This window comes from Pantoea sp. B9002 (assembly GCF_013385945.1).
Classification (GTDB): domain Bacteria; phylum Pseudomonadota; class Gammaproteobacteria; order Enterobacterales; family Enterobacteriaceae; genus Pantoea.
Genome location: NZ_JACAPA010000010.1, coordinates 173,014 through 229,429, shown reverse-complemented (window position 1 = coordinate 229,429; position 56,416 = coordinate 173,014). Strand labels below are relative to the sequence as shown.

At 55.0% G+C, this 56,416-nt stretch carries 56 protein-coding genes and 7 tRNA genes (2 of these 63 running past the window's edge); 28 read left to right on the top strand and 35 right to left on the bottom strand.

The genetic code is table 11. The annotated features are described in order from the left end of the window. The 7 genes in view from HX773_RS08250 to ccmA are tightly spaced (at most 57 nt apart) and all read right to left on the bottom strand, a layout consistent with a single transcriptional unit that may run on beyond the window. Positions 1-454, bottom strand: partial view of a DsbE family thiol:disulfide interchange protein gene (locus HX773_RS08250; protein WP_176971150.1) — the 5' portion only. It extends 104 nt beyond the left edge of the window; only the first 454 of its 558 coding nucleotides appear in the window; the start codon lies at positions 452-454; its stop codon lies beyond the left edge, outside the window. Further along, complete coding sequence (locus HX773_RS08245; protein WP_176971149.1) at positions 451-2,409, bottom strand: heme lyase CcmF/NrfE family subunit; 1,959 nt, start codon at positions 2,407-2,409, stop codon at positions 451-453. The genes HX773_RS08250 and HX773_RS08245 overlap by 4 nt, the downstream gene beginning before the upstream one ends. Then, positions 2,406-2,891 carry a cytochrome c maturation protein CcmE gene (gene ccmE / locus HX773_RS08240; protein ID WP_008101293.1) on the bottom strand — a complete coding sequence of 162 codons (486 nt, stop codon included), beginning with the start codon at positions 2,889-2,891 and terminating at the stop codon, positions 2,406-2,408. The genes HX773_RS08245 and ccmE overlap by 4 nt, the downstream gene beginning before the upstream one ends. After that, complete coding sequence (gene ccmD / locus HX773_RS08235; RefSeq protein ID WP_176971148.1) at positions 2,888-3,121, bottom strand: heme exporter protein CcmD; 234 nt, start codon at positions 3,119-3,121, stop codon at positions 2,888-2,890. The genes ccmE and ccmD overlap by 4 nt, the downstream gene beginning before the upstream one ends. Continuing rightward, positions 3,118-3,858 (bottom strand): heme ABC transporter permease, encoded by a 741-nt coding sequence (locus HX773_RS08230; RefSeq protein ID WP_176971147.1) that lies wholly within the window; start codon positions 3,856-3,858, stop codon positions 3,118-3,120. Before HX773_RS08230 ends, ccmD begins: the two co-directional genes overlap by 4 nt. Positions 3,859-3,915: 57 nt before the next feature. Continuing rightward, complete coding sequence (gene ccmB, locus HX773_RS08225; RefSeq protein ID WP_008101298.1) at positions 3,916-4,575, bottom strand: heme exporter protein CcmB; 660 nt, start codon at positions 4,573-4,575, stop codon at positions 3,916-3,918. Next, positions 4,575-5,189 carry a cytochrome c biogenesis heme-transporting ATPase CcmA gene (gene ccmA, locus HX773_RS08220; protein ID WP_176971146.1) on the bottom strand — a complete coding sequence of 205 codons (615 nt, stop codon included), beginning with the start codon at positions 5,187-5,189 and terminating at the stop codon, positions 4,575-4,577. Before ccmA ends, ccmB begins: the two co-directional genes overlap by 1 nt. 243 nt (positions 5,190-5,432) lie before the next feature. On the opposite strand from ccmA, the gene HX773_RS08215 reads away from it, so the two are divergent. Continuing rightward, entirely contained in the window at positions 5,433-6,347 is a 915-nt protein-coding gene (locus tag HX773_RS08215; RefSeq protein ID WP_176971145.1) for a formate/nitrite transporter family protein, read from the top strand. Positions 6,348-6,434: 87 nt separating this feature from the next. Then, positions 6,435-6,509 (top strand) — tRNA-Arg (locus HX773_RS08210). A 20-nt stretch (positions 6,510-6,529) separates the two neighbouring features. Here the strand turns inward: HX773_RS08210 and HX773_RS08205 are convergent. Both HX773_RS08205 and HX773_RS08200 read right to left on the bottom strand, forming a co-directional pair. Beyond that, positions 6,530-6,739, bottom strand: coding sequence for a hypothetical protein (locus HX773_RS08205; protein WP_176971144.1), 210 nt, complete (start codon positions 6,737-6,739; stop codon positions 6,530-6,532). A 187-nt stretch (positions 6,740-6,926) separates the two neighbouring features. Beyond that, the gene (locus HX773_RS08200) at positions 6,927-7,796 is read right to left on the bottom strand and encodes an AraC family transcriptional regulator (protein WP_176971143.1); all 870 of its coding nucleotides are present in this window, start codon (positions 7,794-7,796) and stop codon (positions 6,927-6,929) included. A gap of 180 nt (positions 7,797-7,976) precedes the next feature. Here HX773_RS08200 and HX773_RS08195 point away from each other — a divergent pair, with 180 nt between their 5' ends. After that, the gene (locus HX773_RS08195) at positions 7,977-8,876 is read left to right on the top strand and encodes a DMT family transporter (protein WP_176971142.1); all 900 of its coding nucleotides are present in this window, start codon (positions 7,977-7,979) and stop codon (positions 8,874-8,876) included. A gap of 38 nt (positions 8,877-8,914) precedes the next feature. Here HX773_RS08195 and HX773_RS08190 read toward each other — a convergent pair whose 3' ends face one another. Continuing rightward, entirely contained in the window at positions 8,915-9,154 is a 240-nt protein-coding gene (locus tag HX773_RS08190) for a hypothetical protein (protein ID WP_008101313.1), read from the bottom strand. 269 nt (positions 9,155-9,423) lie between these two features. Here HX773_RS08190 and HX773_RS08185 point away from each other — a divergent pair, with 269 nt between their 5' ends. Continuing rightward, positions 9,424-10,641: an MFS transporter gene (locus tag HX773_RS08185; RefSeq protein WP_176971141.1), complete on the top strand. Its 1,218-nt coding sequence runs from the start codon at positions 9,424-9,426 to the stop codon at positions 10,639-10,641. 512 nt (positions 10,642-11,153) lie between these two features. Here HX773_RS08185 and HX773_RS08180 read toward each other — a convergent pair. The 4 genes from HX773_RS08180 to HX773_RS08165 form a co-directional block, all read right to left on the bottom strand. After that, positions 11,154-11,435: a membrane lipoprotein lipid attachment site-containing protein gene (locus tag HX773_RS08180; protein ID WP_008101319.1), complete on the bottom strand. Its 282-nt coding sequence runs from the start codon at positions 11,433-11,435 to the stop codon at positions 11,154-11,156. A gap of 251 nt (positions 11,436-11,686) precedes the next feature. After that, on the bottom strand, positions 11,687-12,490 hold the full coding sequence (locus HX773_RS08175; protein WP_008101321.1) for a hypothetical protein: 804 nt from the start codon (positions 12,488-12,490) through the stop codon (positions 11,687-11,689). A gap of 9 nt (positions 12,491-12,499) precedes the next feature. Continuing rightward, entirely contained in the window at positions 12,500-12,952 is a 453-nt protein-coding gene (locus HX773_RS08170) for a universal stress protein (RefSeq protein ID WP_176971140.1), read from the bottom strand. Between the two features lie 7 nt (positions 12,953-12,959). Continuing rightward, the gene (locus HX773_RS08165; protein ID WP_176971139.1) at positions 12,960-13,745 is read right to left on the bottom strand and encodes an IclR family transcriptional regulator; all 786 of its coding nucleotides are present in this window, start codon (positions 13,743-13,745) and stop codon (positions 12,960-12,962) included. A 150-nt stretch (positions 13,746-13,895) separates the two neighbouring features. Between HX773_RS08165 and HX773_RS08160 the strand changes: the two genes are divergently transcribed. From HX773_RS08160 to ypdK, 3 genes are all read left to right on the top strand, one after another. Next, positions 13,896-15,497 carry an MFS transporter gene (locus HX773_RS08160; protein ID WP_176971138.1) on the top strand — a complete coding sequence of 534 codons (1,602 nt, stop codon included), beginning with the start codon at positions 13,896-13,898 and terminating at the stop codon, positions 15,495-15,497. Positions 15,498-15,502: 5 nt separating this feature from the next. Continuing rightward, entirely contained in the window at positions 15,503-16,531 is a 1,029-nt protein-coding gene (locus tag HX773_RS08155; RefSeq protein ID WP_176971137.1) for an HlyD family secretion protein, read from the top strand. 202 nt (positions 16,532-16,733) lie between these two features. Continuing rightward, positions 16,734-16,805 carry a membrane protein YpdK gene (gene ypdK, locus HX773_RS08150; protein WP_099686956.1) on the top strand — a complete coding sequence of 24 codons (72 nt, stop codon included), beginning with the start codon at positions 16,734-16,736 and terminating at the stop codon, positions 16,803-16,805. Positions 16,806-16,846: 41 nt separating this feature from the next. Here the strand turns inward: ypdK and alaC are convergent, their stop codons facing one another. Both alaC and HX773_RS08140 read right to left on the bottom strand, forming a co-directional pair. Beyond that, on the bottom strand, positions 16,847-18,085 hold the full coding sequence (gene alaC, locus HX773_RS08145; RefSeq protein WP_008101332.1) for an alanine transaminase: 1,239 nt from the start codon (positions 18,083-18,085) through the stop codon (positions 16,847-16,849). 118 nt (positions 18,086-18,203) lie between these two features. After that, positions 18,204-18,728 (bottom strand): GNAT family N-acetyltransferase, encoded by a 525-nt coding sequence (locus HX773_RS08140; RefSeq protein ID WP_176971136.1) that lies wholly within the window; start codon positions 18,726-18,728, stop codon positions 18,204-18,206. A gap of 307 nt (positions 18,729-19,035) precedes the next feature. Here HX773_RS08140 and HX773_RS08135 point away from each other — a divergent pair, with 307 nt between their 5' ends. Together HX773_RS08135 and HX773_RS08130 are read left to right on the top strand one after the other, a co-directional pair. Beyond that, positions 19,036-20,727 (top strand): sensor histidine kinase, encoded by a 1,692-nt coding sequence (locus tag HX773_RS08135; protein ID WP_304623162.1) that lies wholly within the window; start codon positions 19,036-19,038, stop codon positions 20,725-20,727. Beyond that, the gene (locus HX773_RS08130) at positions 20,724-21,449 is read left to right on the top strand and encodes a LytTR family DNA-binding domain-containing protein (RefSeq protein WP_176971135.1); all 726 of its coding nucleotides are present in this window, start codon (positions 20,724-20,726) and stop codon (positions 21,447-21,449) included. The genes HX773_RS08135 and HX773_RS08130 overlap by 4 nt, the downstream gene beginning before the upstream one ends. A 34-nt stretch (positions 21,450-21,483) precedes the next feature. Here the strand turns inward: HX773_RS08130 and glk are convergent, their stop codons facing one another. After that, positions 21,484-22,449, bottom strand: a complete 966-nt coding sequence (gene glk / locus HX773_RS08125; RefSeq protein WP_061717891.1) for a glucokinase — start codon at positions 22,447-22,449, stop codon at positions 21,484-21,486. A gap of 160 nt (positions 22,450-22,609) precedes the next feature. Beyond that, a complete protein-coding gene (locus HX773_RS08120) occupies positions 22,610-24,262 on the bottom strand; it encodes an alpha-keto acid decarboxylase family protein (RefSeq protein WP_176971134.1) in 1,653 nt (550 codons plus the stop codon). 214 nt (positions 24,263-24,476) lie between these two features. Here HX773_RS08120 and mgrA point away from each other — a divergent pair, with 214 nt between their 5' ends. Both mgrA and HX773_RS08110 read left to right on the top strand, forming a co-directional pair. Next, the gene (gene mgrA / locus HX773_RS08115) at positions 24,477-25,466 is read left to right on the top strand and encodes an L-glyceraldehyde 3-phosphate reductase (RefSeq protein ID WP_176971133.1); all 990 of its coding nucleotides are present in this window, start codon (positions 24,477-24,479) and stop codon (positions 25,464-25,466) included. 160 nt (positions 25,467-25,626) lie between these two features. Further along, entirely contained in the window at positions 25,627-25,983 is a 357-nt protein-coding gene (locus HX773_RS08110) for a DUF2502 domain-containing protein (RefSeq protein ID WP_176971132.1), read from the top strand. A gap of 45 nt (positions 25,984-26,028) precedes the next feature. On the opposite strand, the gene HX773_RS08105 is transcribed toward HX773_RS08110, so the two are convergent. Then, positions 26,029-27,270 carry an Nramp family divalent metal transporter gene (locus tag HX773_RS08105; RefSeq protein WP_008101352.1) on the bottom strand — a complete coding sequence of 414 codons (1,242 nt, stop codon included), beginning with the start codon at positions 27,268-27,270 and terminating at the stop codon, positions 26,029-26,031. 369 nt (positions 27,271-27,639) lie between these two features. On the opposite strand from HX773_RS08105, the gene HX773_RS08100 reads away from it, so the two are divergent. The 4 genes from HX773_RS08100 (at position 27,640) to HX773_RS08085 (ending at position 32,316) form a co-directional block, all read left to right on the top strand. After that, on the top strand, positions 27,640-28,830 hold the full coding sequence (locus tag HX773_RS08100) for a NupC/NupG family nucleoside CNT transporter (protein ID WP_176971131.1): 1,191 nt from the start codon (positions 27,640-27,642) through the stop codon (positions 28,828-28,830). A gap of 192 nt (positions 28,831-29,022) precedes the next feature. Beyond that, on the top strand, positions 29,023-30,111 hold the full coding sequence (locus tag HX773_RS08095) for an LLM class flavin-dependent oxidoreductase (protein WP_176971130.1): 1,089 nt from the start codon (positions 29,023-29,025) through the stop codon (positions 30,109-30,111). A 5-nt stretch (positions 30,112-30,116) separates the two neighbouring features. After that, a complete protein-coding gene (locus HX773_RS08090) occupies positions 30,117-30,707 on the top strand; it encodes a cysteine dioxygenase (RefSeq protein WP_176971129.1) in 591 nt (196 codons plus the stop codon). Continuing rightward, entirely contained in the window at positions 30,700-32,316 is a 1,617-nt protein-coding gene (locus tag HX773_RS08085) for a rhodanese homology domain-containing protein (protein WP_176971128.1), read from the top strand. Before HX773_RS08090 ends, HX773_RS08085 begins: the two co-directional genes overlap by 8 nt. Before the next feature lie 127 nt (positions 32,317-32,443). Here HX773_RS08085 and HX773_RS08080 read toward each other — a convergent pair. After that, positions 32,444-32,519: transfer RNA gene (locus HX773_RS08080), tRNA-Ala, on the bottom strand. A gap of 42 nt (positions 32,520-32,561) precedes the next feature. Further along, positions 32,562-32,637, bottom strand: a tRNA-Ala gene (locus tag HX773_RS08075). A 362-nt stretch (positions 32,638-32,999) separates the two neighbouring features. On the opposite strand from HX773_RS08075, the gene HX773_RS08070 reads away from it, so the two are divergent. After that, positions 33,000-33,788: a formate/nitrite transporter family protein gene (locus HX773_RS08070; RefSeq protein ID WP_176971127.1), complete on the top strand. Its 789-nt coding sequence runs from the start codon at positions 33,000-33,002 to the stop codon at positions 33,786-33,788. Between the two features lie 111 nt (positions 33,789-33,899). Continuing rightward, positions 33,900-34,253, top strand: coding sequence for a YfeC-like transcriptional regulator (locus tag HX773_RS08065; RefSeq protein WP_008102134.1), 354 nt, complete (start codon positions 33,900-33,902; stop codon positions 34,251-34,253). Between the two features lie 35 nt (positions 34,254-34,288). On the opposite strand, the gene gltX is transcribed toward HX773_RS08065, so the two are convergent. Next, on the bottom strand, positions 34,289-35,710 hold the full coding sequence (gene gltX / locus HX773_RS08060) for a glutamate--tRNA ligase (protein WP_101763585.1): 1,422 nt from the start codon (positions 35,708-35,710) through the stop codon (positions 34,289-34,291). A 273-nt stretch (positions 35,711-35,983) separates the two neighbouring features. Here gltX and HX773_RS08055 point away from each other — a divergent pair. From HX773_RS08055 to HX773_RS08035, 5 genes are all read left to right on the top strand, one after another. Further along, positions 35,984-36,059 (top strand) — tRNA-Val (locus HX773_RS08055). A gap of 49 nt (positions 36,060-36,108) precedes the next feature. After that, positions 36,109-36,184, top strand: a tRNA-Val gene (locus HX773_RS08050). Between the two features lie 41 nt (positions 36,185-36,225). Next, a tRNA-Val gene (locus tag HX773_RS08045) sits at positions 36,226-36,301 on the top strand. Positions 36,302-36,305: 4 nt separating this feature from the next. Further along, positions 36,306-36,381, top strand: a tRNA-Lys gene (locus tag HX773_RS08040). 161 nt (positions 36,382-36,542) lie between these two features. After that, positions 36,543-36,875, top strand: coding sequence for a FlxA-like family protein (locus HX773_RS08035; RefSeq protein ID WP_176971126.1), 333 nt, complete (start codon positions 36,543-36,545; stop codon positions 36,873-36,875). Here the strand turns inward: HX773_RS08035 and HX773_RS08030 are convergent. Further along, positions 36,872-37,792, bottom strand: coding sequence for a LysR family transcriptional regulator (locus tag HX773_RS08030; RefSeq protein WP_176971125.1), 921 nt, complete (start codon positions 37,790-37,792; stop codon positions 36,872-36,874). The two genes, HX773_RS08035 and HX773_RS08030, sit on opposite strands and share 4 nt — an antisense overlap. Positions 37,793-37,894: 102 nt before the next feature. Here HX773_RS08030 and HX773_RS08025 point away from each other — a divergent pair, with 102 nt between their 5' ends. Next, entirely contained in the window at positions 37,895-38,896 is a 1,002-nt protein-coding gene (locus tag HX773_RS08025) for a bile acid:sodium symporter family protein (RefSeq protein WP_101763582.1), read from the top strand. Positions 38,897-38,927: 31 nt separating this feature from the next. Here HX773_RS08025 and HX773_RS08020 read toward each other — a convergent pair whose 3' ends face one another. The 3 genes from HX773_RS08020 to zipA all read right to left on the bottom strand — a co-directional run bounded on the left by HX773_RS08020 (position 38,928) and on the right by zipA (position 42,212). Then, entirely contained in the window at positions 38,928-39,146 is a 219-nt protein-coding gene (locus HX773_RS08020; RefSeq protein WP_176971124.1) for a DUF3820 family protein, read from the bottom strand. 1 nt (position 39,147) lies between these two features. After that, positions 39,148-41,166 carry an NAD-dependent DNA ligase LigA gene (gene ligA, locus HX773_RS08015; RefSeq protein ID WP_176971123.1) on the bottom strand — a complete coding sequence of 673 codons (2,019 nt, stop codon included), beginning with the start codon at positions 41,164-41,166 and terminating at the stop codon, positions 39,148-39,150. Positions 41,167-41,234: 68 nt separating this feature from the next. Then, positions 41,235-42,212, bottom strand: a complete 978-nt coding sequence (zipA, locus tag HX773_RS08010; RefSeq protein WP_176971122.1) for a cell division protein ZipA — start codon at positions 42,210-42,212, stop codon at positions 41,235-41,237. A 217-nt stretch (positions 42,213-42,429) separates the two neighbouring features. Between zipA and cysZ the strand changes: the two genes are divergently transcribed. The 5 genes from cysZ (at position 42,430) to crr (ending at position 47,376) form a co-directional block, all read left to right on the top strand. Next, positions 42,430-43,188, top strand: a complete 759-nt coding sequence (cysZ, locus tag HX773_RS08005) for a sulfate transporter CysZ (protein WP_176971121.1) — start codon at positions 42,430-42,432, stop codon at positions 43,186-43,188. Positions 43,189-43,328: 140 nt separating this feature from the next. Beyond that, positions 43,329-44,300: a cysteine synthase A gene (cysK, locus tag HX773_RS08000; RefSeq protein ID WP_007889072.1), complete on the top strand. Its 972-nt coding sequence runs from the start codon at positions 43,329-43,331 to the stop codon at positions 44,298-44,300. A 388-nt stretch (positions 44,301-44,688) separates the two neighbouring features. After that, positions 44,689-44,946, top strand: coding sequence for a phosphocarrier protein Hpr (gene ptsH / locus HX773_RS07995; RefSeq protein ID WP_007889063.1), 258 nt, complete (start codon positions 44,689-44,691; stop codon positions 44,944-44,946). A 157-nt stretch (positions 44,947-45,103) separates the two neighbouring features. Further along, positions 45,104-46,831 carry a phosphoenolpyruvate-protein phosphotransferase PtsI gene (gene ptsI, locus HX773_RS07990; protein ID WP_176971120.1) on the top strand — a complete coding sequence of 576 codons (1,728 nt, stop codon included), beginning with the start codon at positions 45,104-45,106 and terminating at the stop codon, positions 46,829-46,831. 41 nt (positions 46,832-46,872) lie between these two features. Beyond that, the gene (gene crr, locus HX773_RS07985) at positions 46,873-47,376 is read left to right on the top strand and encodes a PTS glucose transporter subunit IIA (protein ID WP_176971119.1); all 504 of its coding nucleotides are present in this window, start codon (positions 46,873-46,875) and stop codon (positions 47,374-47,376) included. A gap of 227 nt (positions 47,377-47,603) precedes the next feature. On the opposite strand, the gene HX773_RS07980 is transcribed toward crr, so the two are convergent. The 9 genes from HX773_RS07980 to HX773_RS07940 all read right to left on the bottom strand — a co-directional run. After that, complete coding sequence (locus HX773_RS07980; RefSeq protein ID WP_176971118.1) at positions 47,604-48,965, bottom strand: ATP-binding protein; 1,362 nt, start codon at positions 48,963-48,965, stop codon at positions 47,604-47,606. Continuing rightward, the gene (locus HX773_RS07975) at positions 48,962-49,642 is read right to left on the bottom strand and encodes a response regulator transcription factor (RefSeq protein WP_008107810.1); all 681 of its coding nucleotides are present in this window, start codon (positions 49,640-49,642) and stop codon (positions 48,962-48,964) included. The genes HX773_RS07980 and HX773_RS07975 overlap by 4 nt, the downstream gene beginning before the upstream one ends. 176 nt (positions 49,643-49,818) lie before the next feature. Beyond that, positions 49,819-50,700 carry a cysteine synthase CysM gene (cysM, locus tag HX773_RS07970; protein WP_176971117.1) on the bottom strand — a complete coding sequence of 294 codons (882 nt, stop codon included), beginning with the start codon at positions 50,698-50,700 and terminating at the stop codon, positions 49,819-49,821. 72 nt (positions 50,701-50,772) lie between these two features. Further along, positions 50,773-51,861, bottom strand: a complete 1,089-nt coding sequence (gene cysA / locus HX773_RS07965; protein WP_061717907.1) for a sulfate/thiosulfate ABC transporter ATP-binding protein CysA — start codon at positions 51,859-51,861, stop codon at positions 50,773-50,775. Continuing rightward, positions 51,851-52,723 carry a sulfate/thiosulfate ABC transporter permease CysW gene (cysW, locus tag HX773_RS07960; RefSeq protein WP_176971116.1) on the bottom strand — a complete coding sequence of 291 codons (873 nt, stop codon included), beginning with the start codon at positions 52,721-52,723 and terminating at the stop codon, positions 51,851-51,853. Before cysW ends, cysA begins: the two co-directional genes overlap by 11 nt. Next, on the bottom strand, positions 52,723-53,556 hold the full coding sequence (gene cysT / locus HX773_RS07955; RefSeq protein WP_064739484.1) for a sulfate/thiosulfate ABC transporter permease CysT: 834 nt from the start codon (positions 53,554-53,556) through the stop codon (positions 52,723-52,725). Before cysT ends, cysW begins: the two co-directional genes overlap by 1 nt. Further along, a complete protein-coding gene (locus HX773_RS07950; protein WP_176971115.1) occupies positions 53,556-54,572 on the bottom strand; it encodes a sulfate ABC transporter substrate-binding protein in 1,017 nt (338 codons plus the stop codon). The genes cysT and HX773_RS07950 overlap by 1 nt, the downstream gene beginning before the upstream one ends. A 270-nt stretch (positions 54,573-54,842) precedes the next feature. Further along, the gene (locus HX773_RS07945) at positions 54,843-55,739 is read right to left on the bottom strand and encodes a Dyp-type peroxidase (protein WP_176971114.1); all 897 of its coding nucleotides are present in this window, start codon (positions 55,737-55,739) and stop codon (positions 54,843-54,845) included. A gap of 102 nt (positions 55,740-55,841) precedes the next feature. Then, positions 55,842-56,416 carry the 3' portion of an RpoE-regulated lipoprotein gene (locus HX773_RS07940; RefSeq protein ID WP_176971113.1) on the bottom strand. It continues 46 nt past the right edge of the window, so the window shows 575 of its 621 coding nt (coding positions 47-621); the start codon falls outside the window, past its right edge; its stop codon occupies positions 55,842-55,844.

Here is a 56,416-nt window from a genome sequence, read left to right as displayed (position 1 = left end):
TGCCGTCGATCAGGAAGGTTTCCGGTGCGCCGTAAACGCCGAGATCGAGACCGAGCATCCCGTTGCCGTCATACAGGCTGAGCGCATAAGGATTCCCCAGCGTGTTCAGCCAGGTCACCGCTTTGGTGCGATCGTCTTTATAATTGAGGCCAACCACGCGAATGCCTTTTTCCGCCAGCGTGTTGAGGTATTGATGTTCCGCGCGGCAGGTTGGGCACCAGGTTGCCCAGACGTTGAGCAGAATCGGTTTGCCATCGGTCAGCACCTGCTGATCGTAGATTTTGCCGGGCTGATCCAGCGCTTCCAGTTTGAATACCGGAACGGGCTTGCCGATCAACGCTGATTCGAGACGCGTTGGATCATCGCCGTTGGCGTTGCGCGACAGCTGCCACAGCAGCGCCGCGGCCAGCAGCAGAAACAGAACTAACGGGATAAACAGGATTTTTTTGTTCATGCCAGCTCCTCGCGCTGCTCTTTTTTGCGTGAGCGATAGCGCGGATCGAACAGGCAGAACAAGCCGCCCACCGCCATAAACACGCCGCCGTACCAGATCCAGCGCACAAACGGTTTGTAGTAAATCCGCACCGCCCACGAACCGTCATCCAGCTCTTCGCCCAGCGCCGCATAGAGATCGCGGGTAAAACCGCCGCTGATCGCCGCTTCGGTCATCATGGTGCGCGCGGCTGCATAGAAGCGTTTTTCCGCCTGCATCACCGCTTCCAGCTTGCCGTTGCGCGTCACTTCAATCACCGCCACGCCACCGCTGTAGTTAGGCCCTTGCAGATTGCGCACGCCGTGGAAGGTAAAGTGATAATTGTGGATATCGACGGTATCGCCCGCCTTCATGCGCACATCACGCTCAACGCTGTATTGGGTGCTAAAGGCGATACCGACCACGGTCACCGCCACGCCAAGATGCCCCAGCACCATGCCCCAATGGCTGCGCGACAGATGACGTAAACCTTTGAAGAAGGAGTGACGATGGGTGGCGCGCTCGTGCAGCTCCATCAACGTCAGCATGATTACCCAGATCGACATCAGCAGGCCGATAACCGTCATCGCCTCAATGCGATCCTGCAGCAGCCACGGCAGCGCGATCGACAGAATCAGCGTCACCAACAGGCCCACGCCAAGGCGTTTCCACAGCTTCTGTGGCTGGTCACGACGCCAGCGCACCAGCGGACCGATACCGAGCATCAGCGCGAACGGTGCCATCAGCCAGGTAAACATGGTGTTGAAGAACGGCTCGCCCACCGAAATGCTGCCGAGACCGAGCTGTTTATGCACCAGCGGCAGCAGCGTACCAAGTAACACCACCAGCATCGCGGCGATCAGCAGCACGTTGTTACCCAGCAGGAAGGATTCGCGTGACCAGGCTTCGCTCTGCACGCGGCTGCGCACCTGACCGCCTTTCAGCGCGTACAGCAGCAGCGAGCTGCCAATCACAATCACCAGGAAGGCGAGGATAAACATGCCGCGCGCCGGATCGGAGGCGAACGAGTGCACGGAAACCAGCACGCCGGAGCGCACGAGGAAAGTGCCGAGCAGGCTTAACGAGAACGCGGTAATCGCCAGCAATACCGTCCACGATTTGAAGCTGCCGCGTTTTTCCGTCACCGCCAGCGAGTGCATCAGCGCCGTGCCGGCCAGCCATGGCATAAAGGAGGCGTTTTCGACCGGATCCCAGAACCACCAGCCGCCCCAGCCAAGTTCGTAATAAGCCCACGCCGAACCGAGCACGATGCCGATAGTCAGGAACACCCACGCGGCGGTGGTCCACGGACGTGACCAGCGCGCCCATGCGGTATCCAGACGTCCGGCCATCAGCGAGGCAATGGCAAACGCAAAGGCCACCGAGAAGCCGACGTAACCCATGTACAGCAGCGGCGGATGGAAGATCAGCCCGATATCCTGCAGCATCGGGTTGAGATCGCGTCCATCAATCGGGAAGTTTGGCAAAGTGCGGGTAAACGGATTCGAGGTGAGAATAATAAACAGCAGGAAGCCGAGGTTAATCATGCCCATCACCGCCAGCACGCGCGCCAGCGCATCCTGCGGCATTCCACGGCTGAAAATCGCCACCGCCAGCGTCCAGGTGCTGAGCAGCAGCACCCACAACAGCAGTGAACCTTCATGCGCGCCCCAGGTTGCCGCGATGCGATAATAGACCGGCAGCAAGGTGTTGGAGTTGGTGGCGACATAGCCGACGGTGAAATCATTCACCACAAAGGCGTGCACCAACACCATAAAAGAGGCGGCGACACAGATAAACATGCCCCAGGTTAACGGGCGCGCCATCGCCATCAAACGCGCATCCTGACGCGCCGCGCCCCACAGCGGATAGACGCTCAACAGTAGCGCTAAAGCCAGCGCCAGACACAGCAGGAAGCTACCAATTTCCGGCATCATGATTGCGCACCCGACTGCTGATAGGCTGCTGCAGGTCCTGTGTGATTCTTCTTCATGGCATCTTCAATTTCAGGAGGCGTATATTTTTCATCGTGTTTCGCCAGCACTTCTTTGGCGTTCACCAGATTGCCCTCTTCCAGCACGCCTTGCGCTACCACGCCCTGCCCTTCACGGAACAGGTCCGGCAGAATGCCTTCGTAGGTAACACTAACCACGCCGTTGGCGTCATACAGTTTGAAAGAGACGGCGAGCGTTTTCGGATCGCGCTTTACGCTGCCCGGCATTACCATGCCGCCAATGCGCAAGCGCTGGCCCGGCTCAGGCTTCTGATGATCTTCACCTTTGCCGTTGATAATTTCACTCGGGGTATAAAACAGGTCGATGTTGGAACGCAGCGCGTACATCACCAGCGCAGTCGCCAGGCCAAGCCCGATCAACACGGCGATCGCCACATACAGGCGATTACGACGACGGATATTCACACGGTTTCTCCCGCTGCTCCACTGGCAGCTTTTTTCGATTTAGCCGCGCGAATGCGGCGCTCCCTGGACTGACGCTGGCGAATTTCCGCCAGCAAACGGCGGCGGAACAGCACGGTGTGCAGCACCAGACCGAATAACGGGATCAACGTGAGGATAACGGCGAGCCAGACGTAAAAGGCATAGCCGCCCATGGCAAAGAAATCGCTCCACGATGCAAAGGCTGGCGTCATGATTTGCTTCCTCCCTGCGCCACATCAATCGCCCACGGACGATGGCGCTCGGTAAACAGAATCAGGTTGCGCAGGCGCATTAAAGTCAGCGCACCAAACACCAACAGGTAGCCGAGAATGGACCAGCGCAGCGGTGTGCGCATGCTCGGATCGATGGCCTGTTGCAGTATGCCTGATGAGCCCTGATGCAGCGTGTTCCACCACTGTACCGAGAAGTGAATGATCGGCAGATTAACTACGCCAACCAGAATCAAAATACCGGCGGCGCGCCCGGCGGTGCGGCGGTCTTCAAAGGAGTGATAGAGCGCGATAACGCCCATATAGAGGAACAGCAGCACCAGCTCGGATGTCAGTCGTGCATCCCAGATCCACCAGGTTCCCCACATTGGTTTACCCCAGGCGGAACCGGTAATCAGCGCTATTAAGGTGAACACCGCGCCAATCGGCGCCATCGCCGCCGAGACCAGATCGGCCATCTTCATCTGCCACACCAGGCCGATAAACGCCGCGATTGCCATTGACGCGTACACGCCCATCGACCACATCGCCGCAGGCACGTGAATGTACATAATCCGGAAGCTGTTGCCCTGCTGATAATCCGCCGGTGCAAAGCCGAAGCCCCAGACCCAACCGAGTAACAGCGTGCCAACACCCAGCACCGCGAACCACGGAATCAAGCGACCGCATAGCTGGTAAAGCCGCTCAGGCTTTGCCCACTGGTGTAACCATTTCCACATTTTGCATAGCTCACAATAAAGAGAATTCAGGTTTCGACCGCTCTGGGGCGGCACGAATTAATGCAGACTGATACGCAAGGCCGCAGCCGTCGCAAACGGCGACAGGGTTGCGCTTACCGCCAGCATCGCGCCAAGAATTGCCAGATAACCCCCGATCGGCAATCCCATTCCGGCGGCATCAATCGCCGCGCTGGCAAATATCAAAACCGGTATCGACAACGGCAATACCAGCAAACTCAGTAACACGCCGCCGCGCCGCAGCCCAACGGTTAATCCGGTCCCAATCGCGCCGAGAAAACTCAGCGTTGGCGTGCCAAGTAATAACGTCAATGCCATCGCGCGCCAGCCGGCAAAATCGAGCGACAGCAACAATGCTGCCAGCGGCGACAATAAAATCAGCGGCAGCCCGGTAATCAGCCAGTGAGCAATCACTTTGCCCAACACCGTAACCGGCAGCGGCGTTGGCAACAGAAGTAGTTGCTCAAGCGAACCATCAAGAAAATCGTCACGAAACAGCCTTTCCAGCGCCAGCAATGAGGCCAGTAACGCGGCAACCCACGCCACGCCCGGCGCAATGCGCGCCAGCTGCTGCGGCTCCGGTCCGATACCTAACGGAAACAGCGTGATAACAATCAGGAAAAACCACAGCGGATTGATCACTTCCGCGCCGCTGCGAAAGGCGATTTTTAGTTCGCGCTGAATGACCCGGCCTAACATCAAGCCCACTCCGAAGTAAGACGAATTTTACGCACGCGCGCGCTGTTATCGGGCAGATCCTGATGCGTGGTCAAAATCACCGCTCCGCCGTTATCGGCATGGCTGGCAAATCGCGCCATTAATTTTTCCACACCGCCTTTATCGATGGCGGTTAAGGGTTCATCGAGGATCCACACCGACGCCGGGCTGAGCCACAAGCGTGCTAATGCCACGCGCCGCTGCTGTCCGGCGGAGAGTTGCGCTACCGGCACCTCTTCAAAACCCAGCAGATCGACCTGCTCAAGCGCATCAAAAATCGCGTTTTCATTGCTGCTGCCGTGCCAGAAATGCAGGTTCTCAAGCGGTGAGAGTACCGATTTCACGCCAGGATGATGGCCAAGATAGAGCAGATTTTGTTGCCATACTTCGCGCTGTTGACGAATGGGCTGTGACTGCCACATGACGTCGCCCTCTTCCGCCCGGCTTAATCCGGCCAGCAGGCGCAGCAGCGAAGTTTTCCCGGCACCGTTTGGCCCTTCAATTTGCACAATGTCACCCGGTTGCACACGGAAGCTCAACCCATGAAACAAGGTTCGCTCATCACGAACGCATGAGAGATTAATGACTTCGAGCATAGAAGGGAGAATCACGGCAATGAATGAGGCGGGGATAATACCACATTGAATCTGTGGGCCGAAGTCTGTGAGCTGGCTCCCACTTACCCCAAATGGGGTATTCGTGCGCATCAGATCAAGGAATTGCTCAAAAAACCAACTCGGTTAAAATTTCGTTACTCTTAATTTGAATCTTCGTAACAAATTGACCTTGCTAAAACCAGCTACGCTTATTACGCAATGGCATTATCACACGAGGGAAACATGAAACAATCACCATCGATTTCAAATAGTGACAACGATGTAGAGAGTGATGAGAAGGACCAAGGTAAGGAGATTGAAGTCGATGAAGATGCCCTGCCCTCGCAGGCTGCGGCGATTCATGAAGAGATCCGCCAGGATGGCGAAAAAGAGCTCGAGCGCGACGGCATGGCGCTGCTTTGGTCGGCGGTTGCGGCGGGATTGTCGATGAGCGCTTCGCTGATGGCGAAAGGCATTTTTCAGGTCCATCTCAAAGGCGTGCCGGGCGCATTTTTACTGGAGAATTTGGGTTATACCTTTGGCTTTGTGATTGTGATTATGGCGCGCCAGCAACTGTTTACCGAGAACACTGTTACCGCGGTTTTGCCAGTGATGCACAAACCGACCGGCAGCAACTTTGCGCTGCTGTTGCGTCTCTGGTGCGTGGTGCTGCTCGGCAATCTGATTGGCACCGCATTGGGCGCGCTGGCCTTTAATCATATGCCGATATTCGACGATGCGACGCGTCAGGCGTTTACCGCCATCAGTGAAAAAGTGATGGTCAATCCACCCAGTGAAATGTTCGCTAATGCGGTGATCTCCGGCTGGATTATCGCCACCATGGTGTGGATGTTCCCGTATGCGGGCGCAGCAAAAATTGTGGTGATCGTGATGATGACGTGGCTAGTGGCGTTAGGTGATTTAGCGCATATCGTGGTCGGTTCGGTCGAGGTGCTGTATCTGGTGTTTGCGGGCACGCTGCCGTGGTACGAATTCTTCTGGCCATTTGCCTTGCCTACGCTGCTTGGCAACATCACGGGCGGTACGCTGATATTTGCTTTGATCAGCCATGCGCAGATTCGTAACGATATGAGTGAAGCGGCGAAAGCCAAAGCGCGTGCGGAACAGAAGCGGAAAGAGAAGCAAAAACAGGCGTAAGCCTGGTCTTAAATTGCTGATAGATTGAGCAAACAACCGCTGCATAGTTAAAATCAGGTTCGCGGTGCGCTATACTGCGCGCCCGGCGTCTCCTTAGTTAAATGGATATAACGAGCCCCTCCTAAGGGCTAGTTGCAGGTTCGATTCCTGCAGGGGACACCAGATTCTCATCGTTCTCCCGCTTAAAACAGCCATCTCGCCAGAGCAAGTGTCAGTCCAGCGGTACTCATTATTCCCGCCACAATCCATTTCGTTTGTTGGTTTATCGCCTGATGAAGATCGCTTTTAGTGGCGTAGTTCGATTTGATCGCCGCAATGTCCGTTTTCATCAGCGCCATATTGGTTTTGATATCGTCGATATCCGCTTCCAGCTTTGACACGCGCTTTTCCATAATTACGGCCTCTCGTAACTTGTCATTGTAATCAATGCGATAGCTTAACTTTCCTGTAAAGCATCCTACGCCAAAATCCTTGAAAAAAATGCCTCACCGAGTTTGAAAATGCTCAACTGAGAGATGTGTTCAGAAAAAAACAGGGGTTCTTGCAGCCGATTACAACGTTTCAAGAGTGAGACCGTAATCAGACTTGATCGTGTCGCCATGCCGATGGCGTCACGCCATGCAGTTGACGGAAGCGGTTACTGAAGTGACTTGAGGAGTGAAAACCGCAGCGCAGTGCGATTTCTGTCAGCGGTAAACGGCTGAATTTAAGCAGCTGCAGCGCAGCATCCATGCGGCGGCGCATCACATATTGATGCGGGGCCTCGCCAACGCTGCTGCGGAACATGCGTGCAAAATGGTATTCGCTCAGCGCCGCTTCGGCTGCCAGTTGCGCCAGCGTTAATGGCTGGTCGAGCTGCGCATCGATATACGCCATAACTCGCCGCAACACGGCGGGTGCCAGTCCGCCACGTACCTGCGGCGCTTGCCATTGCACATCACTGTAGCGTTGCAGCAGATGCGTCATCAGCAACGTTGATGCGCTGCTGAGCATCAATTGATTCGCCGGCTGTTGCCAGTCGGTGCTCAGCAAGAAGTGACGATAAAGCTGGGTGATGCGATCGTCCGCCGCGAAGATCTTTTCATGCAGATTGAGCTGCGACGGACTGCGATCCCAGATCTGCTCGCCCAAATGCCGCAGATGCTCATCGGTGCAATAGAGATGCACAAACGACAAATCGGCGCGGATATCCCACACCGATTCCACCCCGCTGGGCATCAGGCAAAAGCGATCCGGGCCGCCGCCGTTGCGCCAGCCGTGCTGGGTTTTATGCCAGGTTTCATAGCCGTCGGCGGTATACAGGCTCAGCGTGTGATGATCGCTAAGATTGGTAACGCGATCGCCGCTATTAAACCAGGCCGCCAGCTTAATGCCGCTCGACAACTGCACGCTGTCGCGCAACTGCGCTTTGTGGCGCTGTAGCATGTTGAAGGTCTGGTAATCGGCCATGGTTCATACCACTCGCAGTTCATGAGCGCCCAGTGTACGGATCTTCGCAGACAGAAAACAGGTCACAGCCGGACGCAGAAGTAATAAGCGCAAGATTTTGCAATTGCCGCGCAAAAACGTGCAAGCGGCAGGTTGCTTTTCACGCCACACTGCGAGCCAGATTGTGTCGGAGAGTGCGTTATGAATGTGATGTTATACCTTGCCGTGGTGCTGATTTGGGGAACCACCTGGATCGCCATTTTCCTGCAGCAGGAAGCGGGCGATACGCCTGTTTTGGTGGCGGTATTTTGGCGTTTCTTACTGGCGTCGCTGGTGATGCTGGTGATCCTCAAACTGCTGCGTCGGCTGCGAACGCTGGATAAACGCGATCATCTGTTTTGTTTGCTGCAGGGTTGCTGCGTGTTCGGCTTCAATTTTGTCTGCTTCTATCATGCTGCCGCGTGGATCAGCAGCGGTCTGGAGTCGGTGATTTTCTCGATGGCCGTGCTGTATAACGCGCTTAACAGCTGGATCTTCTTCCGTCAGCGCCCGACGTTTCGCCTGTTGCCAGCGGCGGTGCTTGGCCTGGGCGGTATTGTCGCGCTGTTCTGGAATGATATTCAGGCGGCGCATCCGGCTCCGCAGTTGCTGTGGGGCGTGGGCCTCAGCGCGCTTGGCACGCTGGGATTCTCTTTCGGCAATATGATTTCGCTGCGCCATCAACGCCGTCAGCGTGATGTGTTGACCACCAATAGCTACGCGATGCTATATGGCGCATTGGTGATGGCCGCACTGGCATTCATCAACGGCGATTCGCTGGCGCCAGCGCTGAATATGCAGTGGTTAGGCGCGATGAGCTACCTGGCGATATTTGGTTCGGTGGTAGGATTTGGTGCCTATTTCACGCTGGTGGGCCGTATTGGTGCCAGTCAGGCCGCTTACAGTACTTTGCTGTTCCCGCTGGTGGCACTAACGCTCTCCACGCTTTACGAAGGTTATCACTGGCACAGTAATGCGATTGTCGGATTGGTGATGATTCTGGCGGGGAATATGGTGATGTTTGTGCGCTGGCCGACGATGGGGCGATTACGTACCGCATAAATAACGAGAGCGGGCATTGCGCCCGCTCTTTTGTTCCTCTAGCGCCAGCCCTGAACGCCGATATTGAGCTGGTGAGGTTTAGTTATGGCTTTTCTGGCAATCCAGTAAAGCAGGACGCGTTCATCATCTTTGTCGCGGTCGGCCATTGCCAGTAATTTCAGCGACAACGTGGATTTATTCACTGGTTGATGCTCATCGCTTAACTCGATCACCGCCTGACCGATAATGCAGCAAACCTCATCCTCATTTGACGCGGATTCATATGTTCGGTCTTTCATATTTCCTCCTCTTGAATGAATTCTAAGCCTGGCAAACATCCACAACTTTGCAGGCGATATGGCGCGATCGATACAAATGCTTACACATGGTTACCCACAGCAACCGCTGCGGTTTAAATGACATCACTCGCTGTCATCACAATGTCATTCATACCCGTATAGCTGCATTTCATTCCACCGTCCGGTTCATTCACGCCTCTGTTTCCCCCGCACGCGCGAGAGCAACTTATTATCTCAACAGATTCCGCTTTCTCGAGTGAGAGATAAAAATGACAACAGCAACCCCCGCGAATTACCAACGTACCCGCATGCTCACCCTTATTGGCACCATTATCACCCAGTTCGCTTTGGGCTCGGTTTATACCTGGAGCCTGTTTAACGGCCCGCTGGCAAATAAGCTGGATGCGCCCATCAGTGAAGTGGCTTTCTCGTTCGGTTTGCTTAGTCTTGGCCTTGCGATCGCTTCATCGCTTGCCGGGAAATTGCAGGAGCGCTTTGGCGTGCGCAACGTCACCATCGGCGCGGGCATGCTGATGGCGGTCGGTTTCTGGCTGACCGCGCATGCCGATAATCTGATGATGCTTTACCTCAGCGCCGGGATTCTGGTGGGATTGGCCGATGGCGCCGGTTATCTGATGACGCTCTCTAACTGCGTGAAGTGGTTCCCGGAGCGCAAAGGGCTCATTTCGGCCTGTTCGATTGGTGCGTATGGTTTGGGCAGCCTCGGCTTCAAATTCATCTGCGGCGCACTGCTGAGTGCACAAGGTCTGGAGAATACCTTCATGATCTGGGGCGTGCTGGCGATGAGCATGATTATTGTCGGCGCGTTGTTGATGCGTGATGCACCGATGCAGAAGAGCGGCGGCAATACGCAGCTGGAAGCCAAAGATTATACGCTGGCACAATCGGTGCGTTTACCGCAGTACTGGATGCTGGCGCTGATGTTCCTGACTGCCTGCATGAGCGGCCTGTACGTGATTGGCGTGGCGAAAGATATTGGTGAAGGCATGGTGCATCTGAGCGCGCAAACCGCCGCCAATGCGGTCACGGTGATTGCGATTGCCAACCTCAGCGGCCGTCTGATTCTTGGTGTGCTGTCGGATAAAATGGCGCGCATCCGCGTGATTACGCTGGCGCAAATCGTCTCGCTGCTGGGCATGAGCATTCTGCTGTTCACCCATATGAGTGAATCGACCTTCTTCCTCTCCTTAGCCTGCGTGGCCTTCAGCTTCGGCGGCACCATTACCGTGTTCCCGTCGCTGGTCAGCGATTTCTTTGGCCTGAACAACCTGACCAAAAACTATGGATTGATTTACCTTGGCTTCGGTATCGGCAGCGTGCTGGGTTCGCTGGTGGCTTCCGCCTTTGGTGGCTTCACCGTCACCTTCAGCCTGATTATGACCTTGCTGGTGATTTCGCTGGTGTTGTCGCTGAGCATCCGTCTGCCAAATCGCCAAAACGTGGCAGAACCTTTACTGCATAATTAAGTTCGCTGGGATGCCGCATGAATTCGCGGCATCCCACTTCTCCACAATTGATCCACAATAACGCGTTAATTGAGAACCACTATTATTAAGCCTTGCCTTTCGGAGTAATCTCGTTATTATTATCAGGCATTCAGCTTATTCCGATTGGTTTATTTTACCCCGCGACTTTTTTAGCATTTAATTGACACAGTCCGTAATACATTCCGCAATAACTCTACATTTCCTGCATCTTCACTCCACTATTCCCCTGTAATCTGGCGTCATTGGAACAGAGGAGGACTCTCCATGAAGAAAGTTATTAAGCTTGCATCGGTTGTAGCCATTATGACGATGTTGAGTGGCTGTATTATCGATCATCATCGTGGAGGCGGCGGCCCAGGTTGGGGCCATCATGGTGGCGGAGGCTGGCATCATGGGCACGGCGGTTATGGACACCGCAGATAGTTGGGCAAAGCACACACAGCAAATAATAAGAAAATAAAAAGGGCGGGAAATTATCCCGCCCTATTTTTTTAGCTTTTTACCGCGTAATTACATTGATACCAGGCTTTCTTTAATCCGGGCAAATGGCTATTTTGCGACGGCAGTGATTCCACCTTATCAAATCCACGCTGACTGCAATAATTCGCAAGGTCGATCTCCATTGCGTCTTTATTCAGCGTGTGCGGATCGTAACGATACTGCACGGTATTTGAGCTGGTATCTTCATCGACACGCTCAAATCCTCCTGGTTTGCTGACGCTACAACCCGCCAACATAAAAAGCGCCAATGCGCTAATAAGCATTTTTTTCATTAGGGTTTCCTCTTAAGCGTCGCAGTCTAAAATGCAACGCCGCGCTTATCTATAGGAATGAAGCGCGAAATGTCTGCATAATGCAAAGCTTTTGCCAATCAAATCGATAAAACCAAACGGTTTCTCTTATCAACTCAGCGGTGCGATTATGTACCCAGACAAAACGAAGTCTGCACCACACCAGGTGAGTTAATAAGAAATATACTGATAGTGACCTTCATGCCCGCGCTGAGCGGGCTTTTTTTTGCCCGCTAACCGGTAAGGCTGACCATCTTACGTAAAAGATTGGCCGCTTGTTTGTCAGGCAATGCGAGAATGCCGCTGTAGAGATCAATCGACATCGCGCACATTGCGCCGCGATCGACCGCGGTATCAGCCGGCATATTCAGCTGTTGCAGCCGATCGCCCCACTTGCCATACAGTTTTTCCACCACGCTCTGTAAATCGCGCTGCGCCGCAGCCTGATCCAGCGGCTGTTCATTGCCGGTGCTTTGCTGCAGCAGCGTTTCCAGTGCTTGCGCATCGCGCTGATTCAGTTCCGGTGACAGCACCTGCTGCAAATTGACGCCGCCATTCACCTGCGGATAGAGGAAACGGAAGCAGCGCTGCGGTTCCTGCTGCTGCAACGCCTGCATCTCCTCGACCGAGACGCGGATGTAATCAATGATCGCCGCATCGCTGGCACGCGTCAGACGCTGATTAACCAGATCCATCAACCAGCCGCGCATATCACCCAGCGCCTGATCGGCAGGAACACCTTCCAGCCGTTTATGCAGCAGTTCGCGATTAAGCAACTGCCACAATGCGGGCTCCTGAATTTTTAGCAGACGATAACCGGGCGCGAGGCTAAGTTGTGTTGCCACCTCTTCTACCAGCGCCTGCCGCTCCTGACGTGGATGCAGCCAGCTGAACCACAGCAAATTCGCCAGTATCAGCGGCAAGATAAACAACAGCACGCCTTGCCACAATCGCAGCGAGGTGGTGCGCACCAGCAGAATAATAATGATCGCCAGCAGCGCGAACGCCGCTAGCGTAATCGGAAAAAGCGAGAGCATCGAGCGGGGTTAATCCTTACGCACATCAATTAATACGGGGCAATTGGCGCGCTCAATCACTGTAGCGCTAACCGAACCTTTCAGCAGACGATTAAACGGCGACAGATGACGGCGTCCCATGATGATCATGCTGGCATGCAAAAGTGTGGATTGCGCCACAATGGTTTCCGCCGCTTCACCCGCCAGAATCAATCCCTTGGCCGCCACGCCCGCGCGCAGCAGCGGCGCCAGCGCATGACGCACCACCATTTCGGCGGTGTTCTGCTCATCTTTCGCCGCAACAAAATCATCCGGATCTTCACCGGCATCAATCTCAATCGGTTGATTGCAGGAGGAGTAAGCGGGATCAACGCAGCATAGCACTGTGACCTGCGCCTGATGCGCCAGCGCTTGTTCAATGGTCAACGCAATCACTTTTTCCGCCACCGGAGAGTTATCGATGGCCATCAGCAAGGTTTTCATCAGTTGGTTATCCTTCCACAGCGGTCATTTTGCCAATTTCACGAATCAAGGCGTCTTTGCACTTGATGATTTGCTCACGATAGTGCGCTTCCTGCTTATGAAAACGCGCGGTCGGCACCAGTAATGAGATGGAGAAGCGGCCAAACAGCGTATCAATGGCGACCGCCATGGTTGAAATGCCCTCCAGCGTCTCACCGCGATCGATCGCTAATCCGCTGGCGCGCACCTCGGCAATCAGCTCCAGCAGTTGCGGCAGGGTTTTCACCGTCATCTCGGTTAACTCTTTATAGGCTTCGCCCACCATCACGCGTACATCTTCATCACTCTCCAACGCCAGCAACGCGCGGCCGCCCGATGTGCTGTAAAGCGGCAGATTCAGTCCGATGCGCGGCACCACGCGCAGTTCGCGCGAGGCCACCACATAATGCACGATCGCCAACTGCGTGCCGCTGGCCCGCGCTAGCGATACCGTTTCATTAATATCGGCAGAGAGTTGTTCAAGGAATGGACGCACGATTTCCACCACGTCGCTGTGCACGCTAGAGATCAGCTTGAGCAGCGCCGGACCGAGACGTAACCCGCCAGCACCGCTGCTGCGCACCAGCTGCGCGTTGTCCAGCGCACCAATAATGCGCTGCACCGTCGAGCGCGGCAGATCAACCACCTGCGCAATTTCACCCAAACTCATGCCGCCGGGATGCTCACCCAGCGCATTCAGAATTTTTGCCGCACGCGCGATGACCTGAATGCCACCCGCTTTTTCATCCTCACGGCTTGAGGGAAGTTCAACCATGATGCGTTCCTTTTTGGCCTGCCCTACTTTAACGCGAATGATCGCACTTTTACACCCTGTATCACATTGCAATACAGCATATCGATATGTAAGATGCCATCTGTATCACATCGCAATACACTGCATCAACACTATAACGAGAAGCCTGCTATGAACGCCCAGCCCATTGCGGCTCCGGCACCCCATCCGTTTACTCTGCGCCTCGCGCTGGGATTGGTTGGCGTGCTGATTGCCGCGCTCACATCGGGATTAAACGATCGCGTCACCGATATCGCGTTAGCCGATATCCGCGCAGCCATCGGCATCAGTTACGATCAAGGCAGCTGGATCATCTCCGCGTATCAGGCCGCTGAAGTGGCGGCAATGATGATTGCGCCCTGGTTCGCCGTCACCTTTTCGCTGCGCCGCTTTGCGCTCACCGTCTCCGCCGGTTTTATGCTGAGCGGCCTGCTGCTGCCGCTGATGCCCAACGCCACGCTGTTTATCGCCTTGCGCGTGGTACAGGGATTATTTGGCGGCGCGCTGCCGCCGATGCTGATGACCGTTGCACTGCGCTTTCTGCCGCCGCCGATCAAATTATACGGTTTAGCCGGTTATGCGCTGACCGCCACCTTCGGCCCGAATATGGCCGCTTCGCTGGCGGCGTTCTGGACCGATGACGTCAGCTGGCTGTTTGTGTTCTGGCAAGTGGTGCCAGCCATGCTGATTGCCATGCTGCTGATTAGCTGGGGTTTGCCGCAGGATCCGCTGCGCCTTGAGCGTTTTAAACAGATCGACCTGTTCGGCATGCTAACCGGCTGCTCCGGTATGGCGCTGTTGATTCTGGCACTGACGCAGGGCGAGCGACTCGACTGGCTCGAATCGCCGTTATTCAGCGGCCTATTATTCAGCGCGCTGGCGTTGCTGACTGTGTTCTTTATTAATGAATGGTTTCACCCGCTGCCGCTGTTCAAATTGCAGATGCTGGGACGGCGCAATCTCGCGCACGGCTTGCTGGTGCTGGCGGGCGTGCTGATTCTGTCGCTGTCAGGATCGGCGCTGCCGTCGGCCTATCTGGCGCAGGTACAAGGCTTCCGCACGCTGCAGTTCGCCCCGCTGGCGTTGACCATCGGGTTGCCGCAATTACTGATCGCGCCTTTTGTTGCCGCGCTGCTGAATATTCGCTGGGTGGATTGTCGCTGGATGTTGACGGCGGGCGTAGCGCTGTTGGTGACGTCCTGCCTGATGGGCATGCACATCACCACCGATTGGGCGCGGCAGAATTTCTGGCTGATTCAGATTTTGCAGGCGTTCGGCCAGCCGATGGTGATTTTGCCGGTGCTGATGAGCGCCACCAGCGTGGTCGCGCCGCCGGAAGGCCCCTTTGCCTCGGCGATGTTCAACACGGTGCGCGGTTTCTCCAGCATCGCCGCCAGCACGCTGGTGGAATGGTTTATCAGCCACCGTGAAAAATTCCACTCCAACGTGCTGGTCGATAGCGCCGCCAGCCGTTCATGGCTGATGACGGCGCCGAACAGCGCACAATCCAGCAGCAGTTTGCCGTTGCTGCCGGACGGCAGCGCCAGCAGCGCGGAGAACCTCAGCGGCTTCGCCACCTTGCTAAAACAGCAGGCGATGGTGCTGAGCCTGAGTGATTGCTACCAGATGCTGATTGCCTTCGCTGCCCTGCTTGTACTGTTAACCGCCTGGCTGCCGAAACGCGTCTGGCCACCACAAACTCTGATTCAACCTGTTACGACGACGTCGAGATAATTGATATGCAAGCTTTTGCTCTGAAAAGAACGGTGCTGTTGAGCGCCTTATTACTGGTGTTATTAGCGATGGCCTTTTTTGTCTGGTCATCAATGACCGGCAACGATCACCGCACCACCGATGCCTACGTGAATGCTGATTACACGTTGGTTGCGCCGAAAGTTTCCGGCTACATCGCCAGCGTCAACGTGCAGGACAACCAGCGCGTGAAGGCCGGCGAACTGCTGGCGACACTCGACGATCGCGATTATCGCGTGGCGTTAGAGACCGCGCAGGCCAATTTGCAGGTCAGCGAGGCGAAGCGTTTGAGTAGCCAGGCGCAGCTGGAACAGCAGCAATCCACTATCGACCAGGCGAAAGCCACGTTAGCGGCGAGCCAGGCTTCCGCGCAGTACGCCGGACAGAGCGCCGCGCGTTACAACCAGCTGTATAAAAGTGGCACCATCGCCGCAGACGATCAGCAAAAAGCCAACTCAACGCAGCGTTCCGCCTCGGCCACCGTCCGCCAGAGCGAAGCGGCGCTGGCTTCCGCCGTCAAGCAGGTGGGTGTATTGCAAGCTGCGGTGCGTCAGGCCGCTGCCGATGTCACTGCCGCCCAGGCCAGCGTCGATCAGGCGCAGCTCAATCTTTCCTATACGCGCATTGTGGCGCCGGTGGATGGCATGGTCGGTCAGCGTTCGGTACGACTCGGCGCCTACGTCAGCGCAGGCACGCGTTTGCTGGCGGTGGTGCCGCTGCAGCAAACCTATATCACCGCTAATTATCTGGAAACGCAGCTGGCGGATGTGCAGCAAGGGCAGAAAGTGAGCGTGAAGGTGGATGCCTTGCCGGGCAAGGTATTTAGCGGTCGCGTCGACAGCATTGCTCCGGCGACGGGCGCGACCTTTTCCGCCATTTCACCGGACAATGCCACCGGCAATTACACCAAAGTGGTACAGCGTTTGCCGGTGAAAATTGTGCTTGATGAGAACCAGCCGGATCTGGCAAAACTGCGCGTGGGGATGTCGGCGATACCGGAGATTGAGACCCGCTGAAAATGTGAGCGATATCTCAGAAGCGACCTATTTATTTTTGGGACAAATCCGCGTAAATTAGCGCTCGATCCTGTTCCGGGCTTGCCTGGAGCGACCTGAGAAGAAAGCGTGTAGCGATGATGAACTCCACCTTTCTCTTATTCTGTTCGGGTTACGCGGGTTTGGGATCGCCCGCCGGGTAGCCGCTCAGAGGAGTTGTTTTGTGAGATACGCTTTGATGGGAATTTCTTTCTTCCTGTTGCTTTGGGTCGGTACTTTTGTACTGATGCTGTAGAGCCGCCAGGCGGGGCGACGCTGAGTCGCCCCACTTAATGGTTATTCCTCTTCTTCTTCCAGTGCTTTCACCGTTCCCGGCAAAATGCCATCGGCACGGAACATCGATTTAATCCCCCGCACCGCCTGACGAATACGATCGCTGTTTTCAATCAACGCGAAACGCACATGGGTATCACCGTAATCACCAAAACCGATGCCCGGCGAGACGCACACTTTGGCTTCCTGCATCAGTAATTTGGCAAACTCCAGCGAGCCGAGATGCGCGTAGTGATCGGGAATTTTCGCCCAGACGTACATCGACGCCTTCGGCAGATCGACCATCCAGCCCGCTTCGTGCAGGCCTTTCACCAGCACATCGCGGCGGCGTTTGTACTGTTCAGCGATATCACGCACGCACTGTTGATCGCCTTCCAGCGCCGCAATCGCTGCGACCTGCAGTGGCGTGAAGGTGCCGTAATCGTGATAACTCTTGATACGCGCCAGCGCCGAGACCAGCTCTTTGTTACCGACCATAAAGCCGATGCGCCAGCCCGCCATGTTGTAGCTTTTCGACAGGGTAAAGAATTCTACCGCCACATCACGCGCGCCCGGCACCTGCATAATCGACGGCGCTTTCCAGCCATCGTAGGTGATGTCAGCGTAGGCGAGATCGTGGATGACCAGCACGTTGTACTGCTTCGCCAGCGCGATGACGCGCTCGAAGAAGTCGAGCTCAACGCATTGCGCCGTAGGGTTTGACGGGAAGCCGAGAATCATCATCTTTGGTTTGGGATAACTTTCGCGAATCGCCCGCTCCAGCTCGTTGAAGAAATCAACGCCCGCCACCAGCGGGACAGAACGCACCTGCGCCCCGGCAATCACCGCGCCGTAAATGTGAATTGGATAGCTGGGGTTTGGCACCAGCACGGTGTCGCCGTGGTCGAGCGTGGCCAGCATCAAGTGCGCCAAACCCTCTTTGGAGCCGATGGTGACAATCGCTTCCGATTCCGGATCGATCTCCACCTGATAACGATCTGCGTACCAGCGCGAAATCGCGCGACGCAAACGGGGAATACCTTTCGAGGTTGAGTAACCGTGCGTGTCTTCGCGCTGCGCCACCTGGCAGAGTTTTTCGACGATGTGCGGCGGCGTCGGGCCATCCGGATTGCCCATCGAAAAATCGATGATGTCTTCGCCGCGCCGACGCGCAGCCATCTTCAATTCAGCGGTAATGTTAAAAACATACGGGGGAAGGCGTTCAATACGCGAGAAACGACGGGGTGTGCTGTTATCAGCCATGATGTCCTCTGGTTTACGTAAGCGCCCGGACCGTCCGAGCGACGTGGGTCACTGTGGTGACCGCACCAAGAACATAACGCGCTGATAACAAGATTGTCGAGAGCAGACGGAAATTTTTTTAATGTTGCGGATTCAGGCGGCCAAACACCCAATCGCTTACCCATTGGCCATTTAGCAGATAATTATCCCGCAGCGTGCCCTCAAGGGCGAAACCATTCTTCTCCAGAATGCGGCGCGACGGCCAATTCCCCTCAATCACCATCGCTTTCAGCTTATGAAATTCTGCCTGCAGCAAAAATTGGCACAGCGCGTCAAGCGCTTCACTGCCATAACCCATGCCGGTAAACGCCGCGCGCAGCATGTAACCCACTTCGGCCTGACGATAGGGATGCCACTCGGCGCTGCAGCCAAACAGGCCAATCGGCTCGCCGGTTTCCCGGATGCGCGCCACCAGACACAGCATATGAAAACTGCTCGCCTGCCACGGTGCCAGGCGCTCGGTAAAGCGTTGACGGATATCGTTTTCATCCGGGATTTCACTGACCCACGTCATGGTCGCGCGGTCCTGATGTACCGCTTTAAAAATCTGCCAGTCTTCAGGTTGAAGCCGACTGAGGGACAAACGTGGAGTGAGTAATTGCATGGCTGAGCTCCCCTTTTTTTATACGGCAACATAGCAAACCGGCGTATTTACAACCAGCGGTCGGCGCACGCTTTCGCTAATCCTCTTTTTGTTGGTCAAGTTTTCCTCTTTTTGGGGAGGTCGCCATGAATGGCGACCCTACAAAGGCAAAGTTCGATTGCCATTTATGGCGACCTGCATGTTAAAAATTGATCTCGACTACGAGAAAGGTCTGCAGAATGCTGTGGCGCTGGCGGATCGTGATCACATTTTTTATCATAGCCTCCCGTTTCTTGCCTGAGAGATGCCCTTGCCTTCCCACTTCGACATGCTGCTGGCGGTTTTTGACCGCGCGGCGCTGATGCTGATTTGCCTGTTCTTCCTCACTCGTACACGGGTGTTTCGTCAGCTGCTGCAAAAAGATGAGCATTCGGTGCGCGAAAAAGTGGTGGTCACGGCAATATTCTCGCTGTTTGCGCTGTTCAGCACCTGGTCCGGCATTAACGTCGACGGTTCACTGCTCAATGTGCGCGTGATTGCGGTGATGTCCGGCGGCATTCTGTTTGGTCCGTGGGTGGGCATCGCCACCGGCGTGATTGCTGGTTTACATCGCTATCTGATTGATATGGATGGCGTCACGGCGGTGCCTTGCCTGATCACCAGCATTATTGCCGGCATCGTTTCGGGCGTGATTAACCGGCGGGTGAGTAAAGAGCAGCGCTGGCGCGCCGGTATTCTCGGCGGCATGCTGTGCGAAAGCCTGACCATGCTGCTGATTGTGTTGTGGGCCAAGCCGATGACGCTGGGCCTGGCGATTGTGTCCGAGATTGCGCTGCCGATGATTCTGGGCGCCTCAAGCATCGGTTTAATCGTGCTGCTGGTGCAGAGCGTCGAGGGTGAAAAAGAGGCGATTGCGGCGCGTCAGGCCAAGCTGGCGCTGGAGATCGCCAACAAAACGTTGCCGCTGTTTCGTCAGGTTGATAGCCAGTCGCTGCATAAAGTGTGCGATATCATCCGCACCGACATTCACGCCGATGCGGTCGCCATCACCAATAACAAGCAGATTCTCGCTTACGTCGGTTACGGCGAGCAGAATTACCACAACGGCGATGATGCCATTAGCCCGACCACCGCACAGGCAATCGCCAGCGGAAAAATCATTATTAAAAACAATGATGAGGCGCATCGCACCAAAGATATTCACTCGATGCTGGTTATTCCCCTTTGGGAAAAAGGGGAAGTGACCGGCACGCTAAAAATCTATTATCGCCGTGCGCATCGCATCACCGGTTCGCTGAAAGAGATGGCGATTGGGCTGTCGCAAATTATCTCAACGCAGCTGGAAGTGTCGCGGGCTGAGCAGCTGCGCGAGATGGCGAACAAGGCTGAATTGCGCGCGCTGCAGAGCAAAATTAACCCGCATTTCCTGTTTAACGCCCTGAATGCTATTTCCTCTTCGATCCGTCTTAACCCGGACACCGCGCGTCAGTTGGTGATCAATCTGTCGCGTTATCTGCGTTACAACCTCGAACTCAACGATGACGAGCTTATCGATATCAAGAAAGAGTTGTGGCAGGTGAAGGATTACATCGCGATTGAGCAGGCGCGTTTCGGCGATAAGCTGTCGATGATTTATGACGTGGATGAAGATCTGCACTTCACACTGCCCAGCCTGCTGATTCAGCCGCTGGTGGAGAACGCCATTGTGCACGGCATTCAGCCTTGTCGCGGCAAAGGCGTAGTAACGCTGAGCGTGAAGGATTTAGGCGATCGGGTGCGCGTCGCGGTGCGCGATACCGGCGACGGCATCAGCGATGATGTGATGAGCCGCGTGGCGCGAAATGAGATGCCGGGCAACAAGATTGGTCTGCTGAATGTACATCATCGCGTGAAGCTGCTCTCCGGCCAGGGCTTGGTCATCACCCGCCATCATCCCGGCACTGAAATCGCCTTTACGCTTAGCAAGAATGGTCAGCGGCTACCTGCGCCGCTGCGCCCCACCACGGAAACCGCCACGTGAAAGCCATCATCGTTGAAGACGAGTTTCTCGCCCAGCAAGAGTTAAGCTGGATGATTCAGCAACACAGCCAAATCAGCGTTGAGGCCTGCTTTGATGACGGGCTGGAGGTGCTGAAATATCTGCAGAACCATCGGGTGGATGTGATTTTCCTCGACATCAACATTCCTTCGCTGGATGGCATGCTGCTGGCGCAAAACATCAATCAGTTTGCCCATAAGCCGTTGATTGTGTTTATCACCGCGTGGAAAGAGCATGCGGTGGAAGCGTTTGAACTGGACGCGTTTGACTACATTCTCAAGCCGTATCACGAGTCGCGCATCATGACGATGCTGCAGAAACTGGAAGCCAGCGCCCAGCAGCAGTCGCAACCGAAAAATGCGGCAACCAGCTCACCACAAACCGTCAATCTGGTGAAAGATGAACGCATTATCGTCACCGATATCAACGAGATCTATTACGTTGAGGCGCACGAGAAGTTGACGTTTGTGTATACGCGGCGCGAAGCCTATGTGATGTCGATGGTGATCAGTGAGTTCTGCAGCCGTTTGCCGGAACAGCAGTTCTTCCGCTGCCATCGCTCTTACTGCGTCAACCTGAGCAAGATTCGTGAAATCGAGCCGTGGTTTAACAATACCTATTTGGTGAAGTTGCGTGATTTGGATGCGCAGGTGCCGGTGAGTCGCAGCAAGGTGAAAGCCTTTCGGCAGTTGATGAGGTTATAAGGCGAACGGCGGATGCCGCCGCTCGCCTGCGTGCTTACAGCTCGCGGCCCAGCACCTGACGCAGGTGCGCACCGGCGCCAAGTAAGCCCGGCTGATCGTGGGTGATCATATACACCGGAATATCGACCAGGTAATCACGGAAGCGACCTTTATCTTCAAACGCCGCGCGGAAACCGGACGCTTTAAAGAAGTCGAGGAAGCGCGGCACGATGCCGCCCGCGATATAGACGCCGCCGAAGGTGCCCAGATTCAGCGCCAGGTTGCCGCCAAAACGGCCCATAATCACGCAGAACAGCGATAGCGCGCGACGGCAATCGATGCAGCTGTCTTGCAACGCGCGTTCGGTGACATCTTTTGGCTTGAGGTTTTCTGGCTCACGCTCATCAGACTTCACGATGGCGCGATACAGATTGACCAAACCGGCACCCGACAGCACGCGTTCAGCCGAAACGTGGCCAATCTCCGCGCGCAGCACTTCGAGAATTTCACCCTCTTCTTCGCTGTTCGGTGCGAAGTCAACGTGACCGCCCTCGCCCGGCAAGCTGATCCAGCGCTTATCCACGTGCACCAAATGGCTGACGCCGAGGCCGGTGCCCGCACCGTAAATGGCAATCGGCTTACCTTCAACGGGCGCTTTGCCGCCGAACTGAATCACTTCCTTTTCGCTCAGCATCGGAATCGCCATGGAAACGGCGGTGAAGTCATTGATGATTTCCAGGCTTTCCAGCGCCAGATGCTCTTTCATCACTTTGGTCGAGAACGCCCAATCGTGGTTGGTCATCTCCACCCAATCGCCGGTAATCGGACAGGCAATGGCGATACAGGCGTGCTTAATGTCCTGTTTTTGCTCGTCAAGATAGTGACGAATCACCGCTTCGAGATTGTCGTAGTCTGATGTTGAGAAGGTTTGGGCTTGCGAGATAGCGCCGTTTTCTACCTCACACAATGCGAGACGGGCATTGGTACCGCCCACATCGCCGACCAGGGCGTATGTTGTCATTCTTCTGCTGCTCCGCTTGGGTCATAAACAATTGCAGGACACTATAAAAGCCTGCCAATAAAACAACAACGCCCACCTGCACGATGGGCGTAATCCATTCAAAGATGCTGCACAGCCTACCGATCACCTGCCCGACTTCCCAGCGGCAACTTTCCGAAATTTAGCCACTATTGCGCTGATGCAGTGCGGCGGTGACCTTACGCAGCAGCGGCGGCAAGTCCTGTTTGTCCATCACCACTTCCACCAGCGACAGACGCCGATTCCGCATTAATTGCTCCATCACCGCGTCGAGTTGCACCGTTTCGCTGACGCGCCAGCTCTGCGCCGCACACTGCTGGCTCAGCGCCTGCGGCAACGCGGTCCAGTTCCACTGCGCGATATCGTTGTAACGTTGCTCAGCACCGTGAATCGCGCGCTCAACCGTATAACCCTCATTATTAATCAAGAAGATAATTGGCTGCTGACCGTCGCGTAGCATCGAACCCAACTCCTGAATCGTCAGCTGCGCAGAGCCATCGCCAATAATCAGGATGACCCGACGATCCGGCTGCGCGGTTTGCGCACCAAAAGTGGCGGGTAAAGTATAGCCAATCGATCCCCACAGCGGTTGCACCAGCAGTTGCGCATCCTGCGGTAAACGCAGCGCCGCCGCGCCAAAGGCCGCAGTGCCTTGATCGGCGAGGATAATATCACCGGGCTGTAGGAAGCGCTGCATCGCGTGCCAGAATGCCTGCTGACTGATTACCGCCGCAGCAATTTGCTCACTTTCCTCGCACTCAGGCGCATCTGCCAGCCGCCAGTGCGCGCAGTGGCGCTGATAAATCGGCGTCAGCGCCGCCAGCGCCTGCTGCATGCTTAACGGCGCAAACACCTCGCCCGCGACCGTAGCCTGAAACGGCTGCAGATCGATCACGCGCTCGGCAGGCAGATTTTGCGTGAAGCCGGCGGTTAAGGTGTCGGTAAATCGCACGCCGACGCACAGCGTAACGTCGGTATCTTCGATCGCCTGACGCACCGCATCGCTGCTGCCTTGCGCGGCGTACGTACCGACGTAACCCGGCAGCTGCTCGTTCAGCACGCCTTTGCCCATCAATAAGGTGGCAGCAGGAATCGCACGCAGCTGGCGCAACGCCTCAAGCTGCGGCTGCAACTGCCAGCGCGAGGCAAGGAAATCCGCCAACAGCGCCACGCGTTGCGCCGGTGCCAGCAAACGTTCTGCCGCATCGGCAAAGGCCGCAGCAACCTGCTGAGGGTTTTCTGCAGCTGTGACTTTCTCGCCAGGGAACGTAATTTCAGCCGCCGCCACATCCACCGCCAGCAATAAATAGCCGGGACGATGTTGCGTTAGCGCCTCGCTGATAACGCGATCGATCTCCGCCACCGCGTTTTTCGCCGTCAGCACCGCAGATGCCACACTGACTTCCTGCGCCATACGCAGGAAATGACCAAAATCGCCGTCGCCCAGCGAATGGTGCACGCAATCACCCTGCTGCTGTGCCTGACTGGCGGGCGCGCCAACGATATGAATCACCGGCACATATTCGGCATAGCTGCCAGCGATACCGTTAATCGCGCTGAGCTCGCCGACGCCAAACGTGGTCAGCAGTGCCGCCGCGCCGTTGCAGCGCCCGTACCCATCTGCCGCATACGCCGCATTCAGTTCATTGGCGCAGCCAACCCAGGCAATGTCGGGATGCGCAATCACGCTGTCGAGGAATTGCAGGTTGTAATCGCCCGGCACGCCGAACAGATGTCGGATGCCGCTTTGCTGTAATCGGTGCAGTAAATAATCGCCAACGTTGGGGGTTTTCATCGACAGCTCCTTGTTAAGGGGATAATCAGGAGTATTAGCGATGTGGCTGAATTGGCGAGATATTCACCATCGTGGCGCGGTGATTTGTGGCAAGCATTCGTTACGACGACAGATAATTCTGTAAGTTGCGATCTTCGGCGCGTTTCGCCTTAGTGTAAACGCATACACTGCTATGCTGATGTCACTTTCTCCCCTATTGAGACAGGAACGCTGCATGAGTGCTTTTCCCCATCCCGAACGTTATCAACAGATGCAATACCGTCGCAGTGGCCGTAGCGGCCTGAAGTTACCGGCGATTTCGCTGGGTTTGTGGCATAACTTTGGCGACAGTACGCGTGTCGATAACAGCCGCGAACTGCTGCGCCATGCCTTTGATCGCGGCATTACCCATTTCGATCTCGCCAATAATTACGGCCCGCCACCGGGATCGGCCGAGTCCAACTTTGGTCGCATTCTGCGCGAGGATTTTCAGGGGCTGCGCGACGAGCTGGTGATCTCAACCAAAGCCGGTTACACCATGTGGGACGGCCCGTACGGCGATTGGGGTTCACGCAAGTATCTGATTTCCAGTCTCGATCAAAGCCTGAAGCGCATGGGATTGGAGTACGTTGATATCTTCTATCATCACCGTCCCGATCCCGAAACGCCGCTGGAAGAGACCATGCGTGCGCTGGATCAGGTGGTGCGTCAGGGCAAGGCGCTGTATGCCGCCATCTCCAACTATCCAGCAGACAAAGCCGCCGAAGCGATTGCGATTCTGCGCGACCTCGGCACGCCTTGCCTGATCCACCAGCCGCGTTATTCGATGTTTGAGCGTACGCCTGAGCAGGGTTTACTGGATGTGCTGGGCGACAACGGCGTTGGTTGTATCGCCTTCTCGCCGCTGGCGGGTGGCGTGTTAACCGACCGCTATTTGCAGGGCATTCCGCAAGATTCGCGCATCGCCAGCGGCAGTAAATTCCTGAATGAAAACCAGTTGACTCAAGAGAAGATGGAAAAAGTGCGTCAGCTGCAGGCGATCGCCCAGCAGCGCGGCCAGAAGCTGGCGCAGATGGCGCTGAGCTGGGTGCTGCGCGATGCGCGTGTCACCTCGGTGCTGATTGGTGCCAGCAAAACCGCGCAAATTGATAATGCGGTTGAGATGTTGAGCCAGCCGGTGCTGAGCCAGGACGAGATCGACGCCATCCACAATATCTTAGTGTAACCGTTTACCCGCCCGGCATTTGTCGGGCGTTTTCCGCAGCAGAAAATTCTCATTTCAGATTTCCCTCAGCGTTTTCAGACTGATTCTCAAGGGCTTACCTGGTCCGATGTGGCAAACTAGCGCAACGGTGGCAGTTATAAGCTACTGAAAAGGAGAAGTTATGAAACGTGCCATTTTGTTTGCCGCCTTGCTGGCAACCTTATCCCCGTTGGCTATCAGCACAGCACAAGCCGACAGCGCCACCATCAATTTGGGTCCGGGCGTTACGCTGCATCTCGGCGATCGCGATCGTCACGGTAATTACTGGGACGGCGGTCGCTGGCGCGAGCCGCGCTGGTGGAACGATCGTTATCAGTACAACGATCATCGCTGGTGGCGTCACGAAGAGTGGAAACGTCATCGCGCCTATGAACGTGAGCGCGAACGCCGCTGGCATGAGCGTGAACGTCGTGAACATCACCGCCACGACCATCGACATGATGATCGTCGTGGTCATCGCGATCACCATCATCACTAAACAAAAAATCCCGCTCAATGGCGGGATTTTTCTTTTCTAACGCCGTTACCAACCGAGCGCTTCGCCGACCAGCAAATAGAGATTGAGGGCGATCACCAGCACCACAATCAGCCGCCCGGCATTTTGCATCAGGCGCGAGTTCACCATCTCATCGCCCATCAATTCGCGGTTGCCGGTAAAGGACAACAGCGGAATCAGCGCCAGCGCGATACCAAAACTCAACAGCACCTGACTCATCACCAGAATGCGCGTCGGATCCCAGCCCGCCCAAATCACTATAAAGGAGGGCAACATGGTGATGGTGCGGCGGAACCACAGCGGAATGTGGAAGCGGATAAAGCCCTGCATCACCACTTGTCCCGCCAGCGTGCCGACCACGGTAGAGGAGAGGCCGGCAGCCACCAGACTCAAACCAAACACAATCGCCGCGGCTTCACCCAACAGCGGTTGCAGCGTTAAGTAAGCCTGATCGAGATCGACGATGCTGGAGTGACCGCTGAAGTGAAACGCGGCGGCGGCGGTTGCCATCATCGCCAGATTCACAAAGCCAGCGATGGTCATGGCGATAGCCACATCCAGCTTGGTTGAGCTGTAGCGTTGCGCCTTGCTGCCTTTGTTGCCGTGCTGCGTTAGCGCCGAGTGCAGATAAATTACGTGCGGCATAATGGTAGCGCCTAACACGCCAGCAGCAAGGAATACCGCATCCGATGTTGGTAGCGATGGCAGCGCCATGCCAACCACAAGCTCACTGACTTTGGGCTGGGAGAAAAACAGCTCCACAATATAAGCCGCCGCCACAAACAGCAGCAGACCGCCAATCACCAGTTCCAGCGGCTTCTGTCCGCGACTTTGCAGCATCAGAATCAGGTAGGTCGCGATACCGGTTAACACCGCGCCCTGCAGCAGCGAGATGCCGAGTAATAGCTTGAAGCCGAGCGCCGCGCCGATAAATTCAGCAAGATCGGTGGCCATGGCGATAATTTCCGCCTGCACCCAATAGAACCACACCGCCGGACGCGGGAAGCGATCGCGGATGTGTTCTGCAAGATTTTTGCCGGTAGCAATGCCCAGCTTGGCGGACATCAGCTGGATCAGCATCGCCATGACGTTGGCCCACACCACCACCCACAACAGCTTGTAGCCGTAGGCGGCGCCGGCCTGAATGTTGGTCGCGAAGTTGCCGGGATCGATGTAGCCAATCGCCGCAATAAAGGCGGGGCCCAGCAGCGCGAGTTTGATCTTTCTGGCTCCGCGAGCGGCGCGCTCGGCGGTGCGGCTTTCTAGCATAGTTTTACCCTGTCCTAACGCTTGTTGACCTGTCCAGATTAAGGGTCATTCAAGGCAGATGAAATTTGGTTATAGTTATTGTATTAATAGATGGTGCTATAAAGTATAGCCATTGCTATACATTGCGGTAAAGGCAGTTCTTGCTAAAAATAAGTGCAACGCAAATGACTCTACTCTTGGGTCATTTTATAGACAATGTTTTTGTGGATATTTCTTGTGATGAATTTGTAATAGGGTTGTGAGCGGTCAGACTTATCTGAGAAAAAACGCGATAGCGAATACTTATAATGTGGTTTTGATCTCGTTTTTAAGTAACGCGTTACATAGAATACGCAACAAAATACAACCCTCCTCAAATTTGGAGCCGACATGTCCCATGTTTTGCATTTTCTTTTAGCACTAGTGGTGGTAGCGGTGCTGGCCTTGCTGGTCAGCCACGATCGTAAAAGCATCCGTCTTCGTTATATCGTTCAACTTCTGGTAATCGAAGTTCTGCTGGCCTGGTTCTTCCTGAACTCATCCATCGGTCTCGGCTTTGTGCAGGGCTTCGCCGGTTTCTTTGATCATCTGCTCAAATATGCCGCCGAAGGCACCAACTTCGTGTTTGGCAATATGAGCGAAAAAGGTCTCGCTTTCTTCTTCCTCAACGTGCTTTGCCCCATCATTTTCATCTCTGCGTTAATCGGTATTTTGCAGCACTTCCGCATCTTGCCGTGGGTGATTCGCGGCATTGGTACCGTGCTGTCAAAAGTAAACGGTATGGGCAAACTGGAATCCTTTAACGCTGTAAGCTCTCTGATTTTGGGACAGTCAGAAAACTTCATCGCCTATAAAGATATCCTTGGCAAAATGTCACAGCGCCGCATGTACACCATGGCAGCGACTGCAATGTCGACGGTTTCCATGTCGATTGTCGGCGCTTACATGACCATGCTGCAGCCAAAATATGTGGTGGCCGCGCTGGTACTGAACATGTTCAGCACCTTTATCGTGCTGTCGCTGATTAACCCGTACCGCGTGGATAGCGAAGAAGATCTGCAACTTCAGGATCTGCATAAAGGCCAGAGCTTCTTCGAAATGCTGGGCGAATACATTCTCGCCGGTTTTAAAGTTGCGATGATTGTTGCCGCAATGCTGATTGGTTTTATCGCCTTGATTACCGGTCTGAACGCGCTGTTCGATCTGATTTTCGGCATCAGCTTCCAGGGCGTGCTGGGTTATGTGTTCTATCCATTTGCGTGGGTGATGGGCGTTCCTTCACACGAAGCGCTGCAAGTGGGCAGCATCATGGCGACCAAACTGGTTTCCAACGAATTCGTGGCAATGATGGATCTGCAGAAAATCGCCGGTCAGCTGTCGCCACATTCGGAAGGTATTCTCTCGGTGTTCCTCGTCTCCTTCGCTAACTTCTCCTCTATCGGGATTGTGGCGGGTGCGATTAAAGGTCTGCACGAAGAGCAAGGTAACGTGGTTTCACGCTTCGGCCTGAAACTGCTGTACGGTTCAACGCTGGTGAGCGTGCTGTCAGCCGCTATCGCTGGTCTGGTGTTGGCCTTCTGATATAAGGGGCGAGCTGCGGCTCGCCCTTCTCTTCTTAATTATTTCAATCGGTTCTATCCCGCGTCGCCTGCGCTTTTCCCCCGCTATCACCCGCTTTACTGTTAAACGCAAAACCTTTGCACAATATTGAATTTCCGTTCACACCGCCTGCGCCCGTAGTTTTTCTCCATGACGTCACTTCAGGAGAACCGCATGAGCATTCAATTCCTTGGCATGATTGGCCACCGCCTCGCCTCCGAAATCATTCCGGCTAGCGGCCCGCTGTTCGATAAAGATTACATTGCGCGTTTTGCGCGGGCGCACGAAGACGCCGGTTTTGATCGCATTCTGGTGGGCTATTGGTCGGATCAGCCGGATGGCTTTCTGGTCACCGCGCACGCGGCGGCACACACTTCGACGCTGAAATTTTTGCTGGCGCATCGTCCCGGTTTTGTGTCGCCGACATTAGCGGCGCGCAAACTGGCTTCGCTTGATCACCTCACCGACGGCCGCTTAGCGGTGCACATCATTAGCGGCGGCAGCGATGCCGAGCAGCGCCGCGACGGTGATTTCCTCAATAAAGCCGAGCGCTATGCGCGTAGCGATGAGTTCCTCACCGTGTTGAAGCAGAGCCTTGAATCCACGCAGCCGTACGATCATCAAGGCCAGTTTTATCAGGCCGAGCAGGCGTTCTCAGCCATCAAACCGCTGCAGAAAAAACTGCCGATCTATTTTGGCGGATCGTCGCAGGAGGCGATTGATGTTGCAGCACGCCATGCCGATGTATTTGCGCTGTGGGGCGAACCGCTGAAAGGCGCGGAAGAGACGGTACGCAATGTGCGTGCCGCTGCCGCCAGACAGGGCCGCGCCATCAACTTCAACATCTCGTTCCGGCCGATTCTTGGCAAAACTGAAAAAGAAGCATGGGAACGTGCGGAGCACATCCGCGCCACGGCCGAGAAACAGCTCAACGAAAGTGGCTTTGCCTTTGGTAAGGCGAAGCCGCAAAGCGTTGGCGCCCAGCGTTTACTTGCCGCCGCCAATGAAGGCGATCGTCTGGATAAAGTGCTGTGGACCGGCGTCGCAAAACTGGTTCAGGGCGGCTACAACTCTACCGCGCTGGTGGGAACGCCGGAGCAAGTCTCTGATGCGCTGCTGGAATATTATCGCCTTGGCATTCATAGCGTGCTGATTCGCGGCTTCGATCCGCTTAACGATGCGGTGGAATATGGCCGCGAGCTGATCCCGCTGACGCGCGAGAAAGTCGATGCGCTCTCAGCGGCCGACAAAAGGAGCGCCTGAAGCTTATGAGCCAGTATCAGCACCAGCGCCTGCGTGATTTTGTCGCCAATCTTGCCAACCTGCTGGATACGCAGCCGGAGGAAGCCACGCTGTTACAGCATGGCAGCGCGTGGCTTGGCGAGTTGATTCGCCACGACGACTGGCTGGACGACGCCTTTACCCAACCTCATCCCGAACACTATCAACAATATTTGTTGTATGCCGATGCGCAGCAGCGTTTTTCGGTAGTGAGTTTCGTCTGGGGACCGGGCCAGCAAACGCCGATTCACGACCATCGCGTTTGGGGATTGATTGGCATGCTGCGCGGCGCGGAAATATCACAATCCTGGCAGCCGGGGCCGAACGGATTGCAGCCGGAAGGCGCGCCAGTCCGACTCGATCCCGGCAGCGTTGAAGCGGTGTCGCCGACGGTGGGCGATATTCATCGCGTCAGCAACGCCTATGACGATCGCGTCTCCATCAGCATTCACGTTTACGGCGCCAACATTGGCGCGGTCAAACGCGCGGTCTACCGCGAAGACGGCAGTGAAAAAGCATTTATCTCCGGTTACAGCAACCGTTACTTACCGAACATTTGGGACCTTTCACATGACTAAACCGGTTTTCCCTTTACGCCAGGCGGCGGAAATTATTGAGGCCCTGCGTCAGCAGCAGGAAGTGGCGATTGTCGATGTGCGCGATGAAGCGCTGTTTGCCACCGCGCATCCGCTGTTTGCGGTGAATATTCCGCTGTCAAAACTGGAGCTTGAGCTGCTGGACCGCATTCCGCAGCGCACCACCGCAATCACGCTGTATGACGGTAACGAAGGCCTGGCGCAAACCGCTGCCGAGCGCATTGCCGCGCTGGGTTACAGCAATGTCGCGCTGCTGGCAGAGGATTTGGCCGGCTGGCAAGCGGCGGGCGGCGAACTGTTTATCGACGTGAATTCACCCAGCAAAGCCTTTGGCGAGCTGGTTGAGCATCACAATCACACGCCTTCCTTGTCTGCGGACGAGGTACATCAGCTGATTAACAGCGATGCCAATGTGGTGGTGCTCGATGCGCGCCGTTTCGATGAATATCAAACCATGAGTATTCCAGGTGCCACCAGCGTGCCGGGCGGTGAACTGGTGCTGCGCGTGCGTGATATCGCGCCATCGCCGGAGACCACAGTGATTGTGAACTGCGCCGGTCGCACGCGCAGCATCATTGGCACGCAATCGCTGGTGAATGCCGGGATTCGCAATCCGGTGTTCGCGCTGCGCAATGGCACCATCGGCTGGACGCTGGCCGGGCATGCGCTGGATAAAGGCCAGTCGCGCCGCTACGGCGAGGCCAGCGAAACCGCTCAGCGTCAGGCGGCGAACCATGCGCGCAGCATCGCCGATCGCGCCGGTGTGGAACGTATCCCGCTCGCCACGCTGAAGCGCTGGCAGCAGGAGACGCGCACCACTTATCTGTTTGATGTGCGTGATGCCGACGAATACGCTGCCGGGCATCTGCCTGGCAGCCGCCACGTGCCGGGAGGTCAACTGGTGCAGGAGACCGATCATTACGCCAGCGTGCGCGGTGCGCGCATCGTGCTGATTGATGATGACGGCGTGCGCGCCAATATGACCGCATCCTGGCTGGCGCAGCTTGGCTGGCAGGTTTCGGTACTGGAGGAGCTGCAGGCCAGTGATTTCAGTGAAACCGGTAACTGGAAAGCGCAGGTGCCGCCCGTCGCTCAACCCGAATTCATCTCACCGCAGCAGTTAGCGGAATGGCTGCAGGAAGGGCAAACGCAAGTGCTGGATTTCACCACGCGCGCGAACCATCTCAATAGTCATATTCCGGGCGCGGCCTGGTTGCTGCGCTCTACCCTGCAGCAGCAAGGCAAAGCATTGTTGCCGGAGGCACGGCGCTATGTTCTGACCTGCGGCAGTAGCCTGCTGGCGGGTTATGCAGTGGAACAAGTGGCTGAGCTGACCGGCAAACCGGTGTTTGTGCTGGAAGGCGGTAACGCTACCTGGCGCAGTGCGGGTTTGCCGACGGAGCAAGGAGAGCAGCAACTGCTGTCACCGGCCATCGATCGCTATCGTCGCCCGTATGAAGGCACCGATATTGAAGCGGGCGTGATGCAGGCGTATCTGGACTGGGAATACGGTTTGGTGGCGCAGCTGGATCGCGATGGCACACACGGTTTCCGGGTGCTGCAGTTGCAGCCGCAGGCTGTTACGGCCTGACAATCATTGCGCGTTGTACAGTAATGTGGTCGCCATAAATGGCGACCCTACAACGACAAAAATCGCAATTGATTGCGTTGCGTTTATAAGGTGATTTTTTTGAATGTGTTCAGAACGAACAGAGATTTGGTGGAGATAAGCGGGATCGAACCGCTGACCTCTTGCATGCCATGCAAGCGCTCTCCCAGCTGAGCTATACCCCCACATCTGGAAATCATTTTTCGGTCAAACCGTTGGGAGCGGTTTGGTGGAGATAAGCGGGATCGAACCGCTGACCTCTTGCATGCCATGCAAGCGCTCTCCCAGCTGAGCTATACCCCCGAACCGAAAAACTGCCGAGTAAACTCGACGGACGGGATAATATGAAACCGCCCCTTGAGTGTCAACGTCAAATTCTCGTTCTGTGTTTGATCGCTGAAAAAGGCGTCAACCCCGCGTCAGCATGGCTTTTTTTTCAACACTCCATCCCGGTTCGCGACTATTTATATGCGTCATCCGGCAATGCTTCCCTAACCCAACCTCAACCCAGCGTTAACTTAAGGTTAAAGATGTTAGGAACAGTCTTGTTTTCGTTAAAAGTGCGTGTAAAACTTAGCGCGCTAATTAACCGGTCATCCTGCCAGGGTGTTCTCTCAATGACCGGCCAGCAACGTCCCCATTAATCCATAAAAGAAAAGTGAACTATGTCGCTGCATACACCTAAAGAGATCGCCCAACTGGCGATTCAAGCTGGCGTGGCTAAAAGCCGCCTGCCTATCTCCACCTTGTTGATTCTTGGCTTTATGGCTGGTGCGTTTATCGCCACCGGCTTCCTGCTCGATCTGCATGTCATTAACCAACTGCCTGCTGAATGGGGTTCATTCGGCGTGCTGCTGGGTGCCGCGGTGTTCCCGGTCGGGTTGATCATGACAGTGCTGGCGGGCGGCGAGCTGCTGACCGGCAATATGATGACGATGCCCATCGCCTGGTTCGCACGTCGTATCAGTGGCTTCAGCGTTCTGCGTAACTGGTTTTGGGTTACCGTCGCCAATTTCATTGGTAGCGTTGCCGTAGCATGGTTTTTTGGTCACATGCTGGGCATGACCGAAGGCGATTACCTGAAGAAAACCGTAGCGATTGCGCACGCTAAAGTGAATGCCGATTTCCTGCACGCCTTTATTTCCGGCGTGGGCTGCAACTGGCTGGTGTGTCTGGCGGTGTGGCTCGCCTTCGCCAGCAAAGATGTGGTGGGTAAAATCTTCGGTATGTGGTTCCCGGTGATGGCGTTCGTGGCGATTGGCTTCCAGCACGTTGTCGCTAACATGTTTATTGTTCCGGCAGCGATTTTTGCCGGCCAGATGAGCTGGGCGGAATTTGCGCCAAACGTGATCGCGGTGTTCCTCGGTAACGGCGTGGGCGGTGCAATTTTTGTTGGCCTCACCTATTTCATCGCTTTCCGTCCGGAACAACCCGCAGTGAGCGAAGCGCATTAACCGAATTTTGCCTTTTGTTGGAGAGCAGAAGGCATTTTCTGTTCAGGTTACTTTTCCCCGTTACGTTTTGTTGTAATATGTAGAACTAATGTATTTAACAGGGACAGCATCGTGAAAAAGGAATGGCTTACCCCCGAGGAGCTCGCGCTGGAAACGGGCTACAGTCGGCAAACGGTGAATAAATGGATCAAGCGTGAAAACTGGACAACCACGCCAAAGCCCGGTGTTCAGGGCGGTAAAGCGCGATTGATCCATATTGATGAGCGTGTAAAGAGCTTTGTTCAATCCACCCGCCACGCGAACGAACCGGCGGCTAATTACGGTGCACAACAAAATACGTTACCTGCGTTATTAATAAATTCTGTCCAGCAAATGACGGCAGCGGAGCAAGAGCAATTTGCGGCGTTGTTGTTGCGGGAGGGAATTCGGGGCGTACTGGAACGTCTGGGGATTCAGGAAGAATAAATAAGCCGGAAGCAGATGCTTCCGGCTTTTTCATATTATGCGTTTGCTTCGCGCTCAGCGATGAATGCCAGCGCTTTTTCAATACGCGCAACGCTGCGGCTGCGACCAATCGCTTCCACCGTTACATCCAGCGCTGGCGACTGACCAGAACCGGTCACCGCCACACGCAACGGCATACCGACTTTCCCCATCCCCAGCTCCAGTTCATCTGCCGCAGACTGAATTGCATGATGCACATTCTCTGCGTTCCAGTTGCTGTCGCTGATCGCGGCCAGTTTGTCGCGCACCACTTCCAGCGGCTGACGCGCGACCGGACGCAGATGCTTCTTCGCCGCGTCAGCATCAAAGGCTTCGAACTCTTCATAGAAGTAGCGGCAAGATGCCGCGATCTCTACCAAGGTTTTGCAACGCTCGCCCAGTAAAGTAACCAGCTTGGCCAGTTCCGGACCGGTGCGGGTATCAATCTTCTGCTGCTCAATGTGCCATTGCAGCTGCGTAGCAACGTACTCCGGCGGCAGCGTATTAATGTAGTGATGGTTCAGCCACTGCAGTTTTTCAGTATTGAAAGCACTGGCCGATTTGCTCACAGCATCAAGGGTAAACAGCTCTGCCATTTCCGGCACGCTGAAAATCTCCTGATCGCCATGTGACCAGCCGAGACGCACCAGATAGTTGAGCAGCGCTTCCGGCAGATAACCGTCATCACGATACTGCATCACGCCGACAGCGCCATGACGCTTAGACAGCTTCTTACTGTCATCGCCCAAAATCATCGAGACGTGCGCGTAGGTTGGCACTTCTGCACCGATCGCTTTCAGGATGTTGATCTGGCGTGGCGTGTTGTTGATATGGTCTTCACCACGAATCACGTGAGTGATGCCCATATCCCAGTCATCCACTACCACACAGAAGTTGTAGGTTGGCGAACCGTCGGTACGACGAATGATCAGGTCATCCAGTTCCTGATTGCTGAATTCAATCGGACCACGAATCTGATCGTCAAAGATGACAGAACCGTCCTGCGGGTTGCGGAAGCGCACCACGCACGGCTCATCAGCGGCGTGATGTTCATGGCTGTCGCGGCAGCGGCCGTCGTAACGCGGCTTTTCGCCTTTTTCCATCTGCTCTTCACGCAGCGCATCGAGACGTTCTTTACTGCAGTAGCATTTATAGGCCGTGCCTGCTTCCAGCATGTCGTCGATCACCGCGTTGTAGCGATCAAAACGCTTGGTCTGATAATACGGACCTTCATCCCAGTTAAGGCTCAGCCAGTTCATACCATCCATGATGGCTTCAATGGCTTCCGGTGTGGAACGCTCCAGATCGGTATCTTCGATACGCAGAACAAATTCGCCCTTGTTATGGCGAGCATAAAGCCAGGAGTAAAGAGCAGTACGAGCACCGCCTACGTGCAGATAGCCCGTTGGGCTGGGTGCGAAGCGAGTTTTGATTTTCATTCAGCATTGCCTTAAATGCGCAGGTTTCATTGTCTGGATGACAAAAAAACGGGTTAACGCGAAAAAACAGTGCGCACATTCTAGCAGGTGAGGCTGATTCCTCAATGATTGTCGCGGTGGCATCCCGGTTTGCTGTGCGCTTTTCTGCTAATAAAACCAGCACATTGGCTAAAAGCGCCCCACGATGATTATTTTTAAAGCGAACGCACATTTAAGTTTTAAAAACCGTTGACTCACTTTGAAGGATCCCTATAATGCGACTCCACACAGCGGGGGTGATTAGCTCAGTTGGTAGAGCATCTCCCTTACAAGGAGGGGGTCGGCGGTTCGAGCCCGTCATCACCCACCACTCTTTAGAAGGTTTAAAGATGGCCCGCAGTGAACAAGAGATAAGATATGGGTGATTAGCTCAGTTGGTAGAGCATCTCCCTTACAAGGAGGGGGTCGGCGGTTCGAGCCCGTCATCACCCACCATATCTTAGTCAGATGACACTCTTGTTAAGCAGTACCGAAGTGGGTGATTAGCTCAGTTGGTAGAGCATCTCCCTTACAAGGAGGGGGTCGGCGGTTCGAGCCCGTCATCACCCACCACTTCGGGTCGTTAGCTCAGTTGGTAGAGCAGTTGACTTTTAATCAATTGGTCGCAGGTTCGAATCCTGCACGACCCACCAATGTAGAAAGGCGCCCTAAAGGCGCCTTTTTGCTATGCATTAAATCTGTGATTAACGCGCCAAATCCCAACAAAACCTTTTCGCAAGCTTAACACTCCCTGCCCTCAAGCCTCCTTATGCTTTGACCGATAACGATAATGGTCTATTGCAAGGAGAAAACCATGTCTACCATCTCAAGCGTTAGCAGTATCAGCACGGCGAGTAGCGGCGGCGGATCGACCTCAGAAATCGCCAGCCTTAACAAACAGATTCAAACCATCACCAAACAACTGAAAGATCTTTCGAGCGACGATACGCTTACAGATGAACAAAAATCTGAACAAGAGCAGATGCTGCAATCACAGATTCAAATGATTGAGGCACAAATCGCGCAGATTGAGCAGCAGCAAGCCGAGAAAGCGCAGCAGAAACAGGAAGCACAGCAACCTGCGGCGACCAAAGCGGATGGTATTAACCGTCCAACCGATACCAATCAAATCAACGTGTACGTTTAAAACGCCGGCTTTAGCATGCGTTGTTGCGTCAGCAGGGCTGCCTGCTGACGCACTTCCTGCCAGATCGCTTCTGCAGCGGGTGTCAGCGAGCGGTTTTTGCGCTTTATCAGCATCAGGCTGCGGTTAATTTCCGGGTAAAGACGCCGCACCGTGAGTTTGCGCCCTGACGGCAATGGCAAAGCCAACGCAGGCAGAATACTGATGCCAATCCCCGCTTCCACCATCGGATAAAGCGTGGCGGGATGACCGATTTCCTGCACCACATTCACACTCAACGCCAGCTGTTGCAGCGCGGCGTCGACCAACACGCGACTGCCAGAAGCATAATCCTGCAGCACCATATTGCGTCCCGCCAGCATCGACCATTGCGCCTGTTCAGTTTGCGCCAGCTCGTCATCCTCATGACACAGCAATAAAAAAGGCTCCTGCAGAATCTCTTCGCTGTCGAAATCAGTGTCGTTAAGAGGGCCAATCACAATGCCAAAATCAACCTCCGCATTGCGTACGCTTTGCAGCACCCATTGCTGCACGCGGTCATGCAGGATGACGCGGATATCCGGATAGCGCTGCTGGCTGCTGGCCAGACACTGCGGCATCAGATGGGCAGAAGGCGTTTGGCTGGCGGCGACACGCACCGTGCCGCTGCGCTGTTCGCCATAGCTGCGCACATCCAACACGGTGGTATTGAGATCGTCCAGCAGACGATTAAGCCGCGTGGCCAATTGCTGTCCCGCTTCGGTCAGCATCACTTCCCGCGTGGTGCGATCGAGCAAGCGCACGCTCATTTCCGCTTCCAGCTCTTTAATGCTGTGGCTGACCGCCGACTGACTTAAACCAATCGCTTGTCCGGCCAGACTGAAGCTGCCGTGATGCGCCACCGCCACAAAGGTGCGCAACTGACGTAAGGTGTAATTCATCGATATCGCTCATAGATTGATGCAATAAATCAATTTTATTTCTAAACCCAGCGAGCGCACAATCAGCACCATCATTTTTTTAAATTTAACCGGATTTTAACAATGGGATTTTTACGCCTCGATCCGATGATGATTAAACTCATCATTACCGTGCTGCTGGCCAGCTTTATTCCTGCCAAAGGCGTCTTTGTCGACATCTTCGAGTATCTGACCACTGCCGCCATCGCCCTGCTGTTCTTTATGCATGGTGCCAAACTGTCGCGCGAGAAGATCATCGCCGGCAGCAGCCACTGGCGTTTGCACTTGTGGATTATGTGCAGCACCTTTGTGATTTTCCCGATTATCGGTTTGCTGATTGTCTGGTGGCATCCGGTTAACGTTAGCCCGGAGATTTACACCGGCTTTATCTATTTATGTATTCTGCCGGCGACCGTGCAATCCTCAATCGCCTTCACCTCAATGGCGGGCGGCAACGTCGCCGCTGCGGTATGTGCGGCTTCAGCATCCAGCCTGCTCGGCGTATTTGTCTCGCCGCTGCTGGTGAATCTGGTGATGAATGTTCACAGCGAAATGCCGGGCAACGGTCTGGAGCAGATTGGCAAAATCATGCTGCAACTGCTGGTGCCGTTTGTTTTAGGACATCTTTCGCGTCGCTGGATTGGCGCGTGGGTCGAGAAACATCGCAGCCTGATTGGTAAAACCGACCAAACTTCGATTCTGCTGGTGGTTTACTCCGCGTTCAGCGAAGCGGTGGTGAACGGCATCTGGCATCGCGTGGGCGTGGATACCTTGCTGTGGATTCTGGTCGGCAGCGTGCTGGTGCTGTTTATCGCACTGGCGATTAACCTGGCAGCATCGCGCCTGTTTGGTTTCAGCCGTGCGGACGAGATTGTGGTGCTGTTCTGTGGCTCGAAAAAGAGTCTGGCGAACGGTGTGCCGATGGCCAATATCCTGTTCCCGGCCAGTTCCGTGGGGATTATCGTGCTGCCGCTGATGATCTTCCATCAGGTGCAGTTAATGGTGTGTTCTTTCATTGCCCAGCGCTACAAAGCCGGCAACGAAAAACGGCTGGCGCAGCAGCAAGTAGAAGCGCAGAAGTCCTAAATACAACGGCCCGCAAATGCGGGCCGTTCTGTTATTCATGGCGCTTGAGCGGTTTGATTAAACCTTCCAGCCCTTCAATCTTGATGGTCAGCGTCAGCTGCATCAATTCGCCTAATTTACCGGCCGGAAATTCATCTTTGCGTGCGAACCACAGCAAATACTCCTCCGGCACATCAATCAGCACTCTGCCCTTGTACTTGCCGAACGGCATCACGGTATTGGCGATTTCAACCAGTTGCTGTTTATCCACGTTACGCTCCGAGCAGGCGAATCATTTCCGCTTCGTCGATCACCGGAATGCCGAGCTCCTGCGCTTTCGCCAGCTTGGAACCGGCCGCTTCACCCGCAATCAGCAAATCGGTTTTCTTCGACACGCTGCCGCTCACTTTAGCGCCCAGCGCCACCAGACGCTCTTTGGCATCATCGCGATTCATCTGCGACAGAGAGCCGGTCAGCACCACGGTTTTACCGGCAAATGGACTATCAATCTCTTCGACATTGACCACTTCAACCTGCGGCCAATGCACGCCAATCTCTTCGGTAAGATCGCGAATAACGGCGCGGTTGCTCTCTTCATCCATAAAGTTACGCACATGCGTCGCCACCACTTTGCCGACATCCTGCACTTCAATCAGCGCATCGAGATCGGCGTTCATCACCTTTTCCAGCTCGCCAAAGTGATTGGCAAGGTTGGCGGCGGTGGCTTCGCCCACTTCACGAATACCCAGCGCATAGAGGAAACGCGCCAGCGTTGTGGATTTGGCCTTTTCCAGCGCATCAACCACGTTCTGTGCCGATTTCGGGCCCATGCGATCAAGCCCGGTTAGCTTACCGGCCGTAAGACGGAACAGATCGGCTGGCGTTAAGACGTACTCTTTCTCAACCAGTTGATCGATGATTTTATCGCCCATGCCATCGACATCCATCGCACGACGCGAAACGAAGTGTTTAAGCGCTTCTTTACGCTGCGCGCCACAAATCAGGCCGCCGGTGCAGCGCGTCACCACTTCACCTTCCACGCGCTCAACGTCTGAACCGCATACTGGGCAATGACTCGGGAAGACGATTTCACGCGTTTCTTCCGGGCGCTCTGATTCCACCACGTTAACCACTTGCGGAATCACGTCTCCGGCGCGGCGAATCACCACTTTGTCACCGATGCGCAAACCCAGCCGGGCGATCTCATCGGCGTTGTGCAGCGTAGCGTTGCTCACCACAACGCCCGCAACCTGAACCGGCTCCAGACGCGCGACTGGCGTAATCGCGCCGGTGCGGCCCACCTGGAATTCGACATCGCGCACAAACGTCATCTGTTCCTGCGCCGGGAATTTAAAGGCCACAGCCCAGCGCGGCGCACGCGCCACAAAGCCGAGCTGCTCCTGCTGCGCCTGTGAATCGACCTTGATAACCACGCCATCGATATCGAAGCCGAGCGACGGGCGCTCCTGCTCAACCTGACGATAAAACGCCAGCACTTCATCGGCGCTGTGTGCCAGGCGAATACGATCGGTGACTGGCAATCCCCACGCCTTAAACTGTTGCAGACGTTGCCAATGGCTGGCAGGCATTTCACCGCCTTCCAGCAGACCAAAGCCGTAGCAGAAGAAGGTCAATGGACGTTTAGCGGTGATGCGTGGATCGAGCTGGCGCAGTGAACCGGCTGCGGCGTTGCGTGGGTTAGCAAAGACTTTCGCGCCGGTGCGACGCGCTTCTTCATTCAGCTTTTCAAAACCGCTTTCGGTGATAAACACTTCGCCACGCACTTCAACGCGTGCGGGAATGTTATCGCCATGCAGACGCAGCGGAATGGCGTGAATTGTGCGCACATTTGCCGTGATGTTCTCGCCGGTGGTGCCATCTCCGCGCGTCGCCGCACGCACCAGCAGGCCATCTTCATATAACAAGCTCACGGCTAAACCATCCAGCTTGAGCTCGCAGCAGTAAGTCAATTCGTCAGTGCTTTTAAGGCGATCCTGCACGCGTTTGTTGAAGGCAAGGAAGCCCGCTTCATCAAAGGTGTTGTCAAGCGACAACATCGGCACTTCATGACGCACTTGCTCGAAAGCGGCAAGCGGTGCCGCGCCCACGCGTTGGGTGGGTGAATCAGGTGTAATCAAATCAGGATGTGCGCTTTCCAGCTCGCGTAGCTGAACCATCAATCGGTCATACTCTGCATCCGGAATCTCCGGCGTATCCATCACGTGGTAGAGATATTCGTGGTGACGTAACGTGGTGCGCAGCGCGGTGATCTGCTCCTGAACCGATTTCATAGTCTCTTATCCGATAAAAAACCCCCGACATGCGGGGGTTGTATTTGTTTTGACTCAGCTAGCGGCGATTAACCGATAACTTCGCGAATACGCGTTTTGTAGGTTTCCAGCTTCTGCGGCGTCATCATGCGACGCTCATCATCCAGCACCACGCCGCCCACATCATCGGCGATACGCTGCGCGGATTGCAGCATCAGCTTGAAGTTCTGATTCGCATCGCCGTACGACGGCACCATCATAAAGATGGAAATGCCTGGCGTAGAGAAATTCCCCATTTGATCCGGATCGAATGAACCCGGTTTCACCATGTTCGCCAGGCTAAACAGCACCGGACCGCTGCCGGCTGGGCTGAGATGGCGATGGAAAATGTTCATTTCACCGAACTGGAATCCGGCCTGCAGGATGCCCTGCAACAGCGCTTCACCGTTCAGTTCGCCGCCCGCATGTGCAGCGACGTGCAACACTAATACCGCTTCTTTTTTACTGCCTGGCGCAGCAGCCGCTGGCTGTGGCGCTTCCGGTTGATGCGCAGCTGGCGCTTCAGGTTCGAATTCTGGCTCTTCTGCCGCCAGGAATTCAGGCGCAGGCTGCGTTGCGGAAAGCGGTTCATTATCCAGCAGCGGATCGGCTTGAATCGATTGTGGAGCAGGCGCTGGCATTGGCTTCGCCACTGGCGCTTGCGGCGCTACCGGCTTACGCACTTCCGGCTCATCATCCAGCAGCGGATCGCCTAATAATGGGTCAGCCTGACGTGATGCCGGTTGACGCACAGGTTCAGGCGCACGTTGCGCGCTAGCTGGACGTGCAGTGAATTCAGGTTCTTCATCCGCGTCACGATGACGACGTACACGGACTTCGCCGACGCCATCATCTTCTTCGCTCAGCAGATCTTCATCGGCTTCTTCGCGCTGTTTCAGACGTTTGTGCGGGCGATCACGAAACACGGAGGAGCGCTCTTTACGGCTGGTCCACAGTCCATGAAGTAGCAGCGCTATTATGGCGATCGCGCCAACAACGATTAATATCAGACGCAAATCCTGCATCATTGTATTCTCTGTTGTTCCAATACCTTGCCACCACGGCAAACTTTATCCTCTAACTGTATTTGCCCAGCTAAACAAGTGCAAGTCTGTGCAGTATTTTCTGACAAATTAGATAGCTGCCCCACGCTTTTTTGCTGTTTTTTCGCGCAAACACTGCCTGAACCCGACAAAAAGCCAGGTTATGATGGTCGCGCCGCTATATTTAGGAGAAAGGCTCGCTATGCCCGCAGGAAATTCGGTCTCAACATTTAATGGTGTTCACTACTTCGCTGAAGGATGGAAACTGGTGCGGCTGCCCGGCATTCGTCGCTATGTCATCATGCCGCTACTGATCAACATTGTGCTGCTTGGCGGTGCTTTTATCTGGCTGTTTCAGCGTTTGGGTCAGTGGATCCCGGCGTTAATGTCACATATCCCCGACTGGCTGCAGTGGCTGAGTTATCTGCTGTGGCCGTTATCGGTGATTTCGATTGTGTTGGTGTTCAGCTACTTCTTTTCGACTCTGGCGAACCTGATTGCTGCTCCCTTTTGTGGCTTGCTCGCCGAGCAGCTTGAAGGGCGATTGACCGGAACGCCATTGCCAGATAGCGGTTGGGTGGGCCTGATAAAAGACGTACCGCGCATCATGAAGCGAGAGTTTCAGAAGCTCGGCTACTATTTGCCGCGTGCGCTTGGTTTGCTATTGCTGCACTTCATCCCCGGATTTGGACAAACGGTGGCGCCCGTTCTATGGTTTTTATTCAGTGCGTGGATGCTGTCCGTGCAGTATTGCGATTATCCGTTTGATAACCACAAAGTGAGTTTCCAGCAGATGCGCCAGGCGTTGCGCCAGCACAAAAGCGCGAATATGCAGTTTGGTGCGCTGGTTAGCTTGTTCACCATGATCCCGATTATCAATCTGGCGATTCTGCCGGTTGCGGTATGCGGTGCAACGGCCATGTGGGTGGATCGTTATCACGCACAACATGCGCGCCGCTAAAGCTTTAACTTGCCTTATGCATTTTTGCGTAAGGCTTATGGTTGTGCGCTATATAGATATGCGATTTCTTTCCTTCCGCACATCATTAGAAAAGGTATGCTCTGAGGGTTCCCAATATTTCATACAGTTAAGGACGAGCTATGAGTAAGATCTATGAAGACAACTCTCTGACAATTGGTCATACGCCGCTGGTTCGACTGAACCGCATCGGTAACGGCCGCATTCTGGCTAAGGTCGAGTCGCGCAACCCGAGCTTCAGCATCAAATGCCGTATCGGTGCCAATATGATTTGGGACGCGGAAAAACGCGGTATTTTGAAGCCGGGCGTTGAGCTGGTTGAACCAACCAGCGGTAACACCGGTATTGCGCTGGCTTACGTCGCTGCAGCGCGCGGTTACAAGCTGACGCTGACCATGCCAGAAACCATGTCTATTGAGCGCCGCAAGCTGCTGAAAGCGCTGGGTGCTAACCTGGTGTTGACCGAAGGTCCAAAAGGCATGAAAGGTGCCATCGCGAAGGCGGAAGAGATTGTCGCCAGCGATCCGGATAAATATGTGCTGTTGCAGCAGTTCAGCAACCCAGCCAATCCGGAAATCCACGAAAAAACCACCGGCCCAGAAATCTGGGAAGATACCGACGGCGAAGTTGACGTGTTCATCGCGGGCGTGGGCACCGGCGGTACGCTGACTGGCGTGAGTCGCTACATCAAGAATACCAAAGGCAAGAAAGAGCTGATTACCGTTGCCGTTGAGCCAACCGATTCACCGGTTATTGCTCAGGCGCTGGCGGGTGAAGAGATCAAACCGGGCCCACATAAAATTCAGGGCATCGGTGCCGGCTTCATTCCTGGCAACCTTGATCTGAAATTGATCGACCGCGTAGTGGCGATCACCAATGAAGAAGCCATTAGCACTGCACGTCAGCTGATGGAAGAAGAAGGCATTCTGGCGGGTATCTCTTCAGGTGCTGCCGTTGCTGCCGCGCTGAAGCTGCAGGAAGACGAAGCCTTCGCCAACAAGAACATCGTGGTGATTCTGCCCTCCTCCGGCGAACGCTATTTAAGTACCGCACTGTTTGCCGATCTCTTCACTGAGAAAGAACTCCAGCAGTGATGCTTAAAGTCTGAAACTGACGAAAAAAGCACCCGAATGGGTGCTTTTTTGTGGTGCAGATCTCACTTTTATCACCAGACAGATTGCTTTCAGTGATGCGGCTCTGGTATTTAAGCTTCCAATTATTTCGGTGCCTGAAATTAATCTGCCTTTGAAGTGGATCAAGCTGAATCGATTTACTGATTTGGCGAAACGGCGAATCACGGCATAATGAGAAGAGTGACGCATTCGTGCAGTTTTTGATCTGTCACTGTTAATGACGTACTCATTCGAGCGCATTTTGTGGTGAGCTTAATGCCATACCAGCGCACCTACACAGGCTAAAGTTACGGCTCCAGGCTAGACTTTAGATCCATAACACCAAACCTGATAAAGTTGGGGAAATAGAATGTTCCAGCAAGAAGTTACCATTACCGCACCTAACGGCCTTCATACTCGTCCTGCAGCTCAGTTCGTGAAAGAAGCAAAGGCTTTCCAGTCAGAAATCACTGTGACCTCCAATGGCAAATCTGCCAGCGCGAAAAGCCTGTTCAAACTGCAGACTTTGGGTCTGACTCAAGGTACGGTTGTTACGCTGTCTGCCGAAGGTGAAGACGAGCAGCAAGCGGTTGAGCACCTGGTCAAGCTGATGGCTGAGCTGGAGTAACCGGCTCAGTTCGCAACTAAACCGACCCCTTTGCCCCATTGAGTGCAAATATCTTGATCGCGGACAACCTGTCCGCGTTATTGCATCTTTAGAGTACTGCTCCGCGACAGTGGCGACGCATCGGGTCAATGAGCCATCGTGATTAAAAGGTAGGGTTATGATTTCAGGCATTTTAGCATCACCGGGTATCGCTTTCGGCAACGCACTTTTGCTGAAGGAAGATGAGATCGTCATCAGCCGTAAAAAAATTACTGACGATCAGGTTGAGCAGGAAGTTCAGCGCTTCCTCGATGGACGCAGCAAAGCTGCTACACAGCTCGAAGCCATTCGCATTAAAGCCGGTGAAACCTTCGGTGAAGAGAAAGCTGCGATCTTTGAAGGTCACATCATGCTGCTCGAAGACGAAGAGCTTGAGCAGGAAATCATCGACCTCATCAAAAAAGACCACGCTACCGCTGACGCCGCTGCTCACACCGTGATTGAAGGCCAGGCCGTTGCACTGGAAGAGCTGGATGATGAATACCTGAAAGAGCGTGCGGCTGACGTACGTGATATCGGTAAACGTCTGCTGCAGAACATTCTCGGTCTGCACATTGTTGATCTGAGCGCGATTGCTGAAGAATCTATTCTGGTGGCGAAAGATTTAACGCCGTCAGAAACCGCACAGCTGAACCTGAAAAAGGTGCTGGGCTTTATCACCGATATTGGTGGACGTACCTCGCACACCTCTATCATGGCGCGTTCACTTGAGCTGCCAGCAATTGTCGGCACCGGTAACGTGACCACCACCGTGAAAAACGGTGATTTCCTGATCATTGATGGCGTGAACAACAAGATTTACGTCAACCCTTCAGAGCAGGAACTGGAAGAGCTGAAAGCGATCCAGACGCAATATCTTTCTGAGAAGCATGAACTGGCGAAACTGAAAGATCTGCCAGCGATTACGCTGGACGGCCATCAGGTTGAAGTCTGCGCTAACATCGGTACCGTGCGCGATGTCGCTGGTGCAGAACGTAACGGCGCAGAAGGTGTTGGCCTGTACCGTACCGAGTTCCTGTTTATGGACCGCGATTCACTGCCAACCGAAGAAGAGCAGTTCCAGGCTTACAAAGCGGTTGCTGAAGCTGTGGGTTCGCAGGCGGTTATCGTGCGTACCATGGACATCGGCGGCGACAAAGACCTGCCTTACATGAACCTGCCGAAAGAAGACAACCCGTTCCTCGGCTGGCGCGCGATTCGTATCGCCATGGACCGCAAAGAGATTCTGCATGCGCAGCTGCGCGCGATTCTGCGTGCATCCTCTTTCGGTAAACTGCGCATCATGTTCCCAATGATCATTTCAGTAGAAGAAGTTCGCATTCTGAAAGGCGAACTGGAGCTGCTGAAAGCGCAACTGCGTGAAGAAGGCAAATCCTTTGATGAGACCATTGAAGTGGGCATCATGGTTGAAACGCCAGCATCCGCAGTGATTGCTCGCCATCTGGCGAAAGAAGTCGACTTCTTTAGTATTGGGACAAATGACCTGACGCAGTATACTCTGGCGGTCGATCGTGGTAATGATTTGATTTCACACCTCTATAACCCAATGACGCCATCTGTTCTTGGCCTCATTAAGCAAGTGATCGACGCATCACATGCCGAAGGGAAATGGACCGGCATGTGTGGTGAGCTGGCTGGTGATGAACGTGCTACACTACTGTTACTGGGAATGGGGCTGGACGAATTCAGCATGAGCGCCATTTCAATCCCAAGCATCAAGAAAATCATTCGTAATACTAATTTCGAAGATGCGAAGGCATTGGCGGAGCAGGCTCTGGATCAACCAACAGCGGATGATTTGATGAATTTGGTCAACAAGTTCATTAAAGAAAAAACGCTCTGCTGATCCACGGACGCTAGCCTCAAATTACTGCTTAGGAGAAGATCATGGGTTTGTTTTCTAAACTTTTTGGCGAAAAATCAGAGAGCGCGTCAGGCACTATTGATATCGTTGCGCCTCTGTCAGGCGAAATCGTAAATATCGAAGACGTACCTGATGTGGTATTCGCTGAGAAAATCGTTGGTGACGGTATCGCAATCAAACCAACCGGCAACAAAATGGTTGCACCGGTTGATGGTACTATCGGCAAGATTTTCGAAACTAACCACGCATTTTCAATCGAGTCTGATAACGGCATCGAACTGTTTGTTCACTTCGGTATCGACACGGTTGAGCTCAAAGGTGAAGGTTTCAAACGCATCGCTGAAGAAGGCCAGAAGGTTAAGAAAGGCGACGTGGTGATCGAGTTTGATCTGGCACTGCTGGAAGAGAAAGCTAAATCCACGCTGACGCCGGTTGTAATCTCGAACATGGACGAGATTGAAGATCTGATCAAACTCTCCGGTCAGGTAACTGTGGGCGAGACTCCGGTTATCCGCATCAAGAAGTAAGCTTCGGCTGATTCGTGAGAATTGTAAAACGGCACCCAATGGGTGCCGTTTTTGTTTGAGACTGCCCTACCCTTGCCTCTTTCAGCGCGCACAATGCGGAAAGAGGTCGGGACGACGGGGCAGAGGAGTAAAGGGTCTCGCGCCAGGGAAGGCGCGAGACGAGGCCCAGGGACGGTTTATGCCGTCTTTACGATCTGCCCCGTCGTCCTGACCTAGTGCACCAAGCCTTATTCCGGTTTCCAGCGCGGCAGCCTTAACGTCAGCTCCAGACCACCTTCCGGGCGATTTACCGCTTGAACTTCACCGTGATGCGCCAGAATCACCTTACGCACAATCGATAACCCCAAACCGTAGCCTTTGCCCATCAGCGGAGAATTCACGCGGACAAAAGGATCGAAAATGCTCGAAAGCTTCTCTTCATCAACGCCCGGCCCTTGATCGCGCACGCTAATTGCCAGCCACTGATTCTCCGCCTGCAGCCGCACGTTGATGTGCTGCCCTTTGTGTGAGAAACGCAGCGCATTGCGCAGCACATTCTCCACGCCACGGCGAATCAGCTCCGCATTACCGTGAACGGTGTAATCCGCATTATCATCCACCTGAAAATCGACTTTCACGCCGGGAATCTGCGCCTCGTAGCGCACATCGGTGACCACCGCATGCAGCAAGCCGGTGAGATCGAAATACTGTTCGCCCGGCATACTTTCGTGCTCAGCGCGCGAAAGCGTCAGCAGCTCGCCAATCATTTTGTCGAGGCGTCGGGCCTCTTCATCAATGCGATTGAGCGAGGATTCAACAGATTCCGGCGTCTGGCGCGCCAGGCCGGTCGCCAGCTGCAAGCGCGCCAGCGGAGAGCGCAGCTCGTGGGAAATATCATGCAGCAGCTCTTCTCGCGCTTTTACCAGCGTATCGAGGCGCTCCACCATCGCATCAAAATCCTGCGCAACGTTCGAGAGTTCATCATGGCGTTTACGCATCACCGGATAGAGCCGCACCGACAAATCACCGCTGGAGACGCGCGCAAAGCCCTCACGCAGCTGCCGCATTGGTCGCGTTAGGTTCCACGCCAGCAGCAGGCTAAACAGTAGCCCCAATGCGCCAGCGAAGGTAAACATCGGTTCGGGGATATTCAGGATGCGGCGCGGGCGGCCGCCGCCCATTGAGCTGTCTTCGCGCAAGCCTTTAACGTCGTAACGCAGCTCGTACTGTTTGCCATCCTGCCCTTTCACCCAGCGCACAATCACATCAGGAAACGGTCCCTGAAAGGGTTCGTTGATGCTTTCTGGCGGCGCATTGTTGGGCGTCGCGGCGGGCTTATCGTGCTGGATCACCGAGAAGAATTGCCGATCGTTCGGTTCCCAGTCGGCCATCATGTCATCAAGCGAACTGGGACCACCGCGCTCCAGCACTGAAACCGCCGACGCCATCTGAAGATTGACGATACGCCGAATCGCCACCAGCTCTGGCGGCTCATGTCGATTACCGGAGAGCGTAAAGCCAAGCCACAACAGCTGGCTGATAATGACAAACACAATCCAGAAGCCCAGCAAAATCTTCCAGAACATGCGGCCGCGATAGCTGTGTTTCATCGAATGCGATAACCAATACTGCGCACAGTTTCAATGTTGACGCTGTCGGCGGTTAAGGCTGCCAGCTTTTGACGGATGTTGCTGATATGCACATCAACGCTGCGATCGTAAGCTTCGCGCGGACGGCCAAGGCCTTTTTCCGACAGCTCATCTTTCGACACCACGCGATCCGGCGCACGCAGCAGCAGATCCAGCAAGTTAAACTCTGAAGCCGTCAGATCGAACGCTTTGCCCTGCCACTCAGTGATACGCGTGGCAGGATTGAGGCTCAAATCGCCCCAGCGCAGCAGCTCTTTCTTATCCGGCAGCGGAGTCTGATCTTCAAAGCGACGCAGCACGGCGCGCAGACGGGCCACCAGTTCACGCGGATAGCACGGTTTCGGCATGTAATCATCCGCACCCATTTCCAGGCCAATCACCCGATCAATGTTATCGCCTTTCGCCGTCAGCATAATCACCGGTAACCGGCTGTTCTGCCGCACCTGGCGCAGTACATCGATGCCGCTCATATCAGGCAGCATGATGTCGAGAATCATTGCGGTATAGTTGCCCGATAACGCACCTTCCACACCGGCGCTACCGGTTAAAACCAGTTGTGTTTCAAAACCTTCAGCAATCAGGTATTGGCTCAACATGGTGCCAAGTTCTACATCATCATCAACCAGCAGAATTTTCATCGTTATCTCTCGTGTAAATTGCCGCTATTTTGTCCTGAGTCCACAACGAACGCAGCCGGTTTTACGCGATCCTTACGTTGCTTACGTCAGACGATTATTACGAAGACTATAGACAAAAATGGCCTGGACGCACCATCACAGTACGCGCAGGCCAGTTCATCGGCGGGAAAGTAGGATCAGTGGAAAACGCCGGTGGAGAGATAGCGGTCGCCGCGATCGCACACAATGGCCACCACCACGCTGCCTGGCTGCGCCGTGGCGATACGCAATGCGCCCGCCACCGCGCCGCCAGAGCTGACACCACAGAAGATCCCTTCACGCTGCGCCAGCGCTCGCATGGTCTCTTCCGCCTCGCGCTGCGCCATATCAATCACCTCATCCACTAACTCCGGACGGAAAATGCCGGGCAGATAGGCTTCAGGCCAGCGACGTATACCGGGAATGCTGCTGCCCTCTTGCGGCTGCAGCCCAATTATTTTCACCGCCGGCGCGAACTCTTTCAGGTAACGTCCAACACCGGTAATGGTGCCGGTGGTGCCCATGCTGGAGACAAAATGCGTCATGCGGCCAGCGCTTTGCTGCCAGATTTCCGGGCCCGTGGTGAGATAGTGGCCCAGCGGATTATCGGGATTGTTGAACTGATCCAGCACGCGTCCTTCGCCGCGATCGGCCATCGCCTGCGCCAAATCGCGCGCCCCTTCCATGCCCTGCTCGCGCGTCACCAGCAGCAATTCAGCGCCGTAGGCGCGCATCGCATCCTGGCGCTCCTGGCTCATGTTATCGGGCATTAGCAGGCGCAGCTTGTAGCCTTTCATCGCGGCGATCATCGCCAGCGCAATGCCGGTGTTGCCGCTGGTGGCTTCAATTAAGGTATCGCCCGGTTTGATGTCACCGCGCAACTCCGCCTGATGAATCATCGACCAGGCCGCACGATCTTTGACGGAACCGGCTGGATTGTTGCCTTCCAGCTTTAGCCAGATCTCGCTGCCGTTATCAGGCGTCAGGCGCTGCAACTTTATCAACGGCGTATTGCCGATGGTATTTTCCAGTGTGGTCACGGTTTGATTCCAGACGAAAGAGGAGCAAATAAAACGGGCGGGAAAGTCCCGCCCGAAGGAGTGTCAAAAATATCAGGCGCTCTCGGCAAAGGCAACCGGGCGCAGCGGCGTAGTGCCATGGTAAATTCGCGCCTGTTGCAGACCAACGAACAGGCGTTCACCGCGAATCGGCGCATTGTGATCGCCATCGAATACCACGGAGAATACATCGCCCTGCCAGCCGCTCGGCTGCACTACCAACTGCCAGAAGTGACCGCGTGGACTGATCTCCAGCACCTGCACCGGCAAAGGCGTTTCCAGGCTGCTCTGGCGTGAAATATCGATTTCCCACGGACGCAGGAACAGTTCAACTTCGCCCTGATGCGCCGGCGTATAGCCCAGCGGCCAGCGATGCGCGGCCACATGGAACTGCGAGCCGTGCACTTCGCCTGCAAAGCGATTCACTTCACCGAGGAATTCGAGCACAAAGCGCGTCGATGGATCGCGCCATACGTCATCTGGCGTGCCAACCTGTTCGATATTGCCCTGGCTCATCACCACCACGGTGTCCGCCACTTCCATCGCTTCTTCCTGGTCGTGGGTCACGAACACGCTGGTGAATTTCAACTCTTCATGCAGCTGACGCAGCCAGCGACGCAGCTCTTTACGCACCTGCGCATCAAGCGCGCCAAAGGGCTCATCCAGCAGCAGAATTTGCGGCTCAACGGCCAGCGCACGCGCCAGTGCGACACGCTGCTTCTGCCCGCCCGACAGCTGCGCCGGGAAACGGTTGGCCAGATGTGCCAGCTGCACCATTTCCAGCAAACGCGTAACGCGTTTTTTGATCTCTGCGGCATTCGGACGTTCACGGCGCGGCAGCACCGTCAGGCCAAAGGCGATGTTGTCGAACACCGTCATGTGGCGGAACAGTGCGTAGTGCTGGAACACAAAGCCCACCTGACGATCGCGCGCATGGATGCGGCTCACGTCTTTGCCATTGAAATGGATCTGTCCGCTGTTCTGGTGCTCCAGCCCGGCGATAATGCGCAACAGCGTGGTTTTACCGGAACCGGATGGGCCCAGCAGCGCCACCATCTTGCCGGAAGGAATGTCCAGAGAGATGTCGTTCAGTACCGAAGTGCGGTCAAACGCTTTGTTAATTTGTTTAATCTCAATGCTCATGATTTTCCTCCTGTAGGCGCTTCTGCTGATGCTCTAATCGCCACTGCACCACGCTTTTCAGAAACAGCGTTACGATTGCCATCAGGGTCAGCAGCGCGGCGGCAGTAAAGGCGCCCACGGTATTGTAATCCTGATGCAGTAATTCAACCTGAAGCGGCAAGGTATAGGTTTCGCCGCGAATCGATCCCGAAACCACCGAGACCGCACCAAATTCACCAATCGCACGTGCGTTGGTCAGCACCACGCCGTACATCAGCGCCCAACGGATATTCGGCAGCGTCACGCGGCGGAACATCTGCCAGCCGGATGCGCCCAGCAGCACCGCCGCTTCATCTTCGTGACTGCCCTGACTCAGCATCACCGGCACCAACTCACGCACCACAAACGGACAGGTAACGAAGATAGTGGCCAGCACCATGCCCGGCCAGGAGAACATAATCTGAATATTGTGCGCATCCAGCCAGCCACCCGCAGGACCGTTGACGCCCCAGAACAGCAGATACATCAAACCGGCAACCACCGGCGACACCGCAAAAGGAATATCAAACAGCGTCAACAGCAGCTGGCGGCCTGGGAAGGTGAAGCGCGTCACCAACCACGCCAGCAGCGTACCGAACACCATGTTGACCGGCACGGTAATCAGCGCCACTAAAATGGTCAGCCAGATGGCGTGCAGCATGTCGCCATCTTTCAGGTTACTCAGCGAGGCAACCAAACCCTGGTTGAGCGCTTCCCAGAAGATGGAAACCATCGGCACCACCAGCAGCAGAATGGAAACCAGCGCACCGATGCCAATCAGCAGCCACTTGCCCCAGTTGATTGGCTGGCGGTCGGCGTGATTGATATGTGAAATCTCCGCCATCAGTGGCCTCCTAAGCGACGGCCAAAGCGGCTCTGCAAGGTGTTAATCGCGAACAGCAGCAGCAAAGAAGCCGCCATGATCACCGAGGCGATGGCACTCGCCGCCGGATAATCAAACTCCTGCAGACGCACGAAAATCATCAGCGAGGTCACTTCCGTTTTCCACGCGATGTTACCGGCGATAAAGATCACCGCGCCGAACTCGCCGATGCTGCGGGTAAACGACAGCGCAGTGCCGGCCAGCAACGCCGGCGCCACTTCTGGCAGCACCACGCGACGGAAGCTCTGCCAGCGCGTTGCGCCCAGCGTTTCCGCAGCTTCTTCATATTCCGGACCTAACTCTTCCAGCACCGGCTGCACGGTACGCACCACAAACGGAATGCTGGTAAAGGCCATGGCCACGGCAATGCCAAGCCAGGTGTAAGAGACTTTGATATCAAAATGCGCCAGCCACTGACCGTACCAGCCGTTGACCGAAAACAGGCCCGCCAGCGTTAAACCCGCTACCGCAGTCGGCAGCGCAAACGGCAGATCCATCAACCCATCAAGCAGCGTGCGGCCGGGGAAGCGATAGCGCGTCAAAATCCACGCCATCAACATGCCGAATACGGCGTTGAACAGCGAGGCCACGCCCGCCGCCAAAATCGTCACTTTATACGCGGCGATCAGCTGTGGATGGCTAATCACCGCCCAGTATTGCGCCAGCGTCATCTGCGACAGCTGCATCAGCAGCGCGCTGATTGGCAGCAGCAGAATCAGGCAGGTAAACAGTAAGCTGGTGCCGAGGCTCAATCCAAAGCCCGGCAAGACACGTTTTTGAGCGAGCGCGAACATTAACCGCGCCCCGCTGCCAGTAATTTGTCCAGCTCACCGTCATTGGCAAAATGGACTTTCATGACGTTTTCCCAGCCGCCAAAGGCGTCTTTGACGTTGAACAGTTCAGTCTGCGGGAAGCGATCTTTCTGCTCCGCCATCAGCTGCGGGTTATTCACGCGATAGTAGTAACTGGTGATGATTTTCTGCGCTTCAGGCGTGTAGAGATAATTCAGATAGGCTTTGGCCGCGTCGGTGGTGCCGTTGTGCTCGACATTTTTGTCGACCCACGCCACCGGGAACTCCGCCAGAATATTGGTTTTTGGCACGATCACTTCGTACTGGTCTTTGCCGTACTGATTACGGATGTTATTCACTTCCGATTCAAAGCTGATCAGCACATCGCCCAGACCGCGCTCGGCAAAGGTGGTGGTAGCACCGCGACCGCCGGTATCAAACACTTCAACGTTCTTCAGGAACTTCGCCATAAAGGCTCTGGTTTTAGCTATATCTTTGCCATCCGCCTGATCGGCAGCGCCCCACGCGGCGAGATAGGTGTAACGGCCATTACCCGAGGTTTTTGGGTTAGGGAAAATCAGCTTCACGTTATCGCGCGCCAGATCGGCCCAGTTGTGAATCTGCTTCGGGTTACCTTTACGCACCAGAAACGCCATGGTGGAGTAAAACGGTGAGCTGCTGTTTGGCAGACGTTGTTGCCAGTCAGCGGGAATCAGTTGGCCTTTGTCGTGCAGCACCTGCACATCGGTGACCTGATTGTAGGTCACCACATCGGCGCGCAGACCTTGCAGAATCGCCAGCGCCTGCTTAGAAGAACCGGCGTGCGACTGCTTGATAGTCAGCTTGTCATTGGGATGGGCAGCGTCCCACTGCTTTTCAAATGGCGCATTCAGGGCAACGAACAGTTCGCGCGAAACGTCGTAAGAGCTATTCAGCAACTCGGTCGCTTGCGCCGCACTCGCTAAAGCACACGACAGCGCGATACCGCCAAGCCATTTTTTCGAAATCGGAAGTGTCATGCTGCACCCTGAAAGACGGCAATTAAGCCAATGCCATTAGATGCTGTCAGTGTATTTATAACTCAGGGGAAAGCTGTAACGGTTTTATATATCGTTTAGGGATTTCAAAGTCTAAAAAAGCATAAGACGGCGGCAGAGTTTATGCGGTGAATGGGAATGTAAATCAGCATGGAAGCGATTCATTGCGCAATAAATTGCGCCGCTACAAATGAGTGCAAGTATCCGTAGCGGCGCGATTAATCGCGCTCTGTTGACCTTAATTCATAGATGTTACAGCGCTTGCAAAGCATCCAACGACGGCGCAAAAAAGTAGCTACCGCTTACCGGTTTAGTGAAGCGCAACATGGCGTCCATTTTGCCGTCGCGCTCGCCGAACATGCTCAGCAGCTGCTGCTCAATATTGTAGAGACGATGACAATACGAGATGAAATAGAGGCCATGCGTGCCGCTGGCGCTGCCGTATGGCAGGCTTTGGCGCAGAATCTTCAGCCCTTTGCCCTCTTCTTTCAGATCGACACGGCTGAGATGCGACGTCGCAGGGCGCTGATCGCCCGGCAGCTCTTCATCCGTCTCTTTAGTCCGGCCAATAATCGCTTCCTGCTTCTCCACCGCCATGCGATTCCACAGCTTGAGGTTATGCTCCCAGCGCTGGGTAAACACATAGCTGCCGCCCGCATCCGCGCCTGCGCTGATAATCGCCACTTCCTTGCGCGCTTCGCCCTGCGGATTTTCCGTGCCATCGACGAAGCCCGACAGATCGCGGTCTTCAATCCAGCGGAAACCGTGCGTCTCTTCTTCGATATTTACCGCAGCGGCAAAGGCGCTAAGTGCCGCCTGAGCCAGCGCGAAGTTCACGTCGTGTCGTTGGGATTGAATATGGATCAGCAAATCGCGCTGCGTGGCAGGCGCAATGCCGTTACCCAGTGCGGAGAAAGCTTTGAGTTCAGGTGCAGAAGCGTTGCCTTGCAGATCGCGCCACAGCGCATCGCCAAAGGCGATCACCGCGCCCAATCCGGCATCACTGAATTGCGTTTGCAGCGCTTCAAGCTGCTGTAAGAAGGATTTGCTGCCCTGGCGCAGCGCGTCAAGATCGCCCGTGACGCGGGCTTCAAGCCAAATGGCGAAACGGCGGTGCTCCAACAGGATCCCGCTCTGAAACTGAGACATTGCAATGCTCTCCGGCATGAAGGTTAGACGATGTTTTTTTCGCCCGTATCATACCGGAAAGCCACACTGTTTTAGCGGGTGTTTAAGCAAGTTTTATCTGGTTTAACGCTGCCAGACAATCTTGCTGATTTTCCAGCTTTTCAGGGTATCGTCCGACGGCATCAAGCCTTCCGGACCATGCCATTCACCGCTGTAAATGTAGGAGATGTGCTGGCTGCCCGGCGCACGGCACTCAACATCGCGTGCATCAAGACCGGTGACCATTTTGCAGTTATTAAAGGCTTTGCTGAACTTGTCGCTGAACGGATCGCCGATCTTGCTACCGTCCGCCGCTTTGGCATCGGCATCCTGCACTTCAATGCGCTCTACGCTGCTGCTGCCGTTAATCACCAACTTAACCTTGTCGCCATCCAGCGCCTGCCAGAAATCCACCACCTGACCATTCTGCGTGCGCATGCCCTGACGCAGTTTGTAATCGCCGTTCAGCGCTTTATTGATGGCGTCTTCCGACATCGAGGTGGTGCTCGTCAGGCCCGCAACGCCTTGCTCGGTGACCTCCAGCGATCCACCAAACCAGCCGAGCGGATTGAGCGCCGACCAGTGATAGCTAAGCGGATTGTACCAATGGCTTTCGCTATCGCTCGCGCTGGAAGAGGAACCCGAACTGGCGCAGCCGG

Bases quoted from the DNA above. Each gene is read 5' to 3' on its own strand.
- HX773_RS08105 (WP_008101352.1), bottom strand. From the start codon at position 27,270: ATGCTAGAAAGCCGCACCGCCGAGCGCGCCGCTCGCGGAGCCAGAAAG.
- HX773_RS07975 (WP_008107810.1), bottom strand. From the start codon at position 49,642: ATGAAAATTCTGCTGGTTGATGATGATGTAGAACTTGGCACCATGTTG.
- HX773_RS08025 (WP_101763582.1), top strand. From the start codon at position 37,895: ATGGGATTTTTACGCCTCGATCCGATGATGATTAAACTCATCATTACC.
- HX773_RS08205 (WP_176971144.1), bottom strand. From the start codon at position 6,739: ATGGAAAAGCGCGTGTCAAAGCTGGAAGCGGATATCGACGATATCAAA.
- HX773_RS07945 (WP_176971114.1), bottom strand. From the start codon at position 55,739: ATGTCTCAGTTTCAGAGCGGGATCCTGTTGGAGCACCGCCGTTTCGCC.
- HX773_RS08120 (WP_176971134.1), bottom strand. From the start codon at position 24,262: ATGAAAACCCCCAACGTTGGCGATTATTTACTGCACCGATTACAGCAA.
- glk (WP_061717891.1), bottom strand. From the start codon at position 22,449: ATGACAACATACGCCCTGGTCGGCGATGTGGGCGGTACCAATGCCCGT.
- ligA (WP_176971123.1), bottom strand. From the start codon at position 41,166: ATGAAATCGGTTCAGGAGCAGATCACCGCGCTGCGCACCACGTTACGT.
- HX773_RS08090 (WP_176971129.1), top strand. From the start codon at position 30,117: ATGAGCCAGTATCAGCACCAGCGCCTGCGTGATTTTGTCGCCAATCTT.
- HX773_RS07950 (WP_176971115.1), bottom strand. From the start codon at position 54,572: ATGACACTTCCGATTTCGAAAAAATGGCTTGGCGGTATCGCGCTGTCG.
- zipA (WP_176971122.1), bottom strand. From the start codon at position 42,212: ATGATGCAGGATTTGCGTCTGATATTAATCGTTGTTGGCGCGATCGCC.
- HX773_RS08085 (WP_176971128.1), top strand. From the start codon at position 30,700: ATGACTAAACCGGTTTTCCCTTTACGCCAGGCGGCGGAAATTATTGAG.
- HX773_RS08165 (WP_176971139.1), bottom strand. From the start codon at position 13,745: ATGGTTGAACTTCCCTCAAGCCGTGAGGATGAAAAAGCGGGTGGCATT.
- ccmD (WP_176971148.1), bottom strand. From the start codon at position 3,121: ATGACGCCAGCCTTTGCATCGTGGAGCGATTTCTTTGCCATGGGCGGC.
- cysZ (WP_176971121.1), top strand. From the start codon at position 42,430: ATGCCCGCAGGAAATTCGGTCTCAACATTTAATGGTGTTCACTACTTC.
- HX773_RS08215 (WP_176971145.1), top strand. From the start codon at position 5,433: ATGAAACAATCACCATCGATTTCAAATAGTGACAACGATGTAGAGAGT.
- HX773_RS07980 (WP_176971118.1), bottom strand. From the start codon at position 48,965: ATGAAACACAGCTATCGCGGCCGCATGTTCTGGAAGATTTTGCTGGGC.
- HX773_RS08160 (WP_176971138.1), top strand. From the start codon at position 13,896: ATGAACGCCCAGCCCATTGCGGCTCCGGCACCCCATCCGTTTACTCTG.
- HX773_RS08170 (WP_176971140.1), bottom strand. From the start codon at position 12,952: ATGAAAACCTTGCTGATGGCCATCGATAACTCTCCGGTGGCGGAAAAA.
- HX773_RS08095 (WP_176971130.1), top strand. From the start codon at position 29,023: ATGAGCATTCAATTCCTTGGCATGATTGGCCACCGCCTCGCCTCCGAA.
- HX773_RS08035 (WP_176971126.1), top strand. From the start codon at position 36,543: ATGTCTACCATCTCAAGCGTTAGCAGTATCAGCACGGCGAGTAGCGGC.
- ptsH (WP_007889063.1), top strand. From the start codon at position 44,689: ATGTTCCAGCAAGAAGTTACCATTACCGCACCTAACGGCCTTCATACT.
- HX773_RS08110 (WP_176971132.1), top strand. From the start codon at position 25,627: ATGAAACGTGCCATTTTGTTTGCCGCCTTGCTGGCAACCTTATCCCCG.
- cysA (WP_061717907.1), bottom strand. From the start codon at position 51,861: ATGAGCATTGAGATTAAACAAATTAACAAAGCGTTTGACCGCACTTCG.
- HX773_RS08100 (WP_176971131.1), top strand. From the start codon at position 27,640: ATGTCCCATGTTTTGCATTTTCTTTTAGCACTAGTGGTGGTAGCGGTG.
- HX773_RS08190 (WP_008101313.1), bottom strand. From the start codon at position 9,154: ATGAAAGACCGAACATATGAATCCGCGTCAAATGAGGATGAGGTTTGC.
- ptsI (WP_176971120.1), top strand. From the start codon at position 45,104: ATGATTTCAGGCATTTTAGCATCACCGGGTATCGCTTTCGGCAACGCA.
- HX773_RS08245 (WP_176971149.1), bottom strand. From the start codon at position 2,409: ATGATGCCGGAAATTGGTAGCTTCCTGCTGTGTCTGGCGCTGGCTTTA.
- crr (WP_176971119.1), top strand. From the start codon at position 46,873: ATGGGTTTGTTTTCTAAACTTTTTGGCGAAAAATCAGAGAGCGCGTCA.
- mgrA (WP_176971133.1), top strand. From the start codon at position 24,477: ATGAGTGCTTTTCCCCATCCCGAACGTTATCAACAGATGCAATACCGT.
- ccmB (WP_008101298.1), bottom strand. From the start codon at position 4,575: ATGTTAGGCCGGGTCATTCAGCGCGAACTAAAAATCGCCTTTCGCAGC.
- HX773_RS08155 (WP_176971137.1), top strand. From the start codon at position 15,503: ATGCAAGCTTTTGCTCTGAAAAGAACGGTGCTGTTGAGCGCCTTATTA.
- HX773_RS08030 (WP_176971125.1), bottom strand. From the start codon at position 37,792: ATGAATTACACCTTACGTCAGTTGCGCACCTTTGTGGCGGTGGCGCAT.
- HX773_RS08070 (WP_176971127.1), top strand. From the start codon at position 33,000: ATGTCGCTGCATACACCTAAAGAGATCGCCCAACTGGCGATTCAAGCT.
- ccmA (WP_176971146.1), bottom strand. From the start codon at position 5,189: ATGCTCGAAGTCATTAATCTCTCATGCGTTCGTGATGAGCGAACCTTG.
- HX773_RS08140 (WP_176971136.1), bottom strand. From the start codon at position 18,728: ATGCAATTACTCACTCCACGTTTGTCCCTCAGTCGGCTTCAACCTGAA.
- HX773_RS08135 (WP_304623162.1), top strand. From the start codon at position 19,036: ATGCTGCTGGCGGTTTTTGACCGCGCGGCGCTGATGCTGATTTGCCTG.
- cysT (WP_064739484.1), bottom strand. From the start codon at position 53,556: ATGTTCGCGCTCGCTCAAAAACGTGTCTTGCCGGGCTTTGGATTGAGC.
- HX773_RS08175 (WP_008101321.1), bottom strand. From the start codon at position 12,490: ATGCTCTCGCTTTTTCCGATTACGCTAGCGGCGTTCGCGCTGCTGGCG.
- cysK (WP_007889072.1), top strand. From the start codon at position 43,329: ATGAGTAAGATCTATGAAGACAACTCTCTGACAATTGGTCATACGCCG.
- alaC (WP_008101332.1), bottom strand. From the start codon at position 18,085: ATGGCTGATAACAGCACACCCCGTCGTTTCTCGCGTATTGAACGCCTT.
- gltX (WP_101763585.1), bottom strand. From the start codon at position 35,710: ATGAAAATCAAAACTCGCTTCGCACCCAGCCCAACGGGCTATCTGCAC.
- cysW (WP_176971116.1), bottom strand. From the start codon at position 52,723: ATGGCGGAGATTTCACATATCAATCACGCCGACCGCCAGCCAATCAAC.
- HX773_RS08195 (WP_176971142.1), top strand. From the start codon at position 7,977: ATGAATGTGATGTTATACCTTGCCGTGGTGCTGATTTGGGGAACCACC.
- HX773_RS08180 (WP_008101319.1), bottom strand. From the start codon at position 11,435: ATGAAAAAAATGCTTATTAGCGCATTGGCGCTTTTTATGTTGGCGGGT.
- HX773_RS08230 (WP_176971147.1), bottom strand. From the start codon at position 3,858: ATGTGGAAATGGTTACACCAGTGGGCAAAGCCTGAGCGGCTTTACCAG.
- HX773_RS08200 (WP_176971143.1), bottom strand. From the start codon at position 7,796: ATGGCCGATTACCAGACCTTCAACATGCTACAGCGCCACAAAGCGCAG.
- HX773_RS08185 (WP_176971141.1), top strand. From the start codon at position 9,424: ATGACAACAGCAACCCCCGCGAATTACCAACGTACCCGCATGCTCACC.